Source organism: Bacteroides sp. AF20-13LB (genome assembly GCF_003603065.1).
In the GTDB taxonomy this organism is placed as follows: Bacteria; Bacteroidota; Bacteroidia; order Bacteroidales; family Bacteroidaceae; genus Bacteroides; species Bacteroides uniformis.
The window spans coordinates 161913-219583 of sequence record NZ_QTMH01000011.1 but is presented as its reverse complement, the minus strand read 5'-3'; the positions used below and the strand labels follow the sequence as shown (position 1 = coordinate 219583).

Annotated in this window: 40 protein-coding genes, 1 tRNA gene and 1 pseudogene (1 of these 42 only partly in view); 30 read left to right on the top strand and 12 right to left on the bottom strand. The window is 48.2% G+C overall.

Going from position 1 to position 57671, the window contains the following annotated elements; translation table 11 throughout:
• The first annotated feature begins 73 nt into the window (after window positions 1-73).
• The 5 genes and pseudogenes from DWX62_RS15180 to DWX62_RS15160 all read left to right on the top strand — a co-directional run bounded on the left by DWX62_RS15180 (window position 74) and on the right by DWX62_RS15160 (window position 4334).
• Window positions 74-925: an ATP-binding cassette domain-containing protein gene (locus tag DWX62_RS15180; protein WP_005828621.1), complete on the top strand. Its 852-nt coding sequence runs from the start codon at window positions 74-76 to the stop codon at window positions 923-925.
• Entirely contained in the window at window positions 925-1755 is an 831-nt protein-coding gene (locus DWX62_RS15175) for a hypothetical protein (protein WP_005828617.1), read from the top strand. The genes DWX62_RS15180 and DWX62_RS15175 overlap by 1 nt, the downstream gene beginning before the upstream one ends.
• A 2-nt stretch (window positions 1756-1757) precedes the next feature.
• Window positions 1758-2126, top strand: coding sequence for a GntR family transcriptional regulator (locus DWX62_RS15170; RefSeq protein ID WP_005828614.1), 369 nt, complete (start codon window positions 1758-1760; stop codon window positions 2124-2126).
• 12 nt (window positions 2127-2138) lie between these two features.
• Window positions 2139-2972 carry a hypothetical protein gene (locus DWX62_RS15165; RefSeq protein WP_005828612.1) on the top strand — a complete coding sequence of 278 codons (834 nt, stop codon included), beginning with the start codon at window positions 2139-2141 and terminating at the stop codon, window positions 2970-2972.
• A 52-nt stretch (window positions 2973-3024) separates the two neighbouring features.
• Window positions 3025-4334 (top strand): annotated as a pseudogene (locus DWX62_RS15160) (anaerobic C4-dicarboxylate transporter).
• A gap of 641 nt (window positions 4335-4975) precedes the next feature.
• Here the strand turns inward: DWX62_RS15160 and DWX62_RS15155 are convergent.
• A tRNA-Met gene (locus DWX62_RS15155) sits at window positions 4976-5048 on the bottom strand.
• 238 nt (window positions 5049-5286) lie between these two features.
• Between DWX62_RS15155 and DWX62_RS15150 the strand changes: the two genes are divergently transcribed.
• The 4 genes from DWX62_RS15150 (at window position 5287) to DWX62_RS15135 (ending at window position 9961) form a co-directional block, all read left to right on the top strand.
• A complete protein-coding gene (locus DWX62_RS15150) occupies window positions 5287-5871 on the top strand; it encodes a TetR/AcrR family transcriptional regulator (protein WP_005828604.1) in 585 nt (194 codons plus the stop codon).
• 31 nt (window positions 5872-5902) lie between these two features.
• Window positions 5903-6649 carry a 3-oxoacyl-[acyl-carrier-protein] reductase gene (fabG, locus tag DWX62_RS15145; RefSeq protein ID WP_005828602.1) on the top strand — a complete coding sequence of 249 codons (747 nt, stop codon included), beginning with the start codon at window positions 5903-5905 and terminating at the stop codon, window positions 6647-6649.
• A gap of 92 nt (window positions 6650-6741) precedes the next feature.
• A complete protein-coding gene (locus DWX62_RS15140; RefSeq protein ID WP_005834903.1) occupies window positions 6742-7413 on the top strand; it encodes an RNA pseudouridine synthase in 672 nt (223 codons plus the stop codon).
• A 10-nt stretch (window positions 7414-7423) separates the two neighbouring features.
• The gene (locus tag DWX62_RS15135; protein WP_120172982.1) at window positions 7424-9961 is read left to right on the top strand and encodes a prolyl oligopeptidase family serine peptidase; all 2538 of its coding nucleotides are present in this window, start codon (window positions 7424-7426) and stop codon (window positions 9959-9961) included.
• An 87-nt stretch (window positions 9962-10048) separates the two neighbouring features.
• On the opposite strand, the gene DWX62_RS15130 is transcribed toward DWX62_RS15135, so the two are convergent.
• Together DWX62_RS15130 and DWX62_RS15125 are read right to left on the bottom strand one after the other, a co-directional pair.
• Complete coding sequence (locus DWX62_RS15130) at window positions 10049-10231, bottom strand: hypothetical protein (protein ID WP_005828596.1); 183 nt, start codon at window positions 10229-10231, stop codon at window positions 10049-10051.
• Window positions 10232-10453: 222 nt separating this feature from the next.
• Window positions 10454-11881 (bottom strand): sigma-54 dependent transcriptional regulator, encoded by a 1428-nt coding sequence (locus DWX62_RS15125; RefSeq protein ID WP_120172981.1) that lies wholly within the window; start codon window positions 11879-11881, stop codon window positions 10454-10456.
• Window positions 11882-11974: 93 nt separating this feature from the next.
• On the opposite strand from DWX62_RS15125, the gene DWX62_RS15120 reads away from it, so the two are divergent.
• The 9 genes from DWX62_RS15120 to DWX62_RS15075 all read left to right on the top strand — a co-directional run bounded on the left by DWX62_RS15120 (window position 11975) and on the right by DWX62_RS15075 (window position 27583).
• On the top strand, window positions 11975-12814 hold the full coding sequence (locus DWX62_RS15120) for a peptidylprolyl isomerase (RefSeq protein WP_117966295.1): 840 nt from the start codon (window positions 11975-11977) through the stop codon (window positions 12812-12814).
• 24 nt (window positions 12815-12838) lie between these two features.
• Entirely contained in the window at window positions 12839-14077 is a 1239-nt protein-coding gene (locus DWX62_RS15115; RefSeq protein WP_119993544.1) for a pitrilysin family protein, read from the top strand.
• Between the two features lies 1 nt (window position 14078).
• The gene (locus DWX62_RS15110; protein ID WP_120172980.1) at window positions 14079-15422 is read left to right on the top strand and encodes an MATE family efflux transporter; all 1344 of its coding nucleotides are present in this window, start codon (window positions 14079-14081) and stop codon (window positions 15420-15422) included.
• 4 nt (window positions 15423-15426) lie between these two features.
• The gene (locus DWX62_RS15105; protein ID WP_120172979.1) at window positions 15427-17721 is read left to right on the top strand and encodes a hybrid sensor histidine kinase/response regulator; all 2295 of its coding nucleotides are present in this window, start codon (window positions 15427-15429) and stop codon (window positions 17719-17721) included.
• 107 nt (window positions 17722-17828) lie between these two features.
• Window positions 17829-22379, top strand: a complete 4551-nt coding sequence (locus tag DWX62_RS15100) for a translocation/assembly module TamB domain-containing protein (protein ID WP_117589688.1) — start codon at window positions 17829-17831, stop codon at window positions 22377-22379.
• Window positions 22380-22388: 9 nt separating this feature from the next.
• Window positions 22389-24743 carry a BamA/TamA family outer membrane protein gene (locus DWX62_RS15095; protein WP_118937094.1) on the top strand — a complete coding sequence of 785 codons (2355 nt, stop codon included), beginning with the start codon at window positions 22389-22391 and terminating at the stop codon, window positions 24741-24743.
• 125 nt (window positions 24744-24868) lie between these two features.
• The gene (locus tag DWX62_RS15090) at window positions 24869-25780 is read left to right on the top strand and encodes a nucleotidyltransferase (protein WP_005834919.1); all 912 of its coding nucleotides are present in this window, start codon (window positions 24869-24871) and stop codon (window positions 25778-25780) included.
• 458 nt (window positions 25781-26238) lie between these two features.
• On the top strand, window positions 26239-26571 hold the full coding sequence (locus DWX62_RS15080; RefSeq protein ID WP_117681364.1) for a DUF3795 domain-containing protein: 333 nt from the start codon (window positions 26239-26241) through the stop codon (window positions 26569-26571).
• 235 nt (window positions 26572-26806) lie between these two features.
• The gene (locus DWX62_RS15075) at window positions 26807-27583 is read left to right on the top strand and encodes a class I SAM-dependent methyltransferase (protein WP_165859025.1); all 777 of its coding nucleotides are present in this window, start codon (window positions 26807-26809) and stop codon (window positions 27581-27583) included.
• Between the two features lie 74 nt (window positions 27584-27657).
• Here DWX62_RS15075 and DWX62_RS15070 read toward each other — a convergent pair whose 3' ends face one another.
• Window positions 27658-28506, bottom strand: coding sequence for a helix-turn-helix domain-containing protein (locus tag DWX62_RS15070; RefSeq protein WP_005828555.1), 849 nt, complete (start codon window positions 28504-28506; stop codon window positions 27658-27660).
• A 220-nt stretch (window positions 28507-28726) separates the two neighbouring features.
• On the opposite strand from DWX62_RS15070, the gene DWX62_RS15065 reads away from it, so the two are divergent.
• The 9 genes from DWX62_RS15065 (at window position 28727) to rodA (ending at window position 42059) form a co-directional block, all read left to right on the top strand.
• Window positions 28727-30220: an ATP-binding protein gene (locus tag DWX62_RS15065; RefSeq protein ID WP_005828554.1), complete on the top strand. Its 1494-nt coding sequence runs from the start codon at window positions 28727-28729 to the stop codon at window positions 30218-30220.
• Window positions 30221-30324: 104 nt separating this feature from the next.
• Window positions 30325-32286, top strand: a complete 1962-nt coding sequence (gene abc-f / locus DWX62_RS15060) for a ribosomal protection-like ABC-F family protein (RefSeq protein WP_008665967.1) — start codon at window positions 30325-30327, stop codon at window positions 32284-32286.
• Between the two features lie 20 nt (window positions 32287-32306).
• Complete coding sequence (locus DWX62_RS15055) at window positions 32307-34343, top strand: M13 family metallopeptidase (RefSeq protein WP_057256654.1); 2037 nt, start codon at window positions 32307-32309, stop codon at window positions 34341-34343.
• Between the two features lie 160 nt (window positions 34344-34503).
• Window positions 34504-36027 carry a bifunctional phosphoribosylaminoimidazolecarboxamide formyltransferase/IMP cyclohydrolase gene (purH, locus tag DWX62_RS15050; protein ID WP_009037258.1) on the top strand — a complete coding sequence of 508 codons (1524 nt, stop codon included), beginning with the start codon at window positions 34504-34506 and terminating at the stop codon, window positions 36025-36027.
• A gap of 124 nt (window positions 36028-36151) precedes the next feature.
• Window positions 36152-37174, top strand: coding sequence for a rod shape-determining protein (locus DWX62_RS15045; RefSeq protein WP_005828544.1), 1023 nt, complete (start codon window positions 36152-36154; stop codon window positions 37172-37174).
• The gene (mreC, locus tag DWX62_RS15040; RefSeq protein WP_005828542.1) at window positions 37174-38019 is read left to right on the top strand and encodes a rod shape-determining protein MreC; all 846 of its coding nucleotides are present in this window, start codon (window positions 37174-37176) and stop codon (window positions 38017-38019) included. Before DWX62_RS15045 ends, mreC begins: the two co-directional genes overlap by 1 nt.
• A 106-nt stretch (window positions 38020-38125) precedes the next feature.
• The gene (gene mreD, locus DWX62_RS15035) at window positions 38126-38629 is read left to right on the top strand and encodes a rod shape-determining protein MreD (RefSeq protein WP_005828540.1); all 504 of its coding nucleotides are present in this window, start codon (window positions 38126-38128) and stop codon (window positions 38627-38629) included.
• Window positions 38630-38648: 19 nt separating this feature from the next.
• A complete protein-coding gene (mrdA, locus tag DWX62_RS15030) occupies window positions 38649-40517 on the top strand; it encodes a penicillin-binding protein 2 (RefSeq protein WP_034525656.1) in 1869 nt (622 codons plus the stop codon).
• 84 nt (window positions 40518-40601) lie between these two features.
• The gene (rodA, locus tag DWX62_RS15025; protein WP_098032391.1) at window positions 40602-42059 is read left to right on the top strand and encodes a rod shape-determining protein RodA; all 1458 of its coding nucleotides are present in this window, start codon (window positions 40602-40604) and stop codon (window positions 42057-42059) included.
• Between the two features lie 317 nt (window positions 42060-42376).
• On the opposite strand, the gene DWX62_RS15020 is transcribed toward rodA, so the two are convergent.
• The 5 genes from DWX62_RS15020 to DWX62_RS15000 form a co-directional block, all read right to left on the bottom strand.
• Complete coding sequence (locus DWX62_RS15020) at window positions 42377-42862, bottom strand: gliding motility lipoprotein GldH (protein ID WP_005828535.1); 486 nt, start codon at window positions 42860-42862, stop codon at window positions 42377-42379.
• The gene (gene ricT / locus DWX62_RS15015) at window positions 42840-44216 is read right to left on the bottom strand and encodes a regulatory iron-sulfur-containing complex subunit RicT (protein ID WP_009037255.1); all 1377 of its coding nucleotides are present in this window, start codon (window positions 44214-44216) and stop codon (window positions 42840-42842) included. The genes DWX62_RS15020 and ricT overlap by 23 nt, the downstream gene beginning before the upstream one ends.
• A gap of 88 nt (window positions 44217-44304) precedes the next feature.
• Window positions 44305-45432 (bottom strand): DNA polymerase III subunit delta', encoded by a 1128-nt coding sequence (gene holB, locus DWX62_RS15010; RefSeq protein WP_005828533.1) that lies wholly within the window; start codon window positions 45430-45432, stop codon window positions 44305-44307.
• A gap of 72 nt (window positions 45433-45504) precedes the next feature.
• Window positions 45505-46458 carry a methylenetetrahydrofolate reductase [NAD(P)H] gene (gene metF / locus DWX62_RS15005; RefSeq protein ID WP_008665978.1) on the bottom strand — a complete coding sequence of 318 codons (954 nt, stop codon included), beginning with the start codon at window positions 46456-46458 and terminating at the stop codon, window positions 45505-45507.
• A 91-nt stretch (window positions 46459-46549) separates the two neighbouring features.
• Window positions 46550-48457 (bottom strand): fimbrillin family protein, encoded by a 1908-nt coding sequence (locus tag DWX62_RS15000; protein WP_034525653.1) that lies wholly within the window; start codon window positions 48455-48457, stop codon window positions 46550-46552.
• A 339-nt stretch (window positions 48458-48796) separates the two neighbouring features.
• Between DWX62_RS15000 and metA the strand changes: the two genes are divergently transcribed.
• Genes metA through DWX62_RS14985 form a run of 3 tightly spaced genes read left to right on the top strand, consistent with a single transcriptional unit; the run spans window position 48797 to window position 52695 of the window.
• Window positions 48797-49714 (top strand): homoserine O-succinyltransferase, encoded by a 918-nt coding sequence (gene metA / locus DWX62_RS14995; RefSeq protein WP_005828529.1) that lies wholly within the window; start codon window positions 48797-48799, stop codon window positions 49712-49714.
• An 18-nt stretch (window positions 49715-49732) separates the two neighbouring features.
• The gene (locus DWX62_RS14990) at window positions 49733-51598 is read left to right on the top strand and encodes a U32 family peptidase (RefSeq protein WP_120172978.1); all 1866 of its coding nucleotides are present in this window, start codon (window positions 49733-49735) and stop codon (window positions 51596-51598) included.
• A gap of 41 nt (window positions 51599-51639) precedes the next feature.
• Window positions 51640-52695: a hypothetical protein gene (locus tag DWX62_RS14985; protein ID WP_005828525.1), complete on the top strand. Its 1056-nt coding sequence runs from the start codon at window positions 51640-51642 to the stop codon at window positions 52693-52695.
• Window positions 52696-52700: 5 nt separating this feature from the next.
• Here the strand turns inward: DWX62_RS14985 and DWX62_RS14980 are convergent, their stop codons facing one another.
• The 3 genes from DWX62_RS14980 to DWX62_RS14970 form a co-directional block, all read right to left on the bottom strand.
• The gene (locus DWX62_RS14980; RefSeq protein ID WP_120172977.1) at window positions 52701-55157 is read right to left on the bottom strand and encodes a TonB-dependent receptor plug domain-containing protein; all 2457 of its coding nucleotides are present in this window, start codon (window positions 55155-55157) and stop codon (window positions 52701-52703) included.
• A 264-nt stretch (window positions 55158-55421) separates the two neighbouring features.
• The gene (locus tag DWX62_RS14975) at window positions 55422-56033 is read right to left on the bottom strand and encodes a LuxR C-terminal-related transcriptional regulator (protein ID WP_005828517.1); all 612 of its coding nucleotides are present in this window, start codon (window positions 56031-56033) and stop codon (window positions 55422-55424) included.
• A gap of 89 nt (window positions 56034-56122) precedes the next feature.
• Window positions 56123-57671: the final stretch of a two-component regulator propeller domain-containing protein gene (locus DWX62_RS14970; protein ID WP_120172976.1), read on the bottom strand. The gene runs 2444 nt beyond the window's last position; the window shows 1549 of its 3993 coding nt (coding positions 2445-3993); its start codon lies beyond the right edge, outside the window — the gene reads right to left on this strand; its stop codon occupies window positions 56123-56125.

The following is a 57671-nucleotide window of genomic DNA, read 5'->3' as shown; positions in this document are numbered from 1 at the left end:
AGAATGTCTACTTTTGCGGTGTACTATTATACTAATACACATAAACAATAAGATATTTAATTCATCCAAGCGTATGTTACAAGTAGAAAACATTTCATTTAGTTATCGCAAGGGGCGGAAAGAAGTCCTGAGCGATTTTTCACTTTCGCTGGAAGCCGGCCGGGTTTACGGTCTGTTGGGTAAGAACGGAGCCGGCAAGTCTACGTTGCTCTATCTGATGAGCGGTTTGTTGGCTCCCAAACGTGGGAGAGTGATGTATCATGATACCGACATGCGCCGCCGGTTGCCCGTCACGTTGCAGGACATGTTTCTGGTACCCGAGGAGTTCGAGCTGCCTCCTATTTCCTTGGTCAGCTATATTGAACTGAACAGTAAGTTCTATCCCCGTTTCAGCAAGGAAGACATGGTGAAGTACCTACATTTCTTCGAGATGGATATGGATGCTGATTTGGGAGCCTTGTCCATGGGGCAGAAAAAGAAAATCTTCATGAGTTTTGCGCTGGCCACCAATACTTCCCTGCTGCTGATGGATGAGCCTACCAATGGACTGGATATTCCGGGAAAGAGCCAGTTCCGCAAATTTCTGGCTTCGGGTATGTCGGACGACAAGACGATTGTCATTTCCACCCATCAGGTGCGTGACATTGACAAAGTACTGGACCATGTGCTGATTATGGACAACAGCCGCGTATTGCTGGACGAATCCACTGCCAGCATTTGCAGTAAGCTGTTCTTCTTGGAGAGTGACGACCGGGAGTTGGCTGCGACTGCCTTGTACACGCTTCCCTCCGTACAAGGCAATTTCTTGATGCTGCCCAATACGGAAGGTGAGGAATCGGAGATTAATCTTGAACTGCTGTTTGGCGCCGTACTTGCAGAGCCTGGGAAGATAGCGGAAATGTTTCACACTAAAACAAATGAATAATGATACGCGATACCTTTTTTAGTTTGCATCGCTTTGTGAACGTATGCCGCAAAGAGATGGTGGAGAATTGGAAGACCTATATACTCCGCTCGGTGATGGTCTACGGAATGTTGGCCATAGTCTTTGTCTGGAATGGATACTATCAGTATCACAATCTGGAAGCGGGAGCTGTGGGCATGGACCCTATCTGGGAGTTTGAGTCCAGATTCTTTCTTTGGGGACTTGTCATTTGGGGATGCATTAGCGCCTCGTTTACCATGGAAAGGATGAAAAGCAAGACGAGTCGTACCGTTGTGCTCATGACACCTGCCACCATGTTCGAGAAATTCTTTGCCCGCTGGCTGGTGGCTACCTGCGGCTTTATCTTGGTCTTTCTGATAGCTTTCAAGCTGGCGGACTTGACAAGAGTCGTCTTCTATCTTCTGGCCTACCCGGAGCTGCATGTCGTTCACTCCTTTCCGTTGTGGGAATTCTGCTGTAACACGAACCGTTTCTATGAGACGATAGGAAGCGGACCGGCTGTGGTGGGTATATTCCTGAGCTGCTACTTTTTTCTACAGTCTTTCTTCCTGCTGGGCAGTACGGTCTGGCCCAAAAATGCACTTATCAAGACTTTTGCGGCCGGTGTCTGCATCTTCGTTTCATATATCCTGATAGCTGTATTGTGTCTGGAAACCATTCTACCCAATAATTTTTTTATGACCGAGCCTTATATCAACAGGGAAGCATCGAGTGACTGGCTGATTTTTATAACTTCGTTTTTCGCCCTTTTCAACTGGGTGCTTGCCTATTTCCGTTTCAAGGAGTCCGAAATCATTAATCGCTGGTAACTATGAACTTTAAGGAAAGCAAAGCCATCTACCTGCAAATAGCAGACCGCATTTGCGACGAGGTACTTCTCGGGCAATATCAGGAGGAAGAACGTATTCCTTCGGTACGGGAATATGCGGCTGTGGTAGAGGTCAACGCCAATACGGTGATGCGTTCGTACGACTACTTGCAGACGCAAGGAGTGATTTACAACAAGCGGGGTATCGGCTATTTTGTGTCGGTAGGTGCACGTAAGCTGATTCTTTCGTTGAGGAAAGAGTATTTTCTGAAGGAGGAAGTGGATTATTTCTTCAAGCAGATTTTCACGCTGGGCATCTCTGCCGAGGAGTTGTCCGGGATGTATCAGGAGTTTATCAAGAAACAAAAATAAAAGAAGACAGTTATGAAACGAACGACTTATATAATGATAGGAATGCTGGTTACCGGTGTGGCAATGGTATGCGGACTCATGTTCTATGTGGTGGACCGCAATGTCACTCAGAAAGATAATTTTATGGAAATCGGCGGAGAACGGAAAACGGTGCAGCTGCCCTCGTGCAGGGTGTTGAAGCTGACACAGCCTCCGGTGGTGTGGAAACAGAAAAAAGAAGGTATTGTGGAGGCAGAGCGTATGTTCTCGTTCGGGGAAGTGCCGTTGGAGGTAACTGCCGGAGACTCTTTGCAGCAGGGCAGTTTCTCCTATGCAGGGGATATGGAGGCTTTTATGTCGATGACTTCCGTTGGCGATACCCTGCTCGTCACCTTTGACTTTCCGGAGGATAAGCTGGAACAGCATCTTCAGAATGACATTTGGATAAGGGTTCGTTCAGAAGGGATGGAATTGCGGTTGCCTGCGGAGGTACAAGCGGTTGTGGTAGATGTGGAAGATATGGAAGCCAATTTCTACGGACTCCGTTGCGATACGCTCTCTTTCCGCACGCGATACCTTGCCCGGCTGGAAGATTGCCATGTCACTGCGCTTGCGGCGCAGGCGCAGAGCTTGCATTTCAACAGCGGCACAGTGCGCAACCTTTATCTGAATCTGGACGAGATAGCCGATTGGGATGTCAATACCGGTTCCTTCCATATCGATACGGAGCATCTGTCCGGCAGCCGCTATCATCGTTGTCTTTTACAGAAGAATGAATGCCGCCGGGTGTTCTGGACACCGTTAAAGGATGATGCCTCTTTGAGTGTGGAGTTAAAACAAGCAGTTAAAATAGAAGTAGGTGAGTAGCCATAATACGAAATGACTTATCTTTGCACATGAATCAAAAAGTGTAGAGTATATGGCCTTGCAATTGGCATTCGTATTGGTAGCTATCATTATAGGCGCCCGCTTGGGCGGCATTGGACTAGGTGTAATGGGAGGGATAGGTCTGGCAATTCTGACGTTTGGTTTCGGATTGCAGCCTACATCACCTCCCATTGACGTTATGTTGATGATAGCCGCCGTCATTTCTGCCGCATCCTGCATGCAGGCGGCTGGCGGACTGGATTATATGGTAAAGCTGGCAGAACGGTTGTTGCGGAAGAATCCTTCGCAGGTCACCATCTTGAGCCCTATTGTGACCTATTTGTTTACTTTTGTTGCCGGTACGGGACATGTGGCATATTCGGTGCTTCCCGTGATTGCCGAGGTTGCCACGGAGACCAAGATTCGTCCCGAGAGGCCACTGGGCATTGCGGTGATTGCTTCGCAGCAGGCTATTACGGCAAGTCCCATTTCGGCTGCCACCGTCGCACTGCTTGGGTTGCTGGCGGGATTTGATGTCACCTTGTTCGATATTCTGAAAATAACGATTCCTGCTACCATTATCGGGGTACTTGTGGGCGCCTTGTTCTCCATGAAGGTGGGCAAGGAGCTGGCAGACGACCCGGAGTACAGAAAGAGGTTGACCGAAGGCTATCTTGATGTCAAGAAGGTGGAGATAAAGGATATACACAATAAACGGCATGCCGTCTTGTCTGTGCTTATCTTTATCCTTGCCACTGTTTTTATCGTGTTCTTTGGTTCGTTCGACAGTTTGCGTCCTGCCTTCGTGATAGACGGCGAGACGGTGAGACTCGGCATGTCCGCCATTATCGAAATCGTGATGCTCTCTGCCGCCGCCCTCATCTTGCTGCTGACTCGCACCGACGGCATGAAGGCAACGCAAGGCTCCGTCTTCCCGGCAGGCATGCAGGCGGTGATTGCCATATTCGGCATTGCCTGGATGGGAGATACTTTTCTTCAGGGAAACATGCTTCAGTTGACCCAGTCCATCGAGGGAGTGGTGAGGCAAATGCCGTGGCTGTTCGGGATAGCCTTGTTTGCCATGTCGATTCTGCTTTATAGCCAGGCCGCCATGTGCGCGCACTGATGCCTTTGGGCATCGCTTTGGGCATTTCGCCTATGATACTGGTTGCTCTGTTCCCGGCCGTAAACGGTTACTTCTTTATTCCCAACTATCCCACCGTAGTAGCAGCCATTAATTTCGACCGTACCGGAACTACCCGTATCGGCAAGTATGTGCTGAACCACTCGTTCATGCTTCCCGGACTTGTTTCGACTGGCGTTGCCATCGGGCTGGGGTTGCTTTTCATCAGGATATTCTAAGGGAAACCGCTGCTTTCAATCCGTTGTATATAGGGCTTTGTTTACTTGTGTATAGGGGAGTGTTCCCTTTTACTCATTGCCTTATCAGCGCCTAATGGTCGTGCGGCGATCTGCTGACGGCTGTTAAGCGGGTTGTTGATGGCCGTTAGGCGATTGCATCATGGCCGTTGCATACTGTTGATTCCTTATGTCCGACGTAATAAATACCTTCATTCTCTGAATAAAGCACAGAGGAAAACAGTATTGAAGTCTTGGCTTTGTGTGGCTGTACGCATTTGTTCTGATTGCATTTGAAGGGGGAGGAGATGGAATTAATACCGTGTTTGCAGGATATTGATTTCGTGCAGGTACGATATAAATAAGATGTGATGCAAGAAATTAATAACTTGTGTTACTTCATGTTAGCTTCTTGTGTGTCAGTATTTCTGTTTGTGAAACGGTGTGGAAGCAAATTTTGCTTCCACACTTTTGAGTTGCTTCCACCGCATCTGTAATGCCGATGAATAAAGGGATGTGGAGAGGAGGTGGAAGTGTGGAAGCAATTTGCACAAACATTATTTGCGCAAACATTTTTTTCTGTCCTTGATGGGAATTAAAAAAAATGAGGATAAAGGCCTTTAAACCTTTTATCCTCATTGTAGTTGCGGAGATCCGACTCGAACGAATGACCTTTGGGTTATGAGCCCAACGAGCTACCAACTGCTCCACTCCGCGATGTTATTGTTTTGTGGGTGCAAAGGTACGGCTTTTTATTTAATATGCAAATAAAATGCATGATATTTTTGAGGTTAAGTGGATTTTAATGAGTAATATGTTGATAAATAGAACGATAATAAGCCTACTTTTTTTCTTCCTTTTTAGGGCTGTTCATTAATAAAATGAATGTTTTCTTGTAAGATATGCGGAAATGTCTTACTTTTGCTCAAATAATAAAGCAATGTGCAATTAATCTATGACCGTATCGAAGACAAAAGCTAAATTAGTGGACGTTGCCCGTCAGCTGTTTGCAAAGATGGGTGTTGAAAATACCACGATGAATGATATTGCCCTCGCTTCAAAGAAAGGTAGGAGAACGCTCTATACCTATTTTAAGAGCAAGGAAGATATCTACTTGGCTGTTGTTGAGTCGGAGCTGGATATTCTTTCGGATATGATGAAGCACGTGGTAGAGAAAGATATTCAGCCGGACGAGAAACTGATGGAAATGATTTACACTCATCTGGATGCGGTAAAAGAGGTTGTCTTTCGGAATGGTACTCTTCGTGCCAATTTCTTTCGGGATATTTGGAGAGTGGAGAAAGTGCGCAAACGTTTCGATGCTACAGAGACCCAGCTTTTCAAGGAGGTTCTGCGTGAAGGTATGGAGAAGGGTGTTTTCCAGATAGATGACTTGGATATGACTGCCGAGATTGTGCATTACAGTGTCAAAGGTATTGAAACACCTTATATCCGCGGCCATATAGGGGCCAATCTGGACGATGCGGTACGCGATACTTACGTGACCCGTCTGGTACTTGGTGCATTGGGAAAGAAGTAAGAATACATTTTATAAATAATTTTAAAATAATATGGGATTATTAGATGGAAAAACAGCCATTGTGACAGGTGCTGCACGCGGCATCGGCAAGGCTATCGCTTTGAAGTTCGCTCAAGAAGGAGCAAATATTGCATTCACTGACTTGGTGATTGATGAAAATGCCGAGGCTACGGCAAAAGAATTGGAAGCTTTGGGAGTAAAGGCAAAAGCTTATGCCTCCAATGCAGCAAACTTTGAAGACACTGCCAATGTAGTGGCAGAAATCCATAAGGACTTTGGACGTATTGATATTCTGGTAAACAATGCCGGTATCACACGTGACGGTCTGATGATGCGTATGAGCGAACAGCAATGGGATATGGTTATCAATGTCAACCTGAAATCGGCATTTAACTTTATCCATGCCTGCACACCCATCATGATGCGCCAGAAGGCGGGTAGCATTATCAATATGGCATCTGTGGTAGGTGTTCACGGCAATGCCGGCCAGGCCAACTATTCTGCTTCCAAAGCCGGTATGATTGCTTTGGCCAAGTCTATCGCTCAGGAGCTGGGTTCTCGCGGTATCCGTGCCAATGCCATTGCTCCGGGCTTCATCATGACAGCCATGACCGATGCCTTGTCTGAAGAGGTGAAGGCTGAATGGTGCAAGAAGATTCCTTTGCGTCGTGGCGGCACACCCGAAGACGTGGCAAATATCGCTACTTTCCTGGCTTCTGATATGTCTTCTTATGTATCCGGTCAGGTTATTCAGGTAGATGGTGGGATGAATATGTAATTTAATGATTAATGATTAGTGATTAATGTTTAATGAGAAGTTGGGTGTTAGTCATTAATCATTAATCACTAATCATTAAACATTAACAATCGATGACTGTCGTATACGAAGACAATCATATCATTATAGTCAACAAGACCGCTTCCGAGATAGTTCAGGGAGACAAAACGGGTGATACACCGCTTTCGGAAACTGTAAAGCAGTATCTGAAAGAGAAGTACAGCAAGCCTGGAAATGTCTTTATCGGTGTCACCCACCGGCTGGACCGCCCCGTGAGCGGTCTTGTTGTTTTTGCCAAGACCAGTAAGGCACTGTCGCGTCTGAACGAGATGTTCAAGAATAGCGAGGTGAAGAAGACTTACTGGGCAGTGGTGAAGAACCTGCCCCGTGAGGAAGAGGGGGAATTGGTGAACTATCTGGTGCGAAATGAGAAACAGAACAAGAGTTATGCATACGACAAGGAGGTGCCGGGCAGCAAGAAAGCGATTTTGCATTATCGGCTCATCGGGCGGTCGCAGAACTATTATCTGTTGGAAATAGATTTGAAAACCGGACGCCATCACCAGATACGCTGTCAGTTGGCAAAGATGGGCTGTCCCATCAAGGGAGATTTGAAGTATGGTTCGCCCCGCTCCAATCCCGACGGCAGCATTTGTCTGCATGCGCGGTATATCCGTTTTGTGCATCCGGTGTCCAAAGAACTGATAGAAGTGGAGGCTCCCGTCCCTCCCGGAAATTTATGGAATGGTTTTGAAACGATTTAATCTTACAGTAATGAAGAAAATCACAGTTTTGTCGGGTTTGCTGCTCCTTGCGGGATTGGCTGCCCAAGCTCAGGAAAGAGTTGCTGAGTATAACGTGCGTCCGGCCGTTACGGTGCGTACTCCCCTTCAGGGTGATAGCGTCAACTTCAAGGGAGATAAGTTTACTATCGGCAATCTTCTGAAGACGAAGGTCAGTCTTAACTTCGACGAGGGTTCGTACGAACGCATGGCTGCTGATACGGCTGGATATGTAGCTGTGGCAAAGGCAGACAAGGACAATCTGTTCTATCTGTTTGCTACCAATCTGCGTGCGGAGCGTTTCATGAAGGGCAAGCTGAATGTATATTCTCCTGCCCGTTTTGAGGTGTTTGTAAACGGTGAATCCAAGCAAGTCAAGGAGACAGCGGAGGACAGCTTGTCGCAGGTCCGTCCTACGGCTGTCAGTCTGCGTATGGACCCCGAAGCGGATTATGAGATTGTCATCAAGTTGCTTTCAAGCGCGGACGACAAGATGCAGCCGATGCTGAAATGCGAATTTGAAAAGGAAAAGGACTTTGCCGATGTAGCCTGCCGGATGGCACCGGACATGAAGAGACGTTTCTCTTTGTTCAACACCAATTTCGGCTCCCGAGCGAGCAGGGTTTCTCTTTCGCCCAACGGCAAGTATCTGCTGACCCGCTATTCGGACAATTACGACGTGAAGCGTTCCAGGACCCGTTGTGAGCTGACCGAGGTAAAGACCGGCCGGGTGATATTGCCCAATGCCAATGAAAAGATGAACTGGATGCCCAACAGCAACAAGCTCTATTATACGGTTATGGGCGAGGAGCAGAATGACCTGGTTGTGTTCGATCCCGCCACGATGCGTGAGGAAGTGCTGCTGAAGAATGTTCCCGAAGGATATTTCAGCTGGTCTCCTACAGAAGACTATCTTATCTATATGCTCACGGACGAGGGCGAAAAGGTGAGTGGCCCGTTGAAACGTCTCTTGCATCCGGACGACCGTATCCCCAATTCTCGTGACCGCTATTATCTCATGAAATACGATGTGGCGACGGGACTTTCCGAGCGCCTGACCTACGGTAGTCACAACGTCTATCTGAATGATATTTCCCCGGATGGCAAGAAACTGTTGTGCAGCACTTCCAAGCCGGACATCACTCGATGCCCTTTCTCCCTCTCTTCTCTTTTCGAGATTGATTTGACCACCTTGCAGGCAGATACGCTGGTCGCCTGGGATGCTTATCTGGGAAGTGCTTCTTACTCTCCGGACGGGAAGCAGCTTCTGGTGACGGGCAGTCCGTCTGCTTTCGGAGGCATTGGCAAGAATTGCGGTGAACATCCCATAGCCAATGACTTTGATACCCAAGCATTCATTATGGATTTGGCTACAAAGAAAGTGCAGGCTATCACGCGCGATTTCAATCCTACGGTGTCTCTCGTGCAGTGGAACCGTGTGGACGGATGTATCTATTTCGATACGACTGATGGGGATTGCAGGCATATCTACCGTTATGTTCCGAAGACGGGCGGCTTTGAAATGCTTCCGCTTGAAGAAGATGTGATTACTTCCTTCACGCTGGCCAATGACAATCCGGTTGTGGCTGCCTATGTGGGCGGAGGAAACACCAGCACGGGCGTAGCTTATACGTACGACACGAAGAAAAAAGTTTCTACCCTGCTTGCCAATCCCATGAAGCCCATCCTCGATAAGATTGAGCTGGGACAGATGGAAGAGTGGAACTTTACAGCTTCGGACGGTACGGAGATAAAGGGAATGGTTTGTCTGCCGCCGTCTTTTGACCCGAACAAGAAGTATCCGCTTATCGTATACTATTATGGAGGAACGACTCCTACAACCCGCGGTATAACTTCCCCGTACTGTGCACAGTTGTTTGCGTCACGTGACTATGTGGTTTATGTTATCCAGCCCAGTGGTGCCATCGGGTACGGCCAGGAGTTCTCTGCACGCCATGTCAATGCATGGGGTGAGCGTACGGCCGATGAGATCATTGAAGGTACGAAGAAATTCTGTGCAGCCCATCCGTTTGTCAACGATAAACGTATCGGATGTCTGGGTGCCTCTTATGGAGGATTCATGACGATGTATCTGCAGACTAAGACGGACATGTTCGCTGCCGCTGCCTCGCATGCTGGCATCAGCAATGTAACGAGCTATTGGGGCGAGGGTTATTGGGGATATTCCTATAACTCTGTTGCGGCAGCCGATAGCTATCCTTGGAATAATCCCGATTTGTTTACGAAGCATGGAGCATTGTTCAATGCGGACAAGATTAATACCCCTCTGTTGTTGCTGCATGGCACGGTAGATACAAACGTGCCTATCGGTGAAAGTATCCAGTTGTATAATGCGCTGAAGATATTGGGCAAGCCGGTGGAATTTATTACCGTGGACGGTGAAAACCATTTTGTACTTGATTATGCAAAACGTGAATTGTGGCATAATTCAATTATGGCTTGGTTTGCCCGCTGGCTGCAGGATAGTCCGGCATGGTGGAATGACCTTTATCCGGAAAGACATTGGTGATGTTTTAATTAACAATTGATAATAAAAAAAGCCGTTTCCCAGAATAGACAAGGAGGAAACGGCTTTTTTGTTGTAGTGTGCTTACTGTTATTGGGCCACTTTTGCTGTGTCTTGGACGTTCTCGGCTTTCTGCAAAGTATCCGTTACCACAGTGTCGTTAGACAAGGTTGTTGTCTTACTCGGCTGTTCTACCGGAGCCTTAGCTTGAGCCAAGAACGTTCCGCCACAAACAAACATAAACAGGGCTGCTACTAATACTAATTTTTTCATAATTCATTTGCTTTTAGGTTGGTATATCTTATTGTTAAGTCTAAGTGCTTGCTTGTTGTAGCGCTTGTTGCTTACGTCTAATATAGGTCAAATGGTGTGCCAGAAAGAATGTGTGTTGGATAATGTTCTGATAGTTAGTGATATATGTTTCTGTGCAAAGTGTGGCATAGTGTGGAAAAGTGTGGAATGTGTGGAGGGGAGTGTGGAATAATTCCACACCCTTTAGTCGGATATGTTATAAAGCTTCAACTTGTTGTACAGCGTTTTGCGGTCAATGCCCAACAGTTGTGCAGCGCGGCTCTTGTTGTTTCCCGTCTGCCGCAAGGCTTCGATGATTTGATGCTTCTCTGCCTCCTCATTGCGGAGAGGGATACCGATGATGCCCGGTGCGGGTCCTTTCAGTTCATTCAGTTCGTTGATAGTAATGAATTTGCCTTGTGCCAGCAAGGTTGCACGGCGTACCATATTCTTCATTTGGCGTAGATTGCCGGGCCAGGGATATTCCAATAGGGCGCGGGATGCCTTGTCATCAAAGCCGGTCAGTTGCTTGTCCATTTCGCGGTTGGCCTGGTCCAGAAAGAAATTGGCAAAGAGCAGGATGTCTTCACGGCGGTCTTTGAGTTGCGGCATACGTAGGGTGAATTCATTGATACGGTGATATAAATCTTCACGGAACGCCCCTTTTTCGATGGCTTGCTCCAGATTTTCGTTGGTGGCGGATACCAGACGTACATCCACGCTTATCTCTTTGTTTGAACCTACCGGACGTATCTTGCGCTCTTGCAAAGCACGCAGCAACTGTATTTGCACTTCATAGCTCAGATTGCCTATCTCATCCAGGAAGATGGTACCGCCGTTGGCTTCGACGAAAGCGCCCGTTTTGTCGGTCAGTGCGCCGGTAAAGGCACCCTTTATGTGCCCGAAGAACTCCGAAGCGGCCAATTCTTTGGGAATAGAACCGCAATCGATGGCTACAAACGGCCGGTCGGCACGCTTGCTGAGCTGGTGGATGCGGTGGGCTACGTATTCTTTGCCCGTTCCGCTGGCACCATTGATGAGTACGGACATATTGGTAGGTGAAACCAGTTTCACATAATTGTAGAGTTGTTTGGCTGCGTCGCTCTCTCCTTCGAGGAAGTCGGAGGAAGACAATGAGCCTTCTGCACTCTTCTGAGACTGATTTTTCATCTTGTCGGAATGCATCGTCTGTTTGGGCGAGACGGATGGTCTGTTTGGGGTAAACGCGTCATCTGTTCGGGACGGATGCATCATCTGTTTCAAAGCGGAGGATGATGCATTCAAGGCTTCGCCTATTTTTTTCAGTAATTCGTCCGGATTCACAGGCTTGGCAATGTAATCGCAGGCTCCCAGTTTCATGGCTTGGACGGCCGACTGTATGTCAGCGTATCCCGTCATGATGATAAGCGGTATTTGCAGGCCGTGTTCGCCCAGCCATTTCAATAAGTCAATGCCATCCTTGTCGGGCAGGCGTAGGTCAGACAAAATCAAGTCCACGGTTTCCGACTCAATATGTTTTTGAGCACGGGCAATGCTGCTGGTGGAGGTTACTTGGAAACCTTTTTTGCCGAGCCATGTTTTTAGCATCATGCCGTAAGTAATATCATCTTCTACAATTAATATGGATGTCATTGCTTTTGCCTTTTATCTCTTTTATGTAGGCAAAGGTAAGTGCTTTTGTCTGATTTTAGTATATTTGCAAACTTAAATTAAATAAAAAACAAAATGAAAAGGAATCTAATTGTATTATTAACTATACTGGTTTGCGGTTTGACTGCTTGCAAGCCGGGACAAAAGAAAGAGGAAAATATGGAAAAAGAAACGAAGCTGAAGATTGAAACAAGTGCGGGTGACATCACCGTGAAACTGTATAATGAAACCCCGAAACATCGTGATAACTTTATTAAGCTGGTGAAAGACGGCACGTATGAAGGTACGCTGTTCCACCGTGTCATCAAGGACTTTATGATACAAGCAGGTGACCCGGAATCGAAAAAGGCTCCAAAAGGCAAGATGCTGGGGGCAGGCGACGTAGGTTATACTGTTCCTGCCGAATTTGTTTATCCGAAGTATTTTCACAAAAAAGGTGCTTTGTCGGCTGCACGCCAGGGTGATGAGGTGAATCCCGACAAGGCATCATCCGGCTGCCAGTTCTACATTGTGACTGGAAAAGTGTATAATGACTCTACCTTGCTGGGGATGGAACAGCAGATGAATCAGATGCGCCTGAACAATGCTTTCAATGCATTGGCGCAGAAACACATGAAGGAAATCTACAAGATGCGTAAGAATAATGACCAGGACGGTCTGATGGATTTGCAAGATTCTTTGATTGCGCAGGCAGAGGCTCAGGTTGCCAAGGAACCGGAGTTCAAGTTTACTCCCGAGCAGGTGAAGGCTTATACTACCATGGGTGGTACTCCGCATTTGGACGGTGCATATACCGTATTCGGTGAAGTGCTGGAAGGTATGGATATAGTTGATAAAATACAGAAGGTCAAGACTGATCGTAACGACCGTCCTGAAGAGGATGTGGTTATTAAAAAAGTGACAGTGATAGATTGATGATAGATTCTGTCATTCTATTTTATGAAGATAAACAAAAAGATATTTGACAACGGTCTGCGGTTGGTGCACAATGAAGATACCAGCACGCAGATGGTTGCCTTGAATATTGTTTATGACGTAGGTGCCCGTGACGAGCATCCCGAGCATACGGGCTTTGCCCATTTGTTTGAGCATCTGATGTTTGGAGGTTCGGTGCATATTCCTGATTATGACGCTCCTTTGCAACTGGCAGGTGGGGAGAATAATGCATGGACCAATAATGATATTACCAATTACTATCTGACGGTTCCAAAATCGAATGTGGAAATCGGCTTCTGGCTGGAGTCCGACCGTATGCTGGAACTGGCATTCAGTGAGCAAAGTCTTGAGGTGCAGCGTGCAGTGGTGATGGAGGAGTTCAAGCAACGTTGTCTGAACCAGCCGTATGGTGATGTGGGGCATCTGCTTCGTCCTTTGGCTTATCAAACGCATCCTTATCGCTGGCCTACTATCGGGAAAGACCTCTCTCACATTGCCAATGCCACGCTGGATGAGGTAAAGGAATTCTTTTTCCGTTTTTATGCACCTAATAATGCAGTTCTGGCCGTTACCGGAAATATTTCGTGGGAAGAAACGATTAGGCTGACTGAAAAATGGTTTGCTCCTATTCCCCGTAGGAATGTGCCTGTAAGACAATTACCGCAAGAAGTTGTACAGACGGCGGAACGCCGGCAGACGGTGGAACGGAATGTTCCTCTGGATGCTTTGTTCATGGCTTATCACATGTGCAGCCGTGAGGATGCCGATTATTATGCCTTCGATATTCTGTCGGATATTCTGAGCAATGGACGTTCCAGTCGCTTGACCCGCAGGCTAGTGCAGGAGCAGAAGTTCTTTTCCAGTCTCGATGCCTATATCTCCGGTACACGGGATGCCGGCCTGCTGCATATCAGTGGAAAACCATCTGCAGGCGTATCTTTGGAACAAGCCGAGGCTGCTGTCCGGAAAGAGTTGGAAGAGTTGAAATCCGGGTTTGTTGGAGAACAAGAATTGGAGAAAGTAAAGAACAAGTTTGAGTCTACACAGATATTCGGCAACATCAATTATCTGAATGTTGCCACGAATCTTGCCTGGTTTGAACTGACCGGACAGGCAGAAGACATAGACCGTGAAGTGGACAATTACCGCTCTGTGACGGCAGAACAGCTTCATAGGGTCGCCCAACAGACCTTCCGCGATGAAAACGGGATTGTGCTTTATTACCAAAAAGAAAACCTTTAGTATGAAAAAATTATTTGATACGTATAAGCAGCACTATAAAGCATTGCTTCTCCTGGGGCTACCCATTGTGGTGGGGCAGTTGGGAGTCATTGTGCTTGGTTTTGCCGATACGCTGATGATTGGGCATCACAGCACGGAGGAACTGGGTGCCGCTTCTTTCGTAAACAATCTGTTTACTCTTTGCATTATTTTCAGTACGGGCTTCAGCTACGGGCTGACACCGGTTGTAGGGGGCTTCTACGGTAACCGCCGCTTTGCCGAGGCAGGGCAGGCGTTGCGGTGTAGCCTGGTTGCCAATGTGCTGGTGGCTTTGTTGCTGACTCTTGTCATGGCTGTTCTCTATTTCAATGTGGAGCGGCTGGGACAGCCCGAAGAATTACTGCCTCTGATTAAGCCTTATTATCTAGTGCTGCTTGCTTCACTGGTTTTTGTCATGTTGTTCAACGGCTTTAAACAGTTTACGGATGGCATCACCGACACCAAGACGACCATGTGGATTCTGCTTGGAGGGAATGCGCTTAACATCGTAGGAAACTATATTCTGATCAATGGAAAATTGGGTTTCCCGGAGATGGGATTGCTTGGTGCGGGTGTAAGTACCTTGTTCTCTCGCATTGTGATGGTCGTGGTCTTTGCGGTGATTGTGCTTCGTAGTCGCCGTTTTATCCGTTATAGACTCGGATTTATGAGGCTGGGATGGTCGACACCGATGTTCAGGAAACTCAATGCTTTGGGCTGGCCTGTCGGTATGCAGATGGGAATGGAGACCGCTTCCTTCAGCCTCAGTGTTGTCATGGTGGGGTGGCTGGGGACACTTGCTCTGGCATCACATCAGATAATGCTCACTATCTCTCAGTTCACCTTCATGATGTATTATGGCATGGGTGCTGCAGTTGCTGTGCGTGTCAGTAACTTTAAGGGGCAGGGCGACGGGCAAAATGTGCGCCGTTCGGCGTATGCTGGCCTTCACGTCATCTTATGCATGGAAGTGGTGCTGTTGAGTATTGTCTTTGCACTTCGCGGTCAGGTCGGAGGATGGTTTACAGATAATATGGAAGTGTCCGGTATGGTAGCCGCTCTCTTCTTTCCGTTCCTGATTTACCAGTTCGGTGACGGATTGCAGATTAATTTTGCCAATGCCCTGCGTGGTATCTCGGATGTGAAACCGATGATGATTATTGCATTTATATCCTATTTTGTTATATCTTTGCCCGTAGGGTACCTCTGCGGTTTCATCTTCGGCTGGGGACTGACGGGGGTCTGGATGGCTTTCCCGTTTGGACTGACCAGTGCAGGGGTGATGCTGTGGCTGAGATTCCGTAGACAGACCAGGGAAAGGATTTGATAATATGAACAGTGTCTCCAAAGTAAAGATTGCCGTAGGCTACACTTTGTTGCTGGCGGTATTGTTTTTTTCCTTGTTCTTCGTACACCGGGAGATGGAGAACCTTATTCTTACCGATGACCGCGATGTACAATGGACAGACAGCGTACTAGCTTTGATACGCGAGAAGGATACCAATACGATAAGAATGCTGCGTACGCTGAGTGAGGCGAATGACAGCATGGTATCCACCAGTGACATTGAGCAGATAATTGCCCAGCAGGACTCGGTAGTGACCCAGCAGCGTGTGCAGCACCGTATCATTACACATCGGGATACCGTCGTGACACGCCCTCGGAAGAAGGGGTTTTTCCGTCGTTTGGGTGAAGTGTTTGTCCCCCCAAAGAAAGATACGGCTATCCAGGTAAAGACCTCCCTTGAATTTGCAACGGATACGGTGATTGAACCCTATAATCCGGCCGATTCTTTGCATGAGAAACTGCGTGCCGTGGCCCAGCAGAAAAAAGCTGTAAACACTGTTATACAGCGACGTAAACGCTATCTGCAACGCTTGGACCATATGCTGACCGCTCGTATTGACAGCTTGCTGAAAGATTACGAGACGGAAACTCTGCTGCGTGCACGGACGGAAGCCGAGTATCAACAGGCGGTCCGACGCCGTTCGGCCAAGATTATCAGTGGTATTGCCGTAGGTGCGGTGTTGCTTTCCGCTTTTTTTCTTATTATCATCGGCCGCGACATAACCCGAAGCAACCGTTACCGTCGTGAGTTGGAAGAGGCCCGTCGTCGTGCCGAGGATTTACTCGCTGTCCGTGAAAAACTGATGCTTGCCATTACCCATGATTTCAAAGCCCCGCTCGGTTCTATTATGGGCTATGCCGACTTGCTTTCCCGTCTGACGGTGGATGAGCGTCAGCGGTTCTATCTGGACAATATGAAAACCTCATCGGAACATCTGCTGAAGCTGGTCGTTGATTTGCTCGACTTCCATCGTCTTGATTTGAACAAGGCCGAAATCAACCGGGTCACCTTTCATCCTTCCCGCCTGCTTGAAGAGATACACGTCAGTTTTGAACCACTTACGGCTGCCAAAGGACTGGCGCTTCATTGCGACATTGCCCCGGAGCTGGGCGGTACCTATATTTGCGACCCCTTGCGTCTGCGCCAGATTATCAACAATTTGCTGTCCAATGCCGTGAAGTTTACGGACCAAGGCAGTGTTACCATGACTGCCCGTTACGAGGACCGTCGACTGGTAGTTGCCATTGCTGATACCGGTAAAGGTATGGAACCTGCCGACCGGGAACGTATCTTCCAGGAGTTTACCCGCTTACCGGGTGCTCAGGGTAAAGAGGGGTTTGGGCTCGGACTTTCCATTGTCCGTATGCTGGTACAGTTGCTTGAAGGCACGATTGATGTAGACAGTGTGCCAGGCAAGGGAAGCACTTTCACCATATATATTCCTATCTATCCCGTAAGGAGTGAAGGACGGAGAATGAAGGATGAAGAATCGGGATGTGCTGCCACGCCGAATGGCAATTCTTCATTCCCCGTTCCTCATTCTTCACTGAAGAATGTCCTCCTTATCGATGATGACCGTATTCAGCTTACCCTTACTGCCGCCATGCTTCAGCAGAGTGGTATAAATTCTGTCTCTTGTTTACAACTGGATGAACTGCTGGATGCCTTGCGCACTGCAACCTTTGATGTTCTGCTTACTGATGTGCAGATGCCTGCTATTAATGGTTTTGATTTACTGAAACTGCTTCGTGCTTCGAACATACCGCAGGCACAGTCTGTTCCGGTGATTGCTGTCACTGCCCGCAGTGACATGCAGCGTGAGGAATTTACGGTGCATGGATTTGCCGGATGCCTGCATAAGCCGTTTACCGTCAGTGAATTGCTACATGAATTGAATATGGAGGACAAAGGGATGGAGGTTACGGAAGTTTCGGAAACTTCGGCTTGCCCGGGGTATAAATTCTCTTCGCTCACTGCTTTTTCGGTCGATGACCCCGAGGCGGCAAAGTCCATTCTGGAAAGTTTTGTGGCTGAAACCCGCCTCAATGCGGAGCGTTTGCAGAAGGCTGTGGAGAATGAGGATGTGGACGAGATGGCTGCTGTCTCCCACAAAATGATTCCCCTCTTTACTTTAATTGGAGCAGCGGAACTGGTTGCATTGCTGAAACTGTTGGAAACTTCTCATGGAGTGCCTTTTACCGGAGAGTTGAAAGAACACGCCCTTGCCGCCCTCGTTTTGATAGAGGATGTCATTACTCAGGCAACAGCTTTTCCGTAATGGGGGAACAGAGAAGAATACGTGATTTTTCTCTGTCGGGAACCAAATGTCGAAAGAAATTGTTTACTTTGTAAGACTTTTAAATACGATGAAAGATTGACGTTCCGATGAGAAGAAAATGGTTGAGAACAGCACTGTGGGTGTTGCTTACTCCTATTATACTGTTTATAATATTGATGATATTGCTTTATGTGCCTCCCGTACAGAATTTGATACGGAAGCAGGCTACGGCAATTGCATCAGATGCTACGGGTATGGACATATCCGTGGAGCGGATTGACCTTCGCTTTCCTTTGAATTTGTTGGTCCGCGGTGTATTGGTGGTACAGCCTGCCGACAGTGCTGTTGATGTGCAGCATCCCGATACCTTGCTGAGTCTTGGAAGTTTGAACGTACGGGTACAGGCATGGCCTTTGCTCAAAGGGAAAGTGGAGGTGGATGACATTACCTTGAAACAAGTTGCTGTCAACTCCTCCAATTTAATGGAAGGTATGTGCATCAAAGGAGTACTGGGGCATTTCTTTTTCGAAAGCCATGGCATAGACCTTACAAAAGAAGATGCCATCCTCAATAATATAGAATTGAGCGATACCCATGTGCAGGTGATGCTTGCAGATACCACTGAGACTCCCAAGGACACTACTGACACTGCGTTAAACTGGAAAGTCACACTCCATACTCTGAAGTTGAAGAACGTCTCGGTCGATTTACAGATGCCATTGGACTCCATGGGGCTGAAAGCCCATATAGGAGATGCTGAGATTGCGGACGCTGCTGCCGACCTGAAACACCAGTTCTATGGCTGGAGAAAATTCCTGCTGACTGGAACTTCTGTCAATTATGATACCGGTGGCCCGGGGAGTGCGATAGGCTTCGACCCCTCGCACATTGCTCTTCGCGACATTCGTATGGGCATTGATTCTGTGATGTACTACGGCAGAGATATAAATGCCGTTATCCGGGAATTTTCCATGTATGAGCGTTCCGGTTTGAGTGTAACTTCCCTGACCGGGCGGTTGTTTGCCGATTCTACCGTTATCCGTATCCCTTCTTTGAAGTTGCTGACACCTCATAGTGAGATGAACCTTACGGCACAGACTTACTGGGAACTGATAAATATACCTACCACCGGCCGTCTGACAGCCCGTTTCAATGCCCGTATCGGCAAACAGGATGTACTGCTTTTTGCCGGTGGCTTGCCGGAAGCTTTCAAGGAAGCCTATCCGTTCCGTCCGTTGGTGATTCATGCCGGTACGGAAGGAAACCTGAAGCAGATGCAGATTTCCCGTTTTACGGCTGAGCTGCCCGGAGCCTTTTCGTTGAGTGGGGGAGGAGAATTCTGGAGCTTGACCGACAGTGTGAAACGCAATGGAAGCATGGACTTCGAAATGCATACGCAGAACTTGAACTTCCTGACCGGACTAGCTGACATTGCTCCCGATGGCTCCATCATTGTGCCGGACAGTATGCACCTTGCGGCACGTGTCGGTATGGAGGGGGCGCAGTGCACTGCCGCCCTGAAACTGAAGGAGAAGGAAGGCGCCTTGAATTTGGACGCCGCCTATAATCTTGCTACGGAAGCCTACCATGCCGACCTTGCCATCAACAACTTACAGGTGCATCACTTCCTGCCCAAGGACTCTATCTATACTCTTACGGCAAAGATGTCCGTTAAGGGACAAGGGGTGGATGTGGCATCACGAAAAACCGTGGCCGCTTTGAATGCCTCCTTGGAAAAACTACAGTATGGCCATTGGAACATTTCCGGTGTAGATGTGCATGCCGGACTCAAGTCATCCGTTGCTACCGTCCGTCTTGCCAGCGATAATGTCCTTCTCAAGATGCAGGGAAATGCGGATATGCGTCTTGACCGCAGCTATCTGGATGGCGCTTTGGATTTAAATGTGGAAGAGGTGAATCTGCATAAGCTGGGTTTGGTGCCCCGACCATTGAAACACCCGTTTGCCTTTACAATGGGAGCGGAGGCACGTCATGATTCTCTCAAGTTGAGGCTTGATGCCGGTGACTTGAATCTGCGTTTCCGCGCTCACAGCACGTTGAAGAAGTTGATGGAACAGTCGGATAAATTTGTCTCTATCCTGACAAAGCAGATTGATGAACGGCGTTTGGACCATGCCGCTTTGCGCCAAGTCCTTCCTTCAGCGGGCATGCATCTGGAAGCCGGTAACCAGAATCCCGTCAGCTATTTCCTGGCTGCAAAGGGTATTTCCTATAATGATTTCAAACTGAGCTTCGGATTTACTCCGCAAGTCGGCATCAATGGACGTACAGCTGTTCACGGATTGCGCATGGACTCCTTGCAGCTCGATACGATATTTTTTACAGTGAAGCAGGATACTGCCCGCATGAAGTTGCAAGGTGGTGTCATAAACGGTCCCAAGAACCCGCAATTTGTGTTCCGTAGCACACTGACGGGTGAAGTCCGTAATGAAGATGCGGAACTGACTGTGGATTATGTGAATGGAAAAGGGCAGACCGGTGTTCTATTCGGTATTAATGCCCGTCCGTTGACCGAAGGACACGGTCGCGGTAATGGTGTGCTGCTGAACCTTATTCCTGCCGAGCCGATTATCGCTTTCCGTAAATTCCACTTTGCGGACAATAGTAACTGGATTTATCTGCATAAGAATATGCGCGTCTATGCCAATATTGATATGGACAGTGACGATGGTCTGTGTTTCCGTATGCAATCCGACAAGAATGATACCCTTTCCTTGCAGAATATAAACGTAGAACTGAGCCGATTGCGCTTGGATGAACTTACGGAGGTACTTCCTTATATGCCCCGGCTTACGGGATTGTTCTCCGCCGAAGCAAATTATATACAGACTGCCACTTCCCTGCAGGTGTCCGCCGAAGCCAATGTAGAGAAACTGACCTACGAACGCCAACCGGTTGGAGACATCGGCCTGGGGGCTACCTGGTTGCCGGGCGACAAGAATACGCACTATCTGAATACCTATTTTACATATGATAATGAAGAAGTGATGACCGCCGACGGTATCTTGACGCAGAAGAACGGAAAGGATACCCTGGAAGTGTCCACCCGTTTCGAGCATTTTCCATTGAAGATGGCCAATGCATTCATCCCTGACCAAACGGTGGCCTTTACCGGAGATATTGATGGAGGGCTTTATATTTATGGTTCGCTGGACAAGCCTCAAATGCATGGTGATATTGTTTTGGACAGTGTGTCTGTCTATGCACGCCAGGCGGGAGCACGTTACTGGTTCGACAACCGTCCGGTACAGATAAAGGACAATCAGTTGATATTTGATAAGTTTGCCATTTATACCACCAGCAAGAATCCGTTTACGATTGACGGTAAGGTTGATTTCCGGAATATGGAGCGTCCTACTGCCAACCTCAATCTGCTGGCAGAGAACTATACGTTGCTGGATGCACCGCGTACTCGCGAAAGTCTGGTGTATGGAAAGGTGTTCGTCGACTTGCATGCCACGGTGAAGGGGCCGCTTGACGGGCTCACGATGCGTGGAAACATGAATTTGCTGGGCAATACCAACGTAACCTACGTGTTGACCGATTCCCCTTTAACGGTGGAAGACCGTCTCAGCGGGCTGGTTACCTTTACCTCGTTCACCGATACGACGTCGGTAAAAGCGGATGAGGTTCCTGCCATGTCTTTGGGAGGATTGGAAATGTATATGTCCGTCCATATTGACGATGCTGTCCGTCTTCGTGCTGACTTGAGTCCCGACCGCAGCAAATACATCGAACTGGAAGGTGGCGGTGATTTGAATATGCAGTATACTCCCCAAGGGGATATGAGCCTTACCGGACGCTATACCCTTTCGGGTGGCGTCATGAAATATTCGCTGCCTATCATCCCGTTGAAGGAGTTCCAGTTCAATCCCGGCAGTTATGTGGATTGGCGGGGGAATATTATGAATCCTACGCTGAGTCTGAAGGCTACGGAACGTATGCGTGCTTCTGTGGCCGATGGTGACGGGGACGGTTCGCGCATGGTGAACTTCGATGTTTCCATTTCCATCAAGAACAGGCTTGACGCTCCCGATTTGATATTCGATATTTCGGCGCCCGAAGATGCCGCAGTAGAGAATGAGCTGCAGGCAATGGGTGCAGAAGAGCGTAGCAAGCAGGCCATTGCCATGCTTGCCACGGGTATTTACTTGAACAGTGGTGCCAAAGGAGGAGGTTTGTCAATGGGAGCTGCCTTGAACTCAGTGCTTCAGAGCCAGATAAACTCCTTGGCGGGAGGTATAAAAGGTGCCAATATCAGTGTAGGTGTGGAAGACCGTACCTCTGCTGAAACGGGTGACACGCAGAAAGACTTCAGTTTTCGTTATTCCCAGCGTTTCTTCAACGACCGCGTACAGATAGTCATCGGTGGAAAAGTGTCCACCGGGGCCAATGCCACGAACGATGCGGAATCATTCATTGACAATATATCGCTGGAATACCGTCTTGATGCGTCGGGTACTCGATATGTCCGTGTATTCCATAATAAAAACTACGAAAGCATACTCGACGGTGAGATAACCGAAACGGGTGTCGGCCTTGTGCTGCGCCGGAAGATGGACCGATTGAGTGAACTCTTCATCTTCAGGAAGAAAAAGATAAAACCGGAGGCTGAAAACAGCGATATGAAAAAGTAGGAATGTGATATGAAACGACTGATATTATATATTGCAGGATTGATATTTCTGGCAGGTTGCTCCACCACGAAGCACTTGCCCGAGGGGGAGATACTCTATACCGGCCAAAAGCCGATGATTGTATTGAACCGCAGTGAAACGTCTGTTGGTGAGATTGCTATGGAAGAGGTGGAAGCCGCCCTTGCTACGGCACCGAACAATTCGTTGCTGGGAAGCTCTACTATCCGCTATCCCTTTCCTTTCGGACTGTGGATTTACAATGGTTTCCAGAAGTATGAGAAGGGATTCGGAAAGTGGATATTCAATAAATTTGCCGCCACTCCGGTGCTTATGTCTACGGTGAATCCCGATATACGCCAGAAGGCGGCGGTTAACTTGCTGCGCGATTATGGCTATTTCAACGGAAGCGTCAGCTACAAGACATTTATCGACCCGAAGGACTCGCTGAAGGCAAAGTTGCAATATACGGTGAACATGCGTAACCCCTACTTTATAGATACGGTATATTATCGTGGTTTCAGCGAGCGTACCACTCGCATTATGGAGCTGGGACGCCGACGTTCCCTTATCAGTTCGGGAGAACAATTCAATGTGGCTGATTTGGATGGGGAGCGTACCCGTATCAGTACCCTGCTGCGTAATGTGGGCTGTTATTATTTCCGTCCCGACTACCTGACCTATCAGGCCGATACCATGATAGTTCCCAATGGGCATGTCCAGATGCGCTTGATTCCCGTTCCCGGTATGCCAAAGGTAGCCGAGAAGCAGTTCCGTGTGGGGCGTAAATCCGTCTATCTTCTTGGAAAGCAGGGGCAGGAACCCAATGACAGCATGGATTACAAAGGCTTGACCATACATTACTACAACAAACCTCCGGTACGTCCCAACATGCTTTACCGTTGGTTGAACTATCAAGGTTATCGGCGGAAACGTCAGATACAGGACAGCGCAGGTATTGCCCGCCAGCGTTCTATGCAGAGTTTGTATAGTTTGTACCGTCAGACCCGTATTCAGGAGCGTCTGGCAAGCGTCGGTATTTTCCGTTATGCGGAGATGCAGTATATACCGCGTGATACGGCGTTTGTGTCTGATACATTGGATGTGAGGGTCATTGCCGCGCTCGATAAACCCTACGATGCGGAGTTGGATTTTAATGTCACCATGAAGAGCAATAACCAGACGGGACCGGGTGCCGCTTTTACGGTGACGAAGAACAATGTCTTCGGTGGCGGTGAAAGCTGGAATGTGAAGTTGAACGGTTCGTACGAATGGCAGACGGGCAAGGCAAGTTCTTCCTTGATGAACAGTTATGAACTGGGTATCTCCACTTCGCTTATCTTTCCGCGCGTGGTGTTTCCTAGGATGGGCGACCGTGAGTATGACTTCCCGGCTACAACGACTTTCCGTTTATATGCCGACCAGATGAACCGTGCCAAGTATTATAAGCTGTTGGCTTTTGGCGGTAATGTCACTTATGACTTCCAGCCCAAATCGACTTCCAGGCACAGTATAACTCCTTTCCGGTTGACATTCAATGTACTGCGCAATCCTACTGCCGCTTTCGATACGTTGCGTGCCGAGAATCCGGCACTCTACATTAGTTTGCGCGACCAGTTCATTCCTGCCATGGAGTACACCTATACTTATGACAACGCTTCCGTGCGCGGCAAGCGTAACCCCATCTGGTGGCAGACCACCGTTGCGTCGGCCGGTAACCTGACTTCTGCCGTCTACCGTATTTTCGGCAAGCCGTTCAGTGAGGAAGGAAAGAAGCTTTTCGGGGTACCTTTTGCACAGTTCTTGAAGCTGAACTCGGAATTCAGGTACCATTACCGGATAGACAAGAACCAGATGATAGCCTCGCGTATTGCCGGAGGGGTGATATGGTCGTATGGCAACGCTACGACTGCACCTTATACGGAACAGTTCTATATCGGCGGTGCCAACAGTGTGCGCGCCTTTTCTGCACGCAGTATAGGTCCGGGCGGCTATCCTCCCGAGACGGATAGGAAATATACCTATATCAACCACGTGGGTGATATTCGCATAGAAGCCAATATCGAGTATCGCTTCCGTATGATTGCCGACTTGCATGGAGCGGTGTTTCTGGATGCCGGCAATGTATGGCTGATGCGTAAGGACGAAAATCGCCCGAACGGTGAGTTCACCTTGAAGAATTTCCCGAAACAGATTGCTTTGGGTACGGGATTCGGCTTACGCTATGACCTGGACTTCCTTGTTTTCCGTCTGGATTTGGGTATCGGGCTTCACGACCCGTATGATACCGGAAAGTCGGGATATTACAATATTCCTAAGTTCAAGGATAGTATGGCACTGCATTTTGCCATCGGTTATCCGTTCTAAATGTACGTTTTTGAACGGATAGTGGTAAAGAATGAACTAAAACTCCCTTCTGTCAGCCATAAATTTTTGTACATTTGCAACCGTTATCAACTGTGATACACTAACCTTTTTAAATAATAACTAATATGAAACCAACTTTATTCTTATTGGCAGCCGGTATGGGCAGCCGTTATGGTGGCTTGAAACAATTGGACGGATTGGGACCGAATGGCGAAACTATCATGGATTATTCTATTTACGATGCCATCAATGCCGGTTTTGGCAAGCTCGTTTTCGTAATCCGTAAAGATTTTGAACAGGACTTCCGCGACAAGATTATTTCCAAATACGAAGGCCATATTCCCTGCGAACTGGTATTCCAGTCCATAGATGACCTTCCTGAAGGCTTCACCTGCCCCGAAGGCCGTACCAAACCTTGGGGAACCAACCATGCTGTAATGATGGGTGCCGATGTAATAAAGGAACCGTTTGCTGTTATCAATTGCGACGATTTCTACGGTCGTGACTCCTTCCAGGTAATGGGCAAATTCCTTGCAGCCCTTCCCGAAGGCTCCAAAAACGTATATTCCATGGTAGGCTTCCGCATCGGCAATACGTTGAGCGAGAGCGGTACCGTATCCCGTGGATTGTGTGGAACGGATGCGAACAACCTGCTGACTTCCGTAGTGGAACGTACCAAGATTCAGCGCATGGACGGTGAGGTGAAGTACATCGACGATAACGGTGAATGGACTGCCACTCCCGAGACGACTCCGGTCAGCATGAACTTCTGGGGTTTCACTCCCGATTATTTTGCTTACAGTGCAGAGTTTTTCAAGAGTTTCTTGAGCGACCCGAAGAATATGGAGAACCTGAAAAGCGAATTCTTCATCCCGCTGATGGTGGATAAGCTGATTAACGATGGCACTGCTACCTGCGAAGTGCTTGATACAACCAGCAAGTGGTTCGGTGTGACTTATCCCGAAGACCGTCAGAGTGTAGTCGACAAGATTCAGGCTTTGGTGGATGCGGGCGAGTATCCTGCGAAGCTGTTCTAAAGTAAGACGGAAGGATAACCTGATTCGCATTAATTTATTGGGCAAAAGAACAAAAGGACAAATATGGGGAAGGCGTTTGCCAGAGCTATATTTGTTCTTCTGTTTTCTGTCCACGAGGTGTCTGGTACAAGCATATTGAAATGTTGAAACAGAATCCTGCATTGGGTTTACCGATATTGGAACCTTTGAAATCAGATTACTCCAAGTATGTCCGGAACAGCGTAGGGAATTGGTTAAATGATGCAAGTAAGACGCAATCCGGATTTGTAAGGAAGCTTTGCAGGCGTTGAGAAAGGGAAAGTGAAACGAAAGAGACCAAGTGTATCGTTAAGAAAGCGTTGAGGACTGTCGGTAAATGAATGTCTGTGTCAAGGTATGGAATGAGCTTTGGGCTTACTGAATCAATGTGTGGGAAAAAGGATATTATATCCTCAAACATAAACCGTTATAACCAAGTGATGAAACAATTAATTGCATGTTGCGGGTTGGATTGCGAAAATTGCGCCGCCCGTATAGCCACTGTCAATAATGACGATGAGCTGAGAGAGAAAACCGCCAAAGAGTGGAGTGTGCTGAACAATACGCCGGAAATTACGGCGGAAACCATCCATTGTATGGGGTGCCGTGCAGACGGGGTGAAGTTTGCCTATTGCAGCGATTATTGTGCTATCCGCAAATGTGTGTACGAAAAAGGTTTCAATACTTGCGGTGACTGTAAGGAACTGGATACTTGCCAGGTGGTAGGTGCCGTTCTTCAGCATGCACTCGGTGCAAGGGAAAATCTTTATTAACCGTAAAATCTTTGATTAAATAAAATATTGCGTATCTTTGCAGTATGACAAAGACATTTAAATCGGATTTGGTTTTGTAAACAATCTGTGTTCCCTGCACAGATTGTCCCCCCTTCGTTTACTCTCGGATAACTTCTTTCGAGAGTGTTTTTTTATTGTTATAATTCAAGTTTAATCCGCATATTATGCTGAAGGTATTGTGATACTTTCCGTATATGCAAAATATAGTAAGAAAATGAGTAACGAAAATAAAACTATCCACGATTTCGAACTTAATTTAATCTGTGACTTTTTCTCCAATATGGAACGGCAAGGCCCTGGCAGTCCTGAAGTGACGTTGAAGGCATTGAGCTTTGTAGACGGTCTTACCGATGAATCCCTTATTGCCGATATCGGTTGTGGAACAGGTGGTCAGACAATGGTATTGGCTGGCCATGTTCCGGGACAGATTACCGGAATTGACCTTTTCCCCGGCTTTATTGACATCTTCAACCGTAATGCAAGGCAGTTGGGCTTGCAGGACAGAGTAAAAGGAATTGTCGGTTCAATGGATGCCCTCCCTTTCGGTGAGGAGGAGCTGGATATGATTTGGTGTGAAGGTGCTATCTATAACATCGGCTTTGAACGTGGCTTGAAGGAGTGGCGTAAATATCTGAAACCGGGAGGGTATATTGCCGTATCCGAGAGTTCATGGTTTACGGACGAACGTCCTGCGGAAATCAATGACTTCTGGATGGACGCCTATTCTGAAATGGATACACTTCCCAATCAGGTAGCCAAGTTGTACAAGGCGGGTTATCTCCCCGTTGCTACATTCATTCTGCCGGAGAATTGCTGGACAGAGCATTACTTTGCTTCAAAGGTTGCGGCTCAGGAGATTTTCCGTAAGAAATATGCCGGTAATAAAATTGCCGAAGAGTTCAGCTCACTCCAAATGATTGAGGATGAACTATACGGCAAATATAAGGAATTCTACGGTTATGTGTTTTTTATTGCTAAGAAGGTAGATTGATGGCAGACTTCTCTTATTGAGGAATGCGGGTATTCTCATGGCAGAATATCCGCATTTTGTGTTTTGAGTGGATTTTATTGTTTTGAGGATGTGCGGAACTTCTGAGGAGGTATTCCCGTATGACGTTTAAAGAATTTGTTGAAGAAGGCCGCATTATTAAAACCTAGACTCACGGCTATATCCTTTATCGGAGTGTTGGCGGTACAAAGTTGTGCTTTGGCATCCATGATGATAGTATTGTTGATGATTTCCATGGCTGTATGTCCTGATTCCTTTTTGACAAGGCGGCAAAGAGCTGCCGGTCTCATATTCATTTTCAATGCATAATAGGACACTTGATGCTCCCGGACATAGTCTGTGTGTACCAATCGGATAAAAATGCGGTATTGGTTGAAATGCCTGCTGCCCGGAGTCTCTTTTATTCTAGGGCGTTCCGGACAGAGTTCGGATATACCTTGTAACAGATAGGTCAGTAGAGTTTGCAATGAAACTAGACTTGAGGGGCTTTCTGTTCTTTGGTAGAGGTGTGACAAATAGGTCATGAACTCGGCATAAAGCTGGAAGTCCGTTTTCGATAGAGGAAAAATATAGTGTTTGCCTATAATGTGAAACTTATCCATCATGACCTTGCCGGCCCCTGAACTCTGGATAAGTTGTTGGGAAAATATGACGACATATATTTCAGCATCGTCTGACGTGTGTAGCAATTGTACGAAGGTCTCGGGAGGAATAACTAGGAGGGTGTTAGCTTCAACCCTGAATTGAGTATGGTTTATGATGGTTTTCAGAACTCCTTTGGTGCATAGAGCGAAGATACTGGCCTTGGTGTGGTATGGCTTTTCCACTAGCGGATTCAGTTCATTGGTTGTGATATGATTGCAGGCAATGAACTCGGCATTTATATTGAATTCGGATATATTCATGTTGGAGATTTTAAGACACAAAAATGGGGGATAATAATGTATAAATGACAGAGATAACAGTTAAAATCAATATTACGCTCAATTTGTCTCTGTTAAATAAGGTAAAGTTGTGAATAATAGAATATATACATGCTAAAACGGAATATTGATTTATAAGGGTTTGTTTGTGGCATAAGCATTTTAGCCCGAACTTTGCTCCTTGTATGATAAAACAATTCTGATGAATCCGAATGTTCCTCAAGAAGTACGTATAATAAATGCCATCTCCGAGCAGTTGTTCAACTCATGGCCCGTCAGCATTATTATGATTGATTTGGAAGATTGTATCTGGCGTCTGAATCAGCAGGTGATGAATGAACTCCATTTGAATGAGTATGTGATAGGGCGGCGTATCACTGACTTATTGGAAGTGGTATGTGATAAAAAGAATGTGTTAGAAGACCTTTTGCTGCAACTTCGGGAGAGGGATGTGCGGATTATTCCCTTAGATATCAATTGCTTTATACGTGAATTGAAGAGTGGTATCAGTTTTCTGATACAAGGTGCTATGGTGGGAATTCATGAAGATGGACAATTGGTGAGGATTGTACTCTATTTCAGGAATGTGTTGGAAGAACGGACACAGAAGCATTTGCTGAATATTGCGCTGAGCCGCACCCAGATATTTCAATGGTCTTTCGACATGGAACATAATCTGATGATTATAGAACCGCGTTATTTTGAATATTTGGGGATTCCTACGCGTGACTATACGCTGACGCCTGAGGAATTCGCATTTCTGATTCATCCGGACGACCGGAAGGGAGTGTTTGATGCTTTGGCTTTACAGTTGCATGGTAATTTGTACGAACGCCCAGTGGAATACCGTCTACGGAGGGGAGACGGCAAGTGGGAGTGGTTTGAGGCGCAATCTACCTATGTGGGGCAATTGACGGATTTGCCGTTCCGTATCATCGGTATTTGCATGAGTACGCAGAAATACAAGGATACGGAGAATAAATTGAACGAGGCTTTGCAGAAAGCGCAACGTAGCGATGAGTTGAAGAGCGTATTTCTTGCTAATATGAGCCACGAGATACGTACGCCACTAAATGCCATTGTGGGCTTCTCTACACTACTGGCTTGTGGGGATGCCGACTTGTCGCGGCAGGAGATTATGGAATTTACGTCTTTGATTGAAAAGAACAGCCAGTTGTTAATGGTGTTGATTTCAGATATTCTGGATTTGTCCAAGATAGAATCGAACACGATGGAATTCCATTTTGAGAAGGTTTCTTTAAATGGCATATTGGAAAGCATTTACAGTGCGCAGAAGATGAATCTTCGGAAAGGAGTGGAGCTACTGCTAGACCTTCCGGACCGGGCGGCAGTTATCTATACAGATCCTACGCGTTTGGGGCAAGTTGTCAACAATCTTATCAATAATGCGGTGAAGTTCACTGCTGAAGGACGCATAACCATAGGGTATAGGCTGAAGGACTTTGCTACATTGGAAGTCTTTGTGGAAGATACGGGAACTGGCATGTCGGAAGAAGTTCTGGCGCACATTTTTGAACGTTTCTATAAGGGAGATGCTTTTGTGCAGGGCACGGGATTGGGATTGGCCATTTGCAGGACTATCGTTGAAAGGTTTCATGGAAAAATAGAAGTGGCTTCAACTCTTGGCAAGGGGAGCCGCTTTGCAATTGTCCTTCCGCAGGAAATGCGGGAGTAGTGTTCTCTTTCTTGGATATTTGATGTAATTATGTGAGCGTATGATATTGTATAACGTTGAAAATCGCTACCTTTGCAGTCTTGAACGATAAATTCATTGACACTATGATATCTGTAGAAGGACTGAAGGTAGAATTTAATGCCACTCCTCTGTTCGAAGACGTCTCTTATGTTATCAATAAGAAAGACCGTATAGCTCTTGTCGGCAAGAATGGTGCCGGTAAGTCCACCATGCTCAAGATATTGGCTGGCATTCAGCAGCCCACTGCCGGCATTGTTGCCGTTCCCCGCGAATGTACTATCGGGTATTTGCCCCAAGTGATGATACTCAGTGACAAGCGCACCGTAATGCAGGAGGCTGAACTTGCCTTCGAGCATATTTTTGAGATGCAGGCGGGCATCGAACGCATGAATCGGCAACTTGCCGAACGTACCGATTACGACAGCGAGGATTACCAGAAACTGATTGACCGCTTCACTCACGAAAACGAACGTTTTCTGATGATGGGCGGCACCAACTACCGTGCCGAAATAGAGCGCACGCTCCAAGGGCTGGGCTTCAGCCGCGAGGACTTTGACCGCTCTACAAGCGAGTTTTCCGGTGGTTGGCGTATGCGTATAGAGCTTGCCAAGCTGTTGCTTCGCCGTCCGGATGTGTTGCTGCTCGACGAGCCTACCAACCACCTTGACATCGAGAGTATCCAGTGGTTGGAGAACTTCCTTTCCACCCGTGCCAATGCGGTGGTGCTTGTCAGCCACGACCGCGCCTTTTTGAACAATGTCACTACGCGTACCATCGAAATAACTTGTGGACGCATTTACGACTATAAAGTGAAATACGATGAGTTTGTGGTGCTTCGCAAGGAGCGCCGGGAGCAGCAACTACGTGCTTACGAGAATCAGCAGAAGCAGATACAAGATACGGAAGATTTCATCGAACGTTTCCGGTACAAAGCTACCAAGGCTGTGCAAGTGCAGAGCCGCATCAAGCAGCTCGAAAAGATAGAGCGCATCGAAGTGGATGAGGAAGACAACTCCTCTTTGCGCCTGAAGTTTGTTTGCAGTAGCCGTAGCGGTAATTATCCCGTTATCTGCGAGGATATGGAGAAATCCTACGGTGGGCACGTTGTTTTCCACGATGTAAATTTGACTATCAACCGAGGAGAGAAGGTTGCTTTTGTCGGTAAGAACGGCGAAGGTAAGTCTACGCTTGTAAAGTGTATTATGGGTGAGATTACGGATTATACCGGTAAGCTTACACTGGGACATAATGTGCAGATTGGATATTTTGCCCAGAACCAGGCACAGCTTTTGGATGAGAGCCTGACTGTATTCGATACGATTGACCGCGTGGCCGTAGGGGATATCCGCCTCAAAATCCGTGATATTCTAGGTGCTTTCATGTTCGGCGGTGAGGCTTCGGATAAAAAGGTGAAGGTGCTCAGCGGTGGAGAGCGTACCCGGCTTGCCATGATAAAACTGCTGTTGGAGCCGGTGAATTTCCTGATTCTCGACGAACCTACGAATCATCTTGACATGCGTTCCAAAGATGTGTTGAAGGAGGCTATCCGCGATTTTGACGGAACGGTGATAATAGTCAGCCATGACCGTGATTTTCTGGACGGACTTGCGACTAAAGTGTACGAGTTTGGTGGCGGACTGGTGAAGGAACATCTGGGAGGAATTTATGATTTCCTGCAAAAGAAGCAGATAGAGAGCCTGAATGAGTTACAGAAATCCCCTTCACTTTCTGCTTCGCCCACTGCCGGTAAGGCGGCATCGGGAAATGTTGGTGCAGAACCGGTTCAACCCTCGGCAGCCAAACTCTCTTATGAGGAGCAGAAGGAGCTTAATAAGAAGCTCAAGAAACTGGAACGTCGCGTTGCCGATTGTGAAGCGGAGATAGAGCAGACGGAGGCTGCCATTGCCATTCTTGAGGCCAGGATGGCCACACCGGAAGGTGCTTCGGACATGTCGCTTTATGAGCAGCACCAAAAACTGAAAGAGCAGCTTGACCGCGTGATGGAAGAGTGGGACGCGGCTACTGTAGAGTTGGAGAATCACTAACTATTATATTTTATATGTTTATGAAAGCAAATCATTTGTTACCCATTGCAGCATTCTGTCTGATGACGGCTTCCTGCAACACCGGCAAGCAGCAGGCTGAACTTACAGCAGGCATCCAGCTCGCCAATCTTGACACAACGGCTCTACCCGGAACTGACTTTTACCAATACGCATGTGGCGGTTGGATGAAGAACAATCCGATTCCTGCTGAATACTCACAGTACGGTTCTTTTACTATCCTTGCAGAAAACAACCGCAAGCAGATTCAAGGACTGATTGAAGAGCTTGCCGCCACCCAGCACGAAGCCGGCAGCGTGGCACAAAAAATCGGTGACTTGTACAAAATCGTAATGGACAGCGTGAAGCTGAACAAGGACGGTGTAGCCCCCATCAAGGCTGAACTCGACCAGCTGGCTGCTTTGAAGGACAAGAAGGAGCTTTATGCCTTGCTGGGCGATATGCAGAAGAAGGGTATCATCGCCTACAACGTGCTGTATGTTGGCGCTGACGAAATGAACAGTAGCATGAATGCTGTACAGACCTATCAGACCGGGCTGAGCATGGGCGAACGTGAATACTATCTGGAGAATGATGAGGCTACTGCCAAAATTCGTGATGCTTTCCGTACACATGTACAGAAGATGTATCAGTTGGCTGGTTTCGACGAGGCTACTGCCAAGAAAGGTATGGAGGTGGTGATGGATGTGGAAACACGTCTTGCCAAGGCTTTCCGCTCTCGTACGGAGTTGCGTGACCCGCATGCCAATTATAACAAGATGAGCATGGAAGAGTTGAAGAAGAATTATCCTACTTTCGATTGGGATGCTTATTTGTCTGCCATGGGCTTGAAGGATGTGAAGGAAATCATCGTAGGCCAGCCCGCTTCACTGAAAGCTGCTGCCGATATTCTGGATACGCTGCCCATTGAACAGCAGAGCCTTTATCTGCAATGGAAATTGATTGATTCTGCCGCAAGCTTGCTGAACGATGCTATGGCAGAACAGAACTTCGACTTCTACAGCCGCACCATGAGCGGTACACAAGAGATGCAGCCCCGCTGGAAGAGAGCGGTAAGCACTGTAAGCAGCGCGCTGGGCGAAGCTGTAGGTCAGATGTATGTGGAGAAATATTTCCCTGCTGCTGCCAAGGAGCGTATGGTGACTTTGGTGAAGAACTTGCAGGAAAGCCTGGGCGAACGTATCCAGAATCTTGCTTGGATGGGTGATTCCACTAAGGTGAAAGCTCTGGAGAAACTGGCTACCTTCCATGTGAAGATTGGTTATCCCGACACTTGGAAAGACTACTCCACACTGGAAATCAAAAACGACTCTTACTGGGCAAACATGGAACGTGCCAACGAGTGGAGCCATGCCGAAATGATAGCCAAGGCCGGCAAGCCGGTGGATAAGGACGAATGGCTGATGACTCCGCAGACCGTCAACGCTTACTATAACCCGACTACGAACGAAATCTGTTTCCCCGCCGGTATCCTGCAATATCCTTTCTTCGATATGAATGCGGATGATGCCTTCAACTATGGTGCCATCGGTGTGGTAATCGGTCATGAGATGACTCACGGATTCGACGACCAGGGTCGCCAGTACGACAAGGACGGTAACCTGAAAGACTGGTGGACTGCTGAAGATGCCAAGAACTTTGACGAGCGTGCTCAGGTGATGGTGAACTTCTTCGATAGCATCGAGGTTGCTCCGGGCGTATATGCCAACGGACGCATGACATTGGGTGAGAATATTGCCGACCACGGTGGTCTGCAGGTTTCTTATCAGGCATTCAAGAAAGCTACGGCTGCCAATTCGCTGCCGGTGCTGGATGGTCTTACTCCCGAACAACGTTTCTTCCTGGCATACGCAGGTGTATGGGCCAATGATATCCGTCCCGAAGAAGTGTTGAACCGCACGAAGAGTGATGTGCACTCATTGGGCGAATGGCGCGTAAACGGTGCATTGCCGCAAATCGGTGCTTGGTATGAGGCATTCAACGTGACAGAAAAAGACCCGATGTTCTTGCCGGTAGAAAAACGTGTATCTATTTGGTAAACCAACAAAATAACCCTTAAAAAAAGGCGGCAGACTGGAAACAGATGCCGCCTTTTTTAATTATACCTAATTTATTGTGTATGAATGTATGTATGAATAAACAAAATTTGTAACTTTGCGCATCAAATACTAATATACGCATACTTTAATACGCAAATCCATGTCTGAAACAAAAAGAATCAAAACAGCTCTGGTATCTGTTTACCATAAGGAAGGTTTGGACGAAATCATTACCAAACTGCATGAAGAAGGTGTAGAGTTCCTCTCAACCGGTGGAACACGTCAGTTTATAGAATCCCTGGGTTATCCCTGCAAGGCAGTGGAAGACCTCACTACATACCCTTCCATCCTGGGCGGACGCGTGAAGACTTTGCATCCGAAGGTTTTTGGAGGTATTCTTTGCCGCCGCGGATTGGAGCAAGACATGCAACAGATTGAAAAATATGAAATCCCCGAAATAGACCTCGTCATTGTTGACCTCTATCCGTTTGAGGCTACCGTTGCCAGTGGTGCCGAAGAACCTGCCATCATCGAAAAGATTGACATAGGCGGTATCTCTCTGATTCGTGCCGCAGCCAAGAACTATAACGACGTGGTTATCATCGCTTCGCAAGCACAATATCAGCCGTTCCGCGACATGCTGATGGAACACGGAGCCACTACTACCATCGAAGAACGCCGTTGGTTTGCCAAAGAGGCTTTCGGAGTGTCTTCACACTATGATTCTGCCATCTTCAACTATTTCGATGGCGAGGAAGGTTCCGCTTTCCGTTGTTCTGCCAACAGCCAGAAGACTTTACGCTATGGCGAGAATCCGCATCAGAAAGGTTATTTCTATGGCAATATTGATGCTATGTTCGACCAGATTCACGGTAAGGAAATCTCTTATAACAACCTGCTCGACATCAATGCTGCCGTTGACTTGATTGACGAATTCAAGGATACGACTTTCGCTATCCTGAAGCATAATAATGCTTGTGGACTGGCTTCACGTCCCACTGTGCTCGAAGCATGGAACGATGCGCTTGCCGGTGACCCGGTATCCGCTTTTGGTGGTGTGCTCATCACTAATGCCGTGATTGACAAGGCTGCTGCCGAAGAAATCAATAAAATTTTCTTTGAGGTGATTATCGCTCCCGATTATGATGTGGATGCGTTGGAAATCCTCGGTCAGAAGAAGAACCGTATTATCCTGGTCCGCAAGCCGGCAGCTCTGCCTAAGAAGCAGTTCCGTTCTTTGCTGAATGGCGTATTGGTTCAGGACCGCGACCTTAAGGTGGAAACTCCTGAAGAATTGAAGACTGTAACTACGAAGGCTCCCACTGCACAGGAAATTGAGGATATGCTCTTTGCAAACAAGATTGTGAAGAACAGTAAGTCGAATGCCATTGTGCTGGCAAAAGGAAAGCAGTTGTTGGCAAGTGGTGTAGGTCAGACCAGCCGTGTGGATGCTTTGAAGCAGGCTATCGAGAAAGCCAAAAACTTCGGTTTCGACTTGAATGGCGCTGTAATGGCAAGTGACGCATTCTTCCCTTTCCCCGACTGCGTGGAAATTGCCGGCAATGAAGGCGTAACAGCCGTCATCCAGCCGGGTGGAAGTATCAAGGATGAACTCTCGTTTGAATATTGCAACGAGCATGGCATTGCCATGGTAACTACTGGGTTCCGTCACTTTAAACACTAAGGTCATTTACTATTTGACGATTTACTATTTACTATTTGCCGGGAGGCGTCATTGTAGGTGGGGGTCGTCAGATAGCAGATCTGCCAAATAGTAAATAGTAAATCATTTAATAGTAAATCAATAGATGGGATTATTCTCCTTTACACAAGAAATAGCGATGGACCTTGGCACAGCCAATACCATCATCACCACGAATGGCAAGATTGTGGTGGATGAGCCTTCGGTGGTGGCTTTGGACCGTCGTACCGATAAGATGATTGCCGTGGGTGACAAGGCAAAGATGATGCACGAAAAGACCCACGAAAACATACGTACCATCCGTCCGTTGCGCGACGGTGTGATTGCCGACTTCTATGCCTGCGAGCAGATGATACGCGGACTTATCAAGATGGTGAACAACCGTAACCGTCTCTTCTCTCCGTCACTCCGTATGGTAATCGGGGTTCCTTCGGGCAGTACCGAAGTGGAGCTGCGTGCCGTGCGCGACTCTGCCGAGCATGCCGGCGGGCGCGACGTTTATTTGATTTTCGAGCCGATGGCTGCTGCCATCGGTATCGGTATCGATGTAGAGGCTCCCGAAGGCAACATGATTGTTGACATAGGTGGTGGTTCTACGGAAATTGCCGTTATCTCTTTGGGAGGTATCGTAAGTAACAACTCCATCCGCATTGCCGGTGACGACTTGACTGCCGATATTCAGGAATACATGAGCCGCCAGCACAACGTGAAGGTCAGCGAGCGTATGGCTGAGCGTATTAAGATTAATGTGGGTGCTGCCTTGACGGAACTCGGTGAGGATGCTCCTGAAGACTATATCGTTCATGGTCCGAACCGCATCACGGCATTGCCCATGGAAGTGCCGGTATGCTATCAGGAAGTGGCGCATTGCTTGGAGAAGTCTATCTCTAAGATTGAGACAGCCATCTTGAGCGCATTGGAAAATACGCCTCCCGAATTGTATGCCGACATCGTTCACAACGGTATCTATCTTGCCGGTGGCGGTGCATTGCTTCGTGGACTGGATAAGCGTCTGACTGATAAAATAAACATACCGTTCCACATTGCGGAAGACCCCTTGCATGCCGTTGCCAAAGGTACGGGCGTGGCATTGAAGAACGTTGACCGCTTCTCATTCTTGATGCGGTAATGCGAAATTTATTAAACTTTCTCATTAAATATAATTACTGGTTCCTCTTTCTTCTGTTAGAGGTTGCCAGTTTTATTTTATTATTTCGCTTTAATCATTACCAGCAGAGTGTGTATTTCACCTCTGCCAATGGCGTGGCGGGGAAGGTTTATGAAATATCGGGTGGCATCACTTCCTATTTCCACTTGAAGACGGCCAACGAAGACCTGCTCGACCGCAACATGTGGCTGGAGCAGCGGCTTTCGTTTCTGGAAAATGTCTTGAAGGAGAAAGGATTGGACTCCGCCAGGTTGTACAGCATGGAACGGCTTGCTCCTACGGAGTATCAGATATTCAAGGCGAATGTCATAAAGAACAGCTTGAACAAGGCTGACAATTATATCACTTTAGACCGTGGAACAACAGAAGGTATCCGTCCTGAGATGGGAGTTGTAGATGCCAATGGCGTGGTGGGTATTGTGTATAAGACCTCTCCCCATTACTCGTTGGTCATTCCGTTGCTGAACAGCAAGTCAAGCATCAGCTGTAAGATTGTGGGCAGTGATTATTTCGGTTATTTGAAGTGGGAGGGAGGTAATTCCCGTTTTGCCTATCTGAAGGATTTGCCCCGGCATGCCGAATTCAATCTGGGAGATACAGTAGTGACCAGCGGCTATTCCACCGTGTTTCCAGAAGGTGTCATGGTGGGGACGGTGGATGACATGTCTGACTCGCACGACGGGCTTTCGTATCTGTTGAAGATAAAGCTGGCTACGGACTTTGGAAAGGTGAGCAATGTGCGCGTCATTTCCCGCAACGGGCAGGATGAACAAAAGGCATTGGAGTCGAGGGCAGACGAGAAGTGACTAAGAAATTAGGGATTAGGGGTTAAGGATTAGGGATTAATCATCTTTATATCTTATAACTTATACACTCAATAACTTGTAACTCGTAACTTATAACTCATTAGCGTTGTTAATTAATTATCTGCATAAAATAGGATGGTTCATAGGCTTGGTACTGTTGCAGGTGCTGATATTGAACAATGTGCATATTGCAGGATATGCCACTCCATTTCTGTATATCTACTTGATACTGAAGTTTGAGTCGGACACTCCCCGCAATGCGTTGATGTTGTGGGCATTCTTTTTAGGGCTGGCTGTCGACGTCTTTTCCGACACACCGGGGATGAACGCTGCCGCTACGGTGTTGCTGGCTTTCTTGCGCCCCACTTTCCTGCGGCTGTTCGTGCCTCGTGACACGCTGGATACACTGGTTCCGGCCATCCGTACAATGGGGATTCTTCCTTTCCTGAAATATCTGGTTGTGAGTGTGCTGATACATCACGGCTTGTTGCTTACCCTCGAATTCTTCTCTTTTGCCCATATTGGTACGCTGTTGTTGAGAATTGCGGCAAGTACCCTGCTTACTGTGACCTGCATTATGGCTGTTGAGGGAATAAGAAAGAAAGGATAAAGGGATTAAGGATTAGGAATTGATGAAAGACTATACACTGGAAAAGCGGAAATATGTAATTGGAGCGGCGGCTATTGTCATCGTTCTTATTTACGTGTTCCGGCTGTTCGACCTGCAAATCATGACTGATGACTACAAGAAGAACGCGGACAGCAACGCTTTTCTGAACAAGATACAATATCCATCACGGGGGGCTATCTACGACCGTAACGGTAAGTTGCTCGTGTTTAACCAGCCTGCCTATGATATTACGTTTGTGCCTCGGGAGGTGACGCAGCTGGATACACTCGACCTTTGCAGTGCCTTGAACATTACCCGTGAGCAGTTTGACAAACGGATGAAGGACGTCAAGAACCGCTGGATGAACCCCGGTTATTCCAAATACACCCATCAGGTGTTCATGACGCAGCTTTCTGCCGAAGAGTGCGGTGTGTTTCAGGAGAAGCTGTTCAAATTTCCAGGTTTCTATATTCAGCGGCGTACTATCCGTCAATATACCTATAACTCTGCCGGCCATTTGCTGGGAGACATCGGCGAAGTGTCCAAGAAAGACATTGAGAACGATGACTATTATATTCGCGGAGACTATATAGGCAAGCAAGGCATCGAGAAATCCTATGAAAAGTATCTGCGTGGAGAGAAGGGGGTGGAGATTCTGCTTCGTGACGCTCACGGGCGCATCCAGGGACACTACATGGACGGACAGTTGGACCGTTCCTCCGTACCCGGCAAGAACCTGACGTTGGGCATCGACATTGACCTTCAGATGTTGGGAGAACGACTGCTTCAACACAAAATCGGTGCCATTGTGGCCATCGAACCGGCTACGGGTGAGATACTATGTATGGTTTCCTCGCCTACCTTTGACCCTCATCTGATGATAGGGCGCCAGCGGGGAAAGAACCACCGCCTGCTGCAGATGGACAAGCGGAAGCCTTTGTTGAACCGTGCCATCATGGGAGCTTATCCGCCGGGCTCCACCTTCAAGACGGCGCAGGCGCTGACCTTCCTTCAGGAAGGGATTATCCACGAAGATTATCCGACTTTCCCTTGTGCGCATGGTTTCAATCATAAAGGCCTTCATGTGGGATGTCACGGACATGGTTCGCCTCTGTCGCTGATTCCTGCCATCGCTACCTCTTGTAATTCCTATTTCTGTTGGGGATTGTATCGCATGTTCGGTGATAAAAAATACGGTTCGCCGCAGAATGCCATTACCGTATGGAAAGACCACATGGTATCGCAGGGCTTCGGCTATCGGCTCGGTACCGACCTCCCCGGCGAACAGCGTGGACTGATACCGAATGCAAAGTTCTACGACAAGCCCTATCGGGGTTCGTGGAACGGTCTGACGGTGATTAGTATCTCCATCGGGCAGGGAGAGATTCTCGCCACCCCGTTGCAGATAGCCAATCTGGGTGCCACCATTGCCAACCGGGGGCATTTCATTACTCCGCACATCGTGAAGGAGATAGAAGACAATGAACTGGACAGCATCTATCGCAATCCCCGTTATCCCACCATCGACCGCGAATATTATGAAATGGTGGTGAAAGGCATGCGTGCCGCTGTAGACGGAAGTACGGGTAGCGCCACTTGCCGCATGGCGGGAGCCATCCTGCCGGGTGTGGAGGTCTGCGGAAAGACGGGCACGGCACAGAACCGCGGCAAGGACCATTCTGTCTTTATGGGCTTTGCCCCGATGGACAACCCTAAGATAGCCATTGCCGTCTATGTGGAGAACGGTGGTTTCGGTGCCACGTATGGCGTACCTATCGGTGCCATGATGATGGACCAGTATCTGCATGGAAAGCTGTCGCCCGAGAATGAGATACGGGCGGAAGAATTCAGTAACCGGGTGATACTTTACGGAGATGAGGAGAGATGATGATTAGGGATTAAGGATTAGGGGTTAGGGATGAACGGTGAGTGACTTCAATAGTAAATAGTAAATCGTAAAATCGTAAATAAATTGGTGACAAGGAGAGATAGCATATGGAAATCATTGGACTGGGTGACGATTGTCGTTTACCTGCTGCTGATTGTATTCGGCTGGTTCAGTGTCTGTGGGGCGAGTTATGATTATGGTGACCGTGACTTTCTGGACTTCTCTACGCGTGCCGGCAAGCAGTTTGTCTGGATTATATGTTCCTTCGGGCTGGGGTTTGTGCTGCTGATGCTGGATGATTCCCTCTATGACATGTTCTCCTACCTTATATATATAGGGCTGATGCTGTTGCTGATTGTCACGATATTCATTGCGCCCGACACGAAAGGGTCGCGGTCGTGGCTCATTCTGGGGCCGGTCAGTTTGCAGCCGGCGGAGTTTGCCAAGTTTGCCACGGCGCTGGCGCTTGCCAAGTATATGAGCGCCTACTCGTTTACGATGAAGAATTGGAAAAGCTCCCTTATGTTGGCTTTCCTGATTCTCTTCCCCATGTTGCTGATTATCCTACAGCGGGAGACGGGTTCGGCATTGGTGTACTCTGCATTTTTCCTGATGCTTTATCGGGAGGGAATGCCGGGCGTGGTACTGTTCTCGGGTATATGTGCAGTGGCCTACTTTGTGGTGGGCATCCGTTTTGATGCGGTGATGATTGCCGATACACCGACGCCTATCGGAGAATTTGCCGTACTGCTGATGGTACTGCTCTTTGCCGGAGGTATGGTGTGGGTTTATAAAAAGCGCTGGGAACCCACACGGAATATTATCGGCAGTTCGCTGGGAGTGCTGCTCGTGGCTTATCTGATTTCGGAATACGTGGTACCCTTCAACTTGGTGTGGGTGCAGTGGGGGCTTTGTGCACTTGTTGTCGGGTATCTTGTCTTTCTTTCTTTAAGCGAGCGCCATTTATCTTATTTTCTGATTGGGCTGTTTGCTTTGGGTTCGATAGGTTTCCTCTACTCCAGCGACTACTTCTTCAATAAAGTGCTGGAGCCCCATCAACAGATACGTATCAAGGTGGTGCTCGGTATGGAAGAGGACCTTGCTGGTGCCGGCTATAACGTGAACCAGTCGAAGATAGCCATCGGCTCCGGGGGGCTGACCGGCAAAGGTTTCTTGAATGGTACGCAGACAAAGCTGAAGTATGTGCCGGAGCAAGATACGGACTTCATTTTTTGCACCGTGGGTGAGGAGGAAGGATTCGTAGGGTCTACGGCTGTACTGTTACTGTTCCTTATTCTTATTTTACGGCTGATTGTCGTGGCCGAGCGGCAGCAATCTCCCTTTGGCCGGGTGTATGGTTATTCTGTGCTTAGTATATTCTTGTTCCATCTATTCATCAATATAGGCATGGTGCTGGGGCTGACCCCCGTCATCGGTATCCCGTTGCCTTTCTTCAGTTACGGAGGTTCTTCTCTCTGGGGATTCACAATCCTGCTGTTTATCTTTCTGCGGATTGATGCGGGACGTAATCGTCGAATTTAGTTATGACCGTTTCCTTGTGGGACATACGAATGGACTTGATTATCATTACATTGCATTTACACATTGTTTACATCGTAATGTAACGGCCGTTACACCGCATTGTAACGTCCTTTACGCTGTATCGTAACGACTTTTACGCTATATTGTAACGCCCTTTACATGCTGGTGTAACGGTCGTTACATCCTGGCGTAAAAGACGTTACGCTATGAGGTAAGAGGGCAAGTTATGATACCCCGCCCGTTTCCGCTTCAAGGAGACGTGAGTGGGAGACTGAGGTGGTTGTTAGAAGAAGGTAATAAAGAACAATAGGGAGTTCCTATCTCTTCAGTTTGATGCCGATGTCATTGATTCCTTGCAGCCTTTCGTCCGGTAGCGTATAGGCCACTTTAAAGAGGTAGGTGCCGGGTTTGCCGATTCGAACGCTTCCTGCGGAGACGGCAGTCTGATAGAGACCTCCCCAGCCGTCACCTTTCCAGATTCCTTCTTTGTCCGCGAGGATTAGCTGTATGGTGTCCGTGGGTGACGGAATGGAATCTGCGGTGGTGTAGCAGATGGATAGAGGTAGATTCTGATAGGGGTAGTTGCTTCGGTTACGAACTTCCAAAGACAGTTTGTAGTAGGTCAGTGAGTCGGTGACCTTCACGTCGAAAGAGAGCGTGTCTTCGCGCAGCCAGCCTTCGGTGGGAAGGGATTGGAAGGAATGGTATACAGTCTGTTTGTCGCAAGCGCTCAGCAGGCTTGCGACAAACAGTAGTATGATACCTTTCAGGCAGAGATTCCTATTCTTGAGCTGGTTTGTCATTTTGGGCAGGTCTTTCACCTTGAGGTTTGGGCTTATTGTTACGGGGCGGACGACGGTTGTTATTGTTCCGTTGTTGACGTTCGCCTTGTTGCTGTTCACCTTGTTTGGGTGCTTGCCGGTCTTGTTTCTGTCTCGGTTGCCGGTCTTGCCTGGATTGTTCTCTCTGGTTGTTGGATTGCGGAGCACCCTGCTGCTCACCTCCTTGCGGACGACCGTTTCCACTCTTTTTCTTTCTCTTGTTACGGCTGTTGTTGCTGTTCTCGCCACCGTTGCCGTCACTGCCACTCTTGCCTTTCCGGTTGCGGTCAAAGCGAGTGAGACTCTCTTGTTCCAGCAAGTCCACCGGCTTTTTGGGTTCGGAACGATGGGTTTCTTCTATCAGGCTGTCGGGCTTGATGCCACGTCTGTTCAAACCGATAATCTCGAAGGCGCGTCTGCCGCTGATGGTCACCAGGTTGGCGGGGATGTTCTTGTCGCTTGAGTAGGTTATCTGGTTGCTCAGAATGTCGGCTTTGAAGAAGAAGAACTCACCGTCTTTGGTCTCTAAGGTAATCTCGCGTGAGGGCAGGCGTTTCTGTGCTTCCACGTAGCAGTCTACTTCGTAGTTGAGGCAGCACTTCAGTTTGGCGCATTGTCCGGCAAGCTTCTGCGGATTCAGTGAAATGTCCTGGAAGCGCGCCGCGCTGGTGGATACCGATACGAAGGAGGTCATCCAGGTGGCGCAGCACAGCTCGCGTCCGCAGGGACCGATACCGCCGATGCGTCCGGCTTCCTGGCGGGCACCAATCTGTTTCATCTCGATACGCACGCGGAAAGCGTCGGCAAGTACCTTGATGAGCTGGCGGAAGTCCACCCGTTCGTCGGCTATGTAGTAGAAGATGGCCTTGTTGCCGTCTCCCTGATATTCCACGTCTCCAATCTTCATGTTGAGGTTGAGGTCCAGGGCTATCTGACGCGAGCGTATCATGGTGGAGTGTTCACGGGCTTTTGCCTCGTTGTACTTCTCCATATCCACAGGCTTCGCCTTGCGGTAGATGCGTTTGATGTCTGCCTCAGACTTGATATTGGCTTTCTTCATTTGCAGCGGCACGAGACGTCCGGTCAGGGTCACCACACCGATATCATGTCCGGGGGTGGCTTCTACGGCTACGATGTCGCCTTTCTCCAGAGGTATCTTGTTGCTGTTGCGGAAATATCCCTTGCGGGTATTCTTGAACTGAACCTCTACCAGCTCGCTCTCATCGGCATTGCCCGGAATGTCTGCCAGCCAGTCGTAGGTGTTCAGTTGCTTGTCCTGCCTGCCGCAACTCTTGCAGCAGAGACCTCCGCTTCCGTTATGTAGTTTAAATTCCATCATCTATTTATTTACTATTTGACTATTTACTATTTGACTATTTACTATTTACGATTTGATACTTTGCATTTCATTATTTTGCCACTTTTCATTGTTTCAATAAAACAATCATTTTGAGAGAGAAGTCGAAAAACACCATGCGGGCGTTTACGTTCTGCTCGATGTGGCGTTGCGCTTCACTTAGTTCGTCCATGATACCCATGACGTTCCGTTCGTTGACAAAGGGGGCGAAACGGGTGGCGAAGTTCTGTTCGGGCAGCGTCATGTAGTTCATCTCCTTGCGGTGCAGGTTGTAGATGAAGTTCTCGCGGGTCATGCGCTGGCAGTAGTCCAGGAAGTTCTTCTGCCGTTCGCGTCCCATGGCAGCAAGCTGCTCGCTCCATTGTTTCATTTCCCGTATCTTGCGCTGGTAGGAGAGTCGCATCAGGCTGACAAAGAGGTTGAAGAACAGTTCGTTCTCTTCGTTCAGATGGATGGTCTCCAATGCTTTGATGAAGTCTCCGTTTGCCAGATGGGCTATCGTCTCGCTGTCGCGGGGCTGCACTCCGTACTTCTGCTGCAGGGCTTCGGCTATGTCGGCTTCTTCAATCTTGGGAATGTTGAAGCGCTGCGTGCGGCTGAGGATGGTGGGCAGTATCATTTCCGGAGCTTCGGAGATGAGGAGGAATATCGTTTTCTCGGGTGGCTCTTCCAGCAGTTTCAGCAGCTTGTTGGCGCATACTTCATGCAGCTTTTCGGGTAGCCATACGATGGTGACTTTGTAACCTCCTTCACTGGATTTCAGACTCAGCTTGCGGGTTATCTCGTCGCTTTCCTTGGCATAGATGATGGCTTGTCCGTTTTCGGCATCCATCTCGTTCAGCCAATGGTTCAGTCCGAAGTAGGGGCTGTTCAGCAGCAGGTGCCGCCAGTTGGCGATATAGTCGTCGCAGACTTCCTTTTTCCCTTTGGCACTCTTGACGATAGGGTATACGAAGTGTACGTCCGGGTGCACCAACTTGTTCCATTTCACGCAGGAGGGACAAGTACCGCAGGCATCGGTTTCCGTCCGGTTGGGACAGCAGATGTAGCGGGCATAGGCAAGTGCCAATGGGAGTTTTCCTACTCCGGCAGGGCCACAGAAAAGTTGTGCGTGGGGAATACGTCCTTCCTGCACTTCTTGTATCAGCCTTTGTTTGGCTGCCTCTTGGCCTATTATGTCCTTGAAACTGAACACGGGTTAATTAGTTATAAGTTATTACTTGTGACACTGCCAGTTGTCAATTGTCAACTATCGATTATCTATTGTTTAGTAGATTTGTTTGGCTACTTCCCTGATGCTGTCTGTGGCTCCTACCGAGTAGAAGTGGAGGCTTGGGACGCCATGGGCTATCAGCTCTTTGCACTGCTGCACGCACCATTCGATACCCACTTGCTGAGCTTCCGCATCGGTGTTGCACTTCAGAACCTCTTGGGTCAGTTCCTCGGGCAAGTCTACCTTGAACGTCTTGGGTATTATGCTGAGTTGTGACAGCTTCTTGAAGGGCTTGATGCCCGGGATAATCGGGATGGTGACACCGGCTTGACGGGCACGTTCCACGAAGTCGAAATATTTCCGGTTGTCGTAGAAGAGCTGGGTCACGGCATACTCTGCACCCATTTCCATTTTTTTCTTCAGCCAGTAGATGTCTGTATCCATGTTGGGGGCTTCTTCATGCTTTTCCGGATAGCACGCCACACCGTATGAAAACGGGGTATTGGTAACTTTCATCTCGGAGCCGTCCACAAAAATACCTTTATTGAAGTTGTTGATTTGCTCTTGTAGTTCGACGGCGTGGTGGTAACCGTTGCCCACGGGGATAAAAGAGGATTCGTGCTTTGCCTTGTCGCCACGAAGCACCAGCAGGTCGGTGATGCCGAGGAATTGCAGGTCGAGCAGCACGTACTCCGTCTCCTCGCGGGTGAAGCCGCTGCAAAGGATGTGCGGCACCATGGTGATGTTGTACTTGTTCTGGATGGCAGCAGCTACGGCTACGGTGCCGGGGCGGCGGCGCAGGCGGTTTCGCTGGAACAATCCGTTGCCGAGGTCTTTGTACACGTACTCGCTGCGGTGCGTGGTGATGTTGATGTATTTGGGGTCGAATTCCCGTAACGTATCTATGGTTTGATACAGCTTTTCGATGCCCGTACCTTTCAGTGGTGGCAATATTTCAAAGGAAAAAGCTGTTTTTTCGTTACTGTTTATCAGGTCGATTACTCTCATTTCTCTTTCGTTATCTTTGTCCGATTGGCAAAAATCTTGCACATTGGGAACAAAAATACAAAAAAGAAATGAGAAATGCCGAAATTGCCGGCTATTCTTTTATACAGCGGATGGAAAGAGCTTTATAGTAGGGCTTGCCGGTGACATGGGCAGCGCTTGATACAAACTCGTCGCTTTCGCCGAGAAAATAAATGGTGCTTTCCGAAAGGGTATGCTTTGTATGATCCCAACTCCAAAAGGCGGTCATTTTATTGGGGCTGTTGTGTCCTTTGTTGTACCACATTCCTACCGGGAAAGCATTGAACCGGGTATGGTTGTTGACGGGGGCAACTTCACCGGATACCATTGCCTGCCATTCTCCTGCTTTTAGTATGGAGGCATCGTTGCCGGTGTAGTTTTTCAGCTGTTCCCAGTCTGCATCCGATGGAATTTTCCAGCCCTCGGGAGCCAGCTCTCCTGCCAGTATGGATTCTCCATTGTAAAAATAAATGTCATATTTGTCCGGCTTGTAATATCCGGCTTTGTCTGTTCCCAAGTCACTCTGTTTTTTCAAGGGAGCTCCGTCACGGTAGGTGGTGGCATGGAGCTCTTTACCCATCCAGTATTGGGCTCCAATCTTGACAATGGGGTATTCGGTAGACACTCCTTTTCTGATGTCTCGAAGGGTGTAGCATGCCACATTCACTTTGATGGCGTTTTCCGGTTTATCCAGAAGTAGCTTATGGTTATTGTCTATATAGAGCTTGTCTATGCCGGTATATTCCCCTTTAGTGTAGGTAAATCCATAGTCGTCTGTATTCCAGCTTATTCTTCCTCCGCAGATGGTGTCTTTACGGTCTGCAAGCTGTAGAATGACTCCATTGCTCAGGTCGGTCTTTTCATTTTCGCCTATGGGATAGGCTATAACGGCTCTGGAAGTCAATGACGCTGATTTGAGATATTCCTTGCAGACTTCTGCAATGGGTATCCCTTCGTGATAAATTCTGTACACATTTGAAAGAGAAAAGGAGAGAGCGGAGATATGTATGGCAGTGTAATCTTCCATATTGTCGGTGTCGATGGGAGGGAGGCTGCTCCATTCCTTGATTTTTCCGGCAAAACTGCTCAGTACGTTGCTGTTGCTCTGCATGGCTGATATGTTAATGATACATTGCGTGCTGCTACTCATTTCCACTTCGGGTATTGCACAACTGTATATACGTCCGCTCCACTCCATAATGAAGGATTGCTTGCCATCATTTATCGTTTGGGGTATGATGATGAATTCCTTGCCGGTAAGTTTGTTGTCTTTGACGCTCCATTCGCCGGAGGCTATGATGTCTTGTGTCCCCGTAAGATTACTGAAAGTCCCGTCTTCCAGATTATAATCGGCCGAGGTCTTGAGCCCGGTTGCGATGATACGCGGATTGGCTTTCAGCAAATCATTGGCAGAGTTGCTTGCGTCGGGTGTCAGAGAGATTGCCAGTTTGGACAGCTTGTGTTGGAACTCCAGGGTTACAGATTTGGTTTTACTGGTGATTCCTTGCGCTTTAGCTACCAAGAAGTCACTTTGTGCGCGGTTTTTCTCATTGCTCTGGTCTATCTGCACAGATACGGGAAGAACGGGTGTACCGGCAGCTACCCCTTCGGTTTGGTAAGGGTGGTAACTGATAAAGTCCAGTGACACATCTCCTTCCGGATAGAATACTGTCTTTTTGGGAACCAGTGTGGAGCCTTCCGTATATTCCAGGGCCAGATTGTCAATATACCGTTTTCCCTTGATGGAGCCGGAGGAAGTGGTTGCAAACAAGCCCATTCTGTCTCCTTTTTCAAAGGCGGTGTTTGTGACCTTGGTACTGGCCTTTTCCATTTTGATAGAGAACGTGATAGGTGTCGTCCCTTCCTCGATTTCCGCTTCTGATTCTTCGTCAATCCGGTTCACACAAGCTGTATTCCCTAAGGACATGCAGCAGAATAAAGAGGCAGCCAAGACTCCTCTTGCAAGAATAAGTTTTTTCATTGTATTATTATTGTGGGGCAACGGTTTTTCCGCTTTCCCAATTATACTCAATGAACCTTGTCTTAAAAATGTGGATTTAGCAGAGCTATAACCGGTATGGAAAAGTCTTTTACGCTTTTGGATGCTAATTATCAGTATCACGCTTGATGCCGCAGTGCTTTTTAATCTTATTTTTAATAACTTTTAATAGGTTTCGGGTACAAATGTAATTAAACGTGTTAAATGAAGAGGGATAAATCGATAAAACTTTTATAATTTATTTATCACACTCTGATTTTTTGCCTAACTTTACACGCTAAAATCGTAGACAGTAATAAGTTAAACCATAGATATAAACTCATGCCTTTAAATTTACCCGATAAACTACCCGCTATCGAGTTGCTGAAAGAGGAGAATATTTTTGTCATTGACAATTCCCGGGCAACCCAGCAGGATATCCGTCCGCTGCGTATCGTGATTCTGAACTTGATGCCGCTAAAGATTACAACGGAAACGGACCTGGTGCGTCTGCTTTCCAATACTCCGCTTCAGGTGGAAATCTCGTTCATGAAGATAAAAAGCCATACTTCCAAGAACACTCCGATAGAACACATGAAAACATTCTATACGGATTTCGACAAGATGCGCGGTGAAAAGTACGATGGCATGATTATCACCGGTGCTCCGGTAGAGCAGATGGATTTTGAGGAGGTGACTTATTGGGATGAGATTACTGAAATCTTCGACTGGGCGCGTACGCATGTCACCTCTACGCTCTACATCTGCTGGGCGGCGCAGGCAGGGCTCTATCATCATTATGGAGTGCCGAAGTATGCACTGGATAAGAAGATGTTCGGTATCTTTGAACATCGTACCTTGCAACCGTTGCATCCCATTTTCCGTGGATTTGATGATATGTTCTATGTGCCGCATAGCCGCCACACGGAAGTGCGCCGGGAAGATATACAGAAGGTTCCGGAATTGACGCTGCTTTCCGAGTCGGAGGATGCTGGTGTATATATGGCGGTGGCCCGTGGAGGGCGTGAGTTCTTCGTGACCGGCCATTCGGAATACTCCCCGCTGACATTGGATACAGAGTATCGCCGTGACTTGAATAAGGGCCTGCCCATTGAGATACCCCGTAACTACTATGTGGACGATGACCCGGACAAAGGAGTGCTGGTGCGTTGGCGTGCCCATGCCAATCTGTTGTTCTCCAATTGGCTGAATTATTTTGTATATCAGGAGACGCCGTATAATATTAATGAAATAGGGTGAGTTACTCGTAACTAAACGATGATAAAGCAACGTAAAATAGAGCTGCTGGCTCCTGCCAAGAATTTGGAGTGTGGCATAGAAGCAGTGAATCATGGGGCAGATGCGGTATACATCGGTGCACCCAAGTTCGGTGCGCGTGCGGCTGCTGTCAACTCTTTGGAGGATATTGCCGCTTTGGTGGAGCATGCCCATCTGTATAATGTCCGTATCTATGTGACGGTCAATACCATTCTGAAAGAAGAAGAGCTGAAAGAGACGGAGAGGATGATTTGGGAGCTGTACCGCATCGGTGTGGATGCACTGATTGTACAGGATATGGGGATTACGCGGTTGAATTTGCCGCCCATTCCGTTGCATGGCAGTACGCAGATGGATAACCGTACGCCGGAGAAAGTACGTTTCCTTGCCGATGCCGGTTTCCGTCAGGTGGTGTTGGCACGCGAACTTTCTTTGCAGGAGATACGCGGTATCCATGAGGCGTGTCCCGACGTGCCGCTCGAAGTCTTTGTACACGGGGCTCTTTGCGTCAGTTATAGCGGGCAGTGCTATGTCAGCCAGGCTTGTTTCGGACGGAGTGCCAACCGGGGGGAATGTGCGCAATTCTGCCGTTTACCCTTCAGTCTGGTAGATGCCGATGGCAAGACCATTGTGCGTAATAAGCATCTGCTTTCTTTGAAGGACCTCAACCAAAGCGAGGTGTTGGAAGAACTGCTGGATGCCGGAGCCACTTCGCTGAAGATAGAAGGCCGCTTGAAGGATGTGACCTATGTGAAGAATGTGACGGCGGCTTACCGTAGGAGGCTCGATGCCATTTTTGCCCGTCGCAAGGAATATACCCGTGCTTCTTCGGGTACTTGCCATTTCGACTTCCAACCGCAGCTTGACAAGAGCTTCAGCCGTGGTTTCACGCATTACTTCCTACAAGGCAGGGGAGGGGAAATCACTTCATTCGATACGCCCAAATCTTTAGGAGAGGAGATGGGCACTTTGAAGGAACAGCGCGGTGGATATATTACGGTGGCAGGCGTGAAGCCTTTCCACAACGGAGACGGCGTCTGTTTTTTGGACGAGCAAGGACGTTTGCAGGGTTTCCGTATCAACCGGGTGGATGGTAACAAACTCTATCCGGCAGGGGAAGTGCCTCGCATCAAACCTCGTACACGGCTTTATCGCAATTTCGACCAGGAGTTTGAACGTATCCTTACCCGTAAATCCTCCGAACGCAAAATCGGTGTTTGTTGGGAGTTGGCAGATACTTCTTTCGGGTTTAGCCTGACGGCTGCGGACGAGAATGATAACCGCGTGACACTTTCTTTCCCTTATCCGAAAGAACCGGCACGCACGCCACAGGCGGATAATCTGCGCAGCCAACTGGCTAAGTTGGGGAATACCCCTTTCGAGGTAGCCGGGCATTTATCAGAAGAGGCGTCGGGTATCAGGCTCAATCTCTCTGAAAACTGGTTTCTTCCTGCTTCCGTGGTGGCAGACTGGCGTCGGCAGGTGATAGATAGGCTGATTGTGGCTCGGCGTGTTACTTATCGTCGTGAGTTGGCTGTCTGGAAACCGACAAGCCATGCTTTCCCTGCTACTTCACTGACCTATCTGGGCAATGTGATGAACAGTGCTGCCCGGAGTTTTTACCGTGAGCATGGACTTTCGTCTATAGCACCTGCCTACGAGGCACAAGCGGTTCCGGATGCTGTACTCATGTTCTGCAAACATTGCCTGCGTTTCAGTATGGGATGGTGTCCCACCTATCAGAAAGGACATTCTCCTTATAGGGAACCTTATTATTTGGTTGGGACGGACGGCAAGCGTTTCCGCTTGTCTTTTGATTGCAAGAATTGCCAGATGAAAGTCATTGCTCATGAAGAGCCGCTTTAATGAAGGACGAAGAATGAGGAATTACTAATAAAGACTTGAAAATGAGGAGTGAGGAACGGGCACATAATGAAAGGCTGGCAAATGACCGGTACCGGGAAGCGGGCAGGGACAAACATCCTTTGCGTTCACTGCGTTCCCTCCTATTCTGCATTCTTTATTTTTCATGCTTCATTGCTTTAGTTTCCTGCCATTATTCCCGTCCTAATCTTGAAGATGAACATCTGTCTAAGGAGACGCGTGATTCGCTGGCCTATCTTTTTGAGCGGCATTATACTTGGAATACCAATCTGGAAGTGCTGGCAGATTCTGTGAATTTGGCTTGTCTGCCCGTGAAGGACTGCTATAATATGCTTTATCGGGGAGACCGCGTGGTGGTTGCCGAGTTCGCCATCCATCCTGCCGACAGTGTGGATAGTGTATGGGTGAAGCTTGCCCATTCGCAGGAAGTGCAGGGTTGGTTGCGGGAGTCCGAAATGATGCATGCCTTTGTTCCTACAGACAGCATTTCGCAGGCCATCTACTTGTTCAGTGATACCCATGCCTCTTATTTTATCATTATTTTTGCCTTGTTTGTGGCAGTCTGGCTGTTCCGGGCTTTTCGGCGCAAACAGTTGAGGATGGTGTACTTTAATGATATAGACAGTCTCTATCCGTTGTTGCTATGTCTGCTGATGGCGTTCTGTGCCACTATTTACGAATCTATACAAGTGTTTGCGCCGGAGACGTGGCAACACTTCTATTTTAATCCTACCTTGTCGCCGTTCAAGGTACCGCTTGTGCTTTCTGCTTTTCTGATGGGTATCTGGCTGTTTATAGTGGTGTTGCTGGCGGTACTCGACGATTTGTTTCGCCAGTTAAGTCCGGCGGCGGCCGTATTCTATCTGTTGGGGCTGGCCTCCTGCTGCATCTTCTGTTATTTTTTCTTTATCCTGACTACATCTATCTACGTCGGATACTTGTTTTTGACCGCTTTTGTATGGGTATTCCTCAAAAGGCTTCGCATTTCGCTGCTGGCTTCACGCTATCGTTGTGGCAGATGCGGGCAGAAACTGAGGGAGAAGGGAGTCTGCCCGCATTGCGGAGCTATCAATGAATAAGGAAATTAGAATCTGCATCGCAGCTCTATCCCTGCCTGCACGGGACGTCCTTTCTGCATAAATCCGTTCCCCATACTCTCGAAGTAGAAGGAGGCGTAATCCTTGTTGAGGGCATTGCGCACCCAGAAATCAATCTGTCCATGTCCTTTCTGGAAGCTGATACGTCCGTTCAGCGTGCCGTAGAAGGCTTGGCTCACGGTATTCTTCTCGGTCCAGTAGATGCGCCCGGCACCGGTGTAGTTGGCGTTCAGCTGGATGCAGTCCAGCCAGTGCCCCGGACGGATGCGGAAGATGTACTGACCGCCCACGTTCATGGTATGCTTGGGAACAAAGGGTACGTACTTGCCGTTGTAGCTGATTTCCTGAAGCTCCCCATTCACTTTCTCGTTGGTGATGTAATCCTTAAAGGTGGCATAGGTATAACCATAACTTGCATTCAGCGTGAAGTCCGTAGCAACGGCAGCCGTCAAGGCAACCTCTGCCCCCTGGCTGCGGCTTTTGCCGGCATTTGCCGTTTCGCGTCCCAGTCCGCTTGGGGCGAAGCGTGAAATCTGCTGGTCGCGGGTTTCCAGCCAGAAGATGGCGGCGTCGGCATGCAGACGTCCGTCCAGCAGATTCAAGTGTGTTCCTATTTCGTAGTTCCAGGTCTGTTCGGGCTTGTAGACGGTGGCGGATTTTGCATCCGGATTCTCTCCCGCATCGGGGAAGTATTTGCCCACCAGCTCTTTGTAGGCATCCGGCACGTTGGGCATAATCGCCTCTTTGCTTTGCCGCATCATGTCATTCTTCAAACTGGATTGCAGCAGGTCGGAGAACATCTGCACGTTGTAACCTCCCGAACGGTAACCTTTGCTGACCGTTGCATACACATTTCCTCTGTTTCGCGCAAAGTCATACTGCAAAGCAAACTTGGGCAACAGCTGAAGATAATCCTTATCAATGTTTCCTTGGTAGCGCGACTCTACGGTCAGCGCCGTCTCCGGCATCATCTCTATTTCGCGGATGACGACGTCGCCCCGCTTCATTTCTCCCTTGATGCCCACCTTGTAGTCCAGGCTGGTGCCGGAGTTGTAATCCATCTTCATACGCTCATAATCCAGGCGTAACCCGGCAGTGAACGACACTCCTTTCAGCCCGAATAAATCTCTGAAGGTGGATTGATGGAAGAGTGCCCCATTCAGCAGCGGAGTGTTGAAACTGCCCCCGATGGGCATGGTCCGGCTGCTGATGCCCAGTGAGGGCAGGATATTCATACTCATGGATGGTCCCATCTCTACTTGTATTTGCGATGGGATGACACTGCCCAACATCTGGTTCAGCATCCCCATTCCGGCTTCCCTGAAAGTGACGGGAGCTTCCGTATTCAGCCATTGGTAGAAGCCGAAGGCGCCGGTGGTCCATTGCCAGCGGCTGCCGCTTTTACTCTTCAAGATGATTTCCTCGCTCAGTGCGTGGGAGCGTTGTTTCTGTTGCAGGGTATAGATGTCGTTGGCGGTGAAGTCTTGGTCTATGTCCATGCAGTCCTTTAGAAACTGGTAGCCGGTGACCATGCTCAACGTGAAGTGCTGTGCCTGGTATTCCAGGTTCAGACCCGTGTTCAGCAGGTTGCGGTAGTAGTTGCTACGGGCGTTATTGGAGATTTTTCCGATGTAGGGCTTCAGCGGCTCGCTCTGTGCTTCGGGGGCCAGGCTGCCTTGGTAGAAATACGGGTAGCCACCCTGGTCGCTGTATTCGTAGTTGATGTTTAGGTCCACCTTCCAGTTGTCCGAGGGGAGGTAGATGGCGCGGATGCGTCCACCTGCCGATTGCCCCTTGTCCGCTTTCTCGTCCCTCACCGTGTTGCGGAAGAATCCTCCTTGATAATCGTAAAAACCTCCGGTGGAAAAGGCGAACCGTTCCGAAAGGCGGTGATAGTGGGTCAGCGAGGTATTATAGGCATTGTACGTACCTGCCCCCATGCGGAAGTCCGTCCCCTGGTAGGAGAAGGGCGATTTGGTGTGCACCTTAATCAATCCACCCATGGCATTGCGCCCGTAGAGCGTGCCCTGCGGACCGCGTAGCACGTCGATGCGCTCTACGTCGGCATAGCTGAAGTCGAAGGCTGACTTGTCTATATAAGGTATATTGTCTACATAAAGTCCTACGGAGGGAGTGTTGATGCGCGAGCCGATGCCGCGGATATAGACTGCCGAAGTCAGTCGCGAGCCGTAGTCGGGGATAAACATATTGGGCACTACGGATGTCAGATTCTTGATGGAGTTCACCTGTGCGTTCTGCATGTCCTGCTGCGAAAGCAGGGTGACGGCGGCGGGCTGCTCGCGCAGTTTCCGGTTTTCTTTGGGGGCGGCGATGACGGTTATTTCCTCTACATCCACCACTTTCAAGGTGTCTGCCTCTTCGGCAAGTACGTTGCCGGTTGCCAGGAGGCAGAAGATACCGGTCAAAATTCTATATCTATTCATAAACTGGTTTTTTAGCGCCTGCAAAGTAAAGGGATTCTTGCGGAAGGGACAATCCTCATTTATTAGGATTTCGTTCCTGGAGTGCTAATCTTAAATCGTTCCATCATGCGGAAAATATCGTTCCTCCGTGGGGTAAAAATCGTTCCACCATGGTGGAACGATTTTTACCCCACGGAGGAACGATTAGATGTTAGCACATTAGCACACTAATTGGGGCGAAGTTTTTCTGAAAAGACTTCGCTTCTGATGTATCCGGTTGTAGGATTATATTCTGTCCGCTTCCACATATCCGTGCATCACGGCATAGATAGTCAGCCCGGACACGGACTTGATACCCAGCTTCTCGGTGATATTCTTGCGGTGTGAGATGACGGTGGTCAGGCTGATGTTCAGTTTGTCGGCAATCTCCTTGTTGATGAGACCTTTGGTAATCAGCACCAGCACTTCTATTTCGCGGGCGGAAAGGTCGTGCCCGGCGGCTGTATTTATTGCCATATCCGAGTGTCTGGCGGGTGCCGGCTTTCCGTGGTTTTGTCTGTATTGGTTTCCGTATTGGCGCAGCTGCAGAATGTTTTTTGCCAGATTTTGTTCGTCCTGATAGATGTTTAGCGTCGGCATGCCCGACAGTTGGGGGACGGTTTCACCATTGACCAGCACAATGGTTTTGGGCTTGCGCTCCAGAAAGAAAGCGGTATGCTCGAAGTAAATCTGTGAAGAGATGAAATAATGTACATACATGTCAGGCGTATCATCCATCAGTTCGCCAAAGGAACGGAAAGAGCGGATGATGGCTGTCGGGATGATTTCCTCCAGCAAGTTCTGCAGTCCCAGACAGGAGAGGGTGTTGGAGTCGACGATTGCTATTTCAGGAGTCATTCTCGTTTTTTTGTTTCTGCAAAAATACGGATTATTTTTTAGGGTTTGTCTGTGCGGGGCTGCAAAATGAAAAATTCTCCTATGCAGAACTATTCTCCCTCTCCTTTTGGGGAGCGGGGAGTGTCTCCTTTCGCATATTGGCTGGGGCTGACATTGAAATATTTCTTAAAGACTTCCCGGAAGTATTTCCCATCGCAGAAACCGGTTCTTTCTGCTACTTCAGTCACGGAATATTTCCCTTCTTTCAATAGCTCGGCAGCATGTTTCAAACGGATATTCCGTACGAAATCTGCCGGTGCCTGGCCGGTCAGCGCTTTCAGTTTACTGTAGAAACTGGTACGGCTCATATTCAGGAGCGAGCACAATACGTCCACTGTGAAATCGGGATTATCCATGTTCTCCTCGATATGTCTCTTTACATTCGACATGAATTTCCAGTCGAGACTGTTGGAGCAAGTGGTAGTTGTGGAGGGCTCTTCTTCTGTATTGATTTCCAAATTCGCATATCTCTTGCGCAGCAATGCGCGGTTGGCAAGCAGATTGGCAATGCTGGCTTTCAGTATGTTTATGCTGAAAGGTTTTACAATATATTCGTCCGCACCGATATGGAGTCCTTCGAGAATGTTCTTTTCATCTCCCAGTGCCGTCAGCAGTACTACCGGGATGTGGGATGTTTCAATATCGTTCTTGATGGCGATGCATAATTCGTCGCCTCGCATTTCCGGCATCATGATGTCGGAAAGAATCAGTCCCGGCCAGAATTGTTTTACAATGGTCAGCGCTTCCTTGCCGTTGTTGCATACTTGTACATTGTAAATCGGAGAGAACGACTGGAAGAGATAGTTGCGCAGCTCGTCATTGTCTTCTACAATCAAGATGCGATGCAGTTTGTCATTGTCTTCAGTCCGGAGTTCTCCGGCAAGTTTCAAAGGAACGGTGGGGACATCCGGTTCATAGAAGGTCTTCTTATCCTTAACGGACAGAGTGAAGTTCTTGAACTGTTCTTTCTCTTTGGGAAGGATGATTCTGACAGTACTGCCTTGGCATTCGGTGCTCTCAATGTATATTTTTCCATTGTGCAGGCTTACCAGCTTCCGCACCAGCATCAGACCGATACCGCTTCCCGTTATTTTGGAGTTGATGGCATTTGTTCCACGGAAGTGCATCTTGAACAGTTTTCTTTGTTCTTTGGCGGGAATTCCTATTCCATTATCTTTGACTTCTAGTCTCCAGGAGCTTTTCATGTCATAAACAGAAATGAGTATATCGCCATTTTGGGGAGTATACTTCAGAGCATTGGATATGACATTTTCCAGGATAGAGTCCATCTTCTCTTTGTCGAACCATACATTCATGTAGCTGAAATTGCTTTCGTATCTGAAAGTGATATGTTTTATGGTGGCATAGGTCTGGAAATTGTTGTATATCTCCTTGATGTAAGTATTCAATTCATATTCTGCTATGTACAGATGAGGGGAATATACTTCTGCCCGTTCAAAGTTTATCAGATTGGTAGTCATGCGCAGGAGGGAGTTGACATTTCTCAGTGCCATGTGCATATTGTTGGTCTCGGCTTCGTTCAGTGTCTTGTTTTCAAGCATTTCTTCCAGAGGTGCCTTTATCAGTGTCAATGGCGTG

What these genes read in the sequence shown, in the direction of transcription:
- DWX62_RS15180 (WP_005828621.1), top strand. Translation starts at nt 74, where the DNA reads ATGTTACAAGTAGAAAACATTTCATTTAGTTATCGCAAGGGGCGGAAA.
- DWX62_RS15175 (WP_005828617.1), top strand. Translation starts at nt 925, where the DNA reads ATGATACGCGATACCTTTTTTAGTTTGCATCGCTTTGTGAACGTATGC.
- DWX62_RS15170 (WP_005828614.1), top strand. Translation starts at nt 1,758, where the DNA reads ATGAACTTTAAGGAAAGCAAAGCCATCTACCTGCAAATAGCAGACCGC.
- DWX62_RS15165 (WP_005828612.1), top strand. Translation starts at nt 2,139, where the DNA reads ATGAAACGAACGACTTATATAATGATAGGAATGCTGGTTACCGGTGTG.
- DWX62_RS15150 (WP_005828604.1), top strand. Translation starts at nt 5,287, where the DNA reads ATGACCGTATCGAAGACAAAAGCTAAATTAGTGGACGTTGCCCGTCAG.
- fabG (WP_005828602.1), top strand. Translation starts at nt 5,903, where the DNA reads ATGGGATTATTAGATGGAAAAACAGCCATTGTGACAGGTGCTGCACGC.
- DWX62_RS15140 (WP_005834903.1), top strand. Translation starts at nt 6,742, where the DNA reads ATGACTGTCGTATACGAAGACAATCATATCATTATAGTCAACAAGACC.
- DWX62_RS15135 (WP_120172982.1), top strand. Translation starts at nt 7,424, where the DNA reads ATGAAGAAAATCACAGTTTTGTCGGGTTTGCTGCTCCTTGCGGGATTG.
- DWX62_RS15130 (WP_005828596.1), bottom strand. Translation starts at nt 10,231, where the DNA reads ATGAAAAAATTAGTATTAGTAGCAGCCCTGTTTATGTTTGTTTGTGGC.
- DWX62_RS15125 (WP_120172981.1), bottom strand. Translation starts at nt 11,881, where the DNA reads ATGACATCCATATTAATTGTAGAAGATGATATTACTTACGGCATGATG.
- DWX62_RS15120 (WP_117966295.1), top strand. Translation starts at nt 11,975, where the DNA reads ATGAAAAGGAATCTAATTGTATTATTAACTATACTGGTTTGCGGTTTG.
- DWX62_RS15115 (WP_119993544.1), top strand. Translation starts at nt 12,839, where the DNA reads ATGAAGATAAACAAAAAGATATTTGACAACGGTCTGCGGTTGGTGCAC.
- DWX62_RS15110 (WP_120172980.1), top strand. Translation starts at nt 14,079, where the DNA reads ATGAAAAAATTATTTGATACGTATAAGCAGCACTATAAAGCATTGCTT.
- DWX62_RS15105 (WP_120172979.1), top strand. Translation starts at nt 15,427, where the DNA reads ATGAACAGTGTCTCCAAAGTAAAGATTGCCGTAGGCTACACTTTGTTG.
- DWX62_RS15100 (WP_117589688.1), top strand. Translation starts at nt 17,829, where the DNA reads ATGAGAAGAAAATGGTTGAGAACAGCACTGTGGGTGTTGCTTACTCCT.
- DWX62_RS15095 (WP_118937094.1), top strand. Translation starts at nt 22,389, where the DNA reads ATGAAACGACTGATATTATATATTGCAGGATTGATATTTCTGGCAGGT.
- DWX62_RS15090 (WP_005834919.1), top strand. Translation starts at nt 24,869, where the DNA reads ATGAAACCAACTTTATTCTTATTGGCAGCCGGTATGGGCAGCCGTTAT.
- DWX62_RS15080 (WP_117681364.1), top strand. Translation starts at nt 26,239, where the DNA reads ATGAAACAATTAATTGCATGTTGCGGGTTGGATTGCGAAAATTGCGCC.
- DWX62_RS15075 (WP_165859025.1), top strand. Translation starts at nt 26,807, where the DNA reads ATGAGTAACGAAAATAAAACTATCCACGATTTCGAACTTAATTTAATC.
- DWX62_RS15070 (WP_005828555.1), bottom strand. Translation starts at nt 28,506, where the DNA reads ATGAATATATCCGAATTCAATATAAATGCCGAGTTCATTGCCTGCAAT.
- DWX62_RS15065 (WP_005828554.1), top strand. Translation starts at nt 28,727, where the DNA reads ATGAATCCGAATGTTCCTCAAGAAGTACGTATAATAAATGCCATCTCC.
- abc-f (WP_008665967.1), top strand. Translation starts at nt 30,325, where the DNA reads ATGATATCTGTAGAAGGACTGAAGGTAGAATTTAATGCCACTCCTCTG.
- DWX62_RS15055 (WP_057256654.1), top strand. Translation starts at nt 32,307, where the DNA reads ATGAAAGCAAATCATTTGTTACCCATTGCAGCATTCTGTCTGATGACG.
- purH (WP_009037258.1), top strand. Translation starts at nt 34,504, where the DNA reads ATGTCTGAAACAAAAAGAATCAAAACAGCTCTGGTATCTGTTTACCAT.
- DWX62_RS15045 (WP_005828544.1), top strand. Translation starts at nt 36,152, where the DNA reads ATGGGATTATTCTCCTTTACACAAGAAATAGCGATGGACCTTGGCACA.
- mreC (WP_005828542.1), top strand. Translation starts at nt 37,174, where the DNA reads ATGCGAAATTTATTAAACTTTCTCATTAAATATAATTACTGGTTCCTC.
- DWX62_RS15020 (WP_005828535.1), bottom strand. Translation starts at nt 42,862, where the DNA reads ATGACAAACCAGCTCAAGAATAGGAATCTCTGCCTGAAAGGTATCATA.
- ricT (WP_009037255.1), bottom strand. Translation starts at nt 44,216, where the DNA reads ATGGAATTTAAACTACATAACGGAAGCGGAGGTCTCTGCTGCAAGAGT.
- metF (WP_008665978.1), bottom strand. Translation starts at nt 46,458, where the DNA reads ATGAGAGTAATCGACCTGATAAACAGTAACGAAAAAACAGCTTTTTCC.
- DWX62_RS15000 (WP_034525653.1), bottom strand. Translation starts at nt 48,457, where the DNA reads ATGAAAAAACTTATTCTTGCAAGAGGAGTCTTGGCTGCCTCTTTATTC.
- metA (WP_005828529.1), top strand. Translation starts at nt 48,797, where the DNA reads ATGCCTTTAAATTTACCCGATAAACTACCCGCTATCGAGTTGCTGAAA.
- DWX62_RS14990 (WP_120172978.1), top strand. Translation starts at nt 49,733, where the DNA reads ATGATAAAGCAACGTAAAATAGAGCTGCTGGCTCCTGCCAAGAATTTG.
- DWX62_RS14985 (WP_005828525.1), top strand. Translation starts at nt 51,640, where the DNA reads ATGAGGAGTGAGGAACGGGCACATAATGAAAGGCTGGCAAATGACCGG.
- DWX62_RS14980 (WP_120172977.1), bottom strand. Translation starts at nt 55,157, where the DNA reads ATGAATAGATATAGAATTTTGACCGGTATCTTCTGCCTCCTGGCAACC.
- DWX62_RS14975 (WP_005828517.1), bottom strand. Translation starts at nt 56,033, where the DNA reads ATGACTCCTGAAATAGCAATCGTCGACTCCAACACCCTCTCCTGTCTG.